The sequence below is a fragment of the Micromonospora sp. DT228 genome, assembly GCF_049841595.1.
Classification (GTDB): Bacteria; Actinomycetota; Actinomycetes; order Mycobacteriales; family Micromonosporaceae; genus Micromonospora.
On sequence record NZ_JBNCKO010000005.1, the window covers coordinates 211,880 to 268,511 of the forward strand.

Annotated in this window: 50 protein-coding genes, 1 tRNA gene and 1 pseudogene; 27 read left to right on the forward strand and 25 right to left on the reverse strand. The window is 72.3% G+C overall.

What is annotated here, in order from left to right:
• Positions 1–170 precede the first annotated feature (170 nt).
• The 3 genes from ACLQ29_RS12770 (at position 171) to ACLQ29_RS12780 (ending at position 1,914) form a co-directional block, all read left to right on the forward strand.
• Positions 171–983 carry a helix-turn-helix domain-containing protein gene (locus tag ACLQ29_RS12770; RefSeq protein WP_425772037.1) on the forward strand — a complete coding sequence of 271 codons (813 nt, stop codon included), beginning with the start codon at positions 171–173 and terminating at the stop codon, positions 981–983.
• Complete coding sequence (locus ACLQ29_RS12775) at positions 974–1,156, forward strand: DUF397 domain-containing protein (protein ID WP_377617655.1); 183 nt, start codon at positions 974–976, stop codon at positions 1,154–1,156. The genes ACLQ29_RS12770 and ACLQ29_RS12775 overlap by 10 nt, the downstream gene beginning before the upstream one ends.
• 173 nt (positions 1,157–1,329) lie before the next feature.
• Entirely contained in the window at positions 1,330–1,914 is a 585-nt protein-coding gene (locus ACLQ29_RS12780) for a GNAT family N-acetyltransferase (protein WP_425771807.1), read from the forward strand.
• On the opposite strand, the gene ACLQ29_RS12785 is transcribed toward ACLQ29_RS12780, so the two are convergent.
• On the reverse strand, positions 1,881–2,426 hold the full coding sequence (locus tag ACLQ29_RS12785) for a CGNR zinc finger domain-containing protein (RefSeq protein ID WP_425771808.1): 546 nt from the start codon (positions 2,424–2,426) through the stop codon (positions 1,881–1,883). The two genes, ACLQ29_RS12780 and ACLQ29_RS12785, sit on opposite strands and share 34 nt — an antisense overlap.
• A gap of 85 nt (positions 2,427–2,511) precedes the next feature.
• Here ACLQ29_RS12785 and ACLQ29_RS12790 point away from each other — a divergent pair, with 85 nt between their 5' ends.
• Together ACLQ29_RS12790 and ACLQ29_RS12795 are read left to right on the forward strand one after the other, a co-directional pair.
• Complete coding sequence (locus ACLQ29_RS12790; protein WP_425771809.1) at positions 2,512–3,477, forward strand: EamA family transporter; 966 nt, start codon at positions 2,512–2,514, stop codon at positions 3,475–3,477.
• A 13-nt stretch (positions 3,478–3,490) separates the two neighbouring features.
• Positions 3,491–4,162: pseudogene (locus ACLQ29_RS12795) on the forward strand (HAD family hydrolase); the annotation flags it as partial.
• Positions 4,163–4,554: 392 nt separating this feature from the next.
• On the opposite strand, the gene ACLQ29_RS12800 reads toward ACLQ29_RS12795, so the two are convergent.
• Positions 4,555–5,253, reverse strand: coding sequence for an endonuclease domain-containing protein (locus ACLQ29_RS12800; protein ID WP_425771810.1), 699 nt, complete (start codon positions 5,251–5,253; stop codon positions 4,555–4,557).
• 841 nt (positions 5,254–6,094) lie between these two features.
• Positions 6,095–6,862 (reverse strand): IclR family transcriptional regulator, encoded by a 768-nt coding sequence (locus ACLQ29_RS12805; RefSeq protein ID WP_425771811.1) that lies wholly within the window; start codon positions 6,860–6,862, stop codon positions 6,095–6,097.
• Between the two features lie 63 nt (positions 6,863–6,925).
• Here ACLQ29_RS12805 and cysS point away from each other — a divergent pair, with 63 nt between their 5' ends.
• Together cysS and rlmB are read left to right on the forward strand one after the other, a co-directional pair.
• The gene (gene cysS / locus ACLQ29_RS12810; protein ID WP_425771812.1) at positions 6,926–8,341 is read left to right on the forward strand and encodes a cysteine--tRNA ligase; all 1,416 of its coding nucleotides are present in this window, start codon (positions 6,926–6,928) and stop codon (positions 8,339–8,341) included.
• Positions 8,341–9,492, forward strand: a complete 1,152-nt coding sequence (rlmB, locus tag ACLQ29_RS12815) for a 23S rRNA (guanosine(2251)-2'-O)-methyltransferase RlmB (RefSeq protein ID WP_425759656.1) — start codon at positions 8,341–8,343, stop codon at positions 9,490–9,492. The genes cysS and rlmB overlap by 1 nt, the downstream gene beginning before the upstream one ends.
• Positions 9,493–9,541: 49 nt before the next feature.
• Here the strand turns inward: rlmB and ACLQ29_RS12820 are convergent, their stop codons facing one another.
• Entirely contained in the window at positions 9,542–10,129 is a 588-nt protein-coding gene (locus ACLQ29_RS12820) for a hypothetical protein (protein WP_425771813.1), read from the reverse strand.
• A 168-nt stretch (positions 10,130–10,297) separates the two neighbouring features.
• On the reverse strand, positions 10,298–11,389 hold the full coding sequence (locus tag ACLQ29_RS12825) for an ABC transporter ATP-binding protein (RefSeq protein ID WP_393369601.1): 1,092 nt from the start codon (positions 11,387–11,389) through the stop codon (positions 10,298–10,300).
• A gap of 340 nt (positions 11,390–11,729) precedes the next feature.
• Here ACLQ29_RS12825 and ACLQ29_RS12830 point away from each other — a divergent pair.
• From ACLQ29_RS12830 to ACLQ29_RS12850, 5 genes are all read left to right on the forward strand, one after another.
• Positions 11,730–11,806, forward strand: a tRNA-Thr gene (locus ACLQ29_RS12830).
• Positions 11,807–11,928: 122 nt separating this feature from the next.
• On the forward strand, positions 11,929–12,468 hold the full coding sequence (locus ACLQ29_RS12835) for a hypothetical protein (RefSeq protein WP_425771814.1): 540 nt from the start codon (positions 11,929–11,931) through the stop codon (positions 12,466–12,468).
• Between the two features lie 94 nt (positions 12,469–12,562).
• Positions 12,563–12,964, forward strand: coding sequence for a helix-turn-helix domain-containing protein (locus ACLQ29_RS12840; protein ID WP_425771815.1), 402 nt, complete (start codon positions 12,563–12,565; stop codon positions 12,962–12,964).
• A gap of 35 nt (positions 12,965–12,999) precedes the next feature.
• Positions 13,000–13,419 (forward strand): VOC family protein, encoded by a 420-nt coding sequence (locus ACLQ29_RS12845; protein ID WP_393369605.1) that lies wholly within the window; start codon positions 13,000–13,002, stop codon positions 13,417–13,419.
• Positions 13,420–13,469: 50 nt separating this feature from the next.
• A complete protein-coding gene (locus ACLQ29_RS12850; RefSeq protein ID WP_425771816.1) occupies positions 13,470–14,114 on the forward strand; it encodes a histidine phosphatase family protein in 645 nt (214 codons plus the stop codon).
• Here ACLQ29_RS12850 and ACLQ29_RS12855 read toward each other — a convergent pair.
• Positions 14,102–14,629, reverse strand: a complete 528-nt coding sequence (locus ACLQ29_RS12855; protein ID WP_425771817.1) for a hypothetical protein — start codon at positions 14,627–14,629, stop codon at positions 14,102–14,104. The genes ACLQ29_RS12850 and ACLQ29_RS12855 overlap by 13 nt on opposite strands.
• Positions 14,630–14,837: 208 nt before the next feature.
• Here ACLQ29_RS12855 and ACLQ29_RS12860 point away from each other — a divergent pair, with 208 nt between their 5' ends.
• Together ACLQ29_RS12860 and ACLQ29_RS12865 are read left to right on the forward strand one after the other, a co-directional pair.
• Positions 14,838–15,596 carry an enoyl-CoA hydratase/isomerase family protein gene (locus ACLQ29_RS12860; protein ID WP_425771818.1) on the forward strand — a complete coding sequence of 253 codons (759 nt, stop codon included), beginning with the start codon at positions 14,838–14,840 and terminating at the stop codon, positions 15,594–15,596.
• Between the two features lie 88 nt (positions 15,597–15,684).
• Positions 15,685–17,226 (forward strand): serine/threonine-protein kinase, encoded by a 1,542-nt coding sequence (locus ACLQ29_RS12865; protein ID WP_425771819.1) that lies wholly within the window; start codon positions 15,685–15,687, stop codon positions 17,224–17,226.
• A 71-nt stretch (positions 17,227–17,297) separates the two neighbouring features.
• On the opposite strand, the gene ACLQ29_RS12870 is transcribed toward ACLQ29_RS12865, so the two are convergent.
• The 4 genes from ACLQ29_RS12870 to ACLQ29_RS12885 form a co-directional block, all read right to left on the reverse strand.
• Positions 17,298–17,741: an HNH endonuclease gene (locus tag ACLQ29_RS12870; RefSeq protein WP_393369617.1), complete on the reverse strand. Its 444-nt coding sequence runs from the start codon at positions 17,739–17,741 to the stop codon at positions 17,298–17,300.
• 212 nt (positions 17,742–17,953) lie between these two features.
• Positions 17,954–19,165 (reverse strand): hypothetical protein, encoded by a 1,212-nt coding sequence (locus ACLQ29_RS12875; protein WP_425771820.1) that lies wholly within the window; start codon positions 19,163–19,165, stop codon positions 17,954–17,956.
• A gap of 67 nt (positions 19,166–19,232) precedes the next feature.
• Complete coding sequence (locus ACLQ29_RS12880) at positions 19,233–20,786, reverse strand: FAD-dependent oxidoreductase (protein WP_425771821.1); 1,554 nt, start codon at positions 20,784–20,786, stop codon at positions 19,233–19,235.
• 30 nt (positions 20,787–20,816) lie between these two features.
• Positions 20,817–21,299 carry an MSMEG_6728 family protein gene (locus ACLQ29_RS12885; RefSeq protein WP_425771822.1) on the reverse strand — a complete coding sequence of 161 codons (483 nt, stop codon included), beginning with the start codon at positions 21,297–21,299 and terminating at the stop codon, positions 20,817–20,819.
• Between the two features lie 94 nt (positions 21,300–21,393).
• Here ACLQ29_RS12885 and ACLQ29_RS12890 point away from each other — a divergent pair, with 94 nt between their 5' ends.
• The 4 genes from ACLQ29_RS12890 to ACLQ29_RS12905 are packed head-to-tail and all read left to right on the forward strand — an operon-like array spanning position 21,394 to position 28,128.
• Positions 21,394–23,352, forward strand: coding sequence for a potassium channel family protein (locus ACLQ29_RS12890; RefSeq protein WP_425771823.1), 1,959 nt, complete (start codon positions 21,394–21,396; stop codon positions 23,350–23,352).
• A gap of 37 nt (positions 23,353–23,389) precedes the next feature.
• Positions 23,390–26,326: a BTAD domain-containing putative transcriptional regulator gene (locus tag ACLQ29_RS12895; RefSeq protein ID WP_425771824.1), complete on the forward strand. Its 2,937-nt coding sequence runs from the start codon at positions 23,390–23,392 to the stop codon at positions 26,324–26,326.
• A 30-nt stretch (positions 26,327–26,356) separates the two neighbouring features.
• The gene (locus ACLQ29_RS12900; protein ID WP_425771825.1) at positions 26,357–27,346 is read left to right on the forward strand and encodes an ATP-binding cassette domain-containing protein; all 990 of its coding nucleotides are present in this window, start codon (positions 26,357–26,359) and stop codon (positions 27,344–27,346) included.
• Entirely contained in the window at positions 27,343–28,128 is a 786-nt protein-coding gene (locus ACLQ29_RS12905; protein ID WP_425771826.1) for an ABC transporter permease, read from the forward strand. Before ACLQ29_RS12900 ends, ACLQ29_RS12905 begins: the two co-directional genes overlap by 4 nt.
• 27 nt (positions 28,129–28,155) lie before the next feature.
• Here the strand turns inward: ACLQ29_RS12905 and ACLQ29_RS12910 are convergent, their stop codons facing one another.
• Positions 28,156–29,394: an APC family permease gene (locus ACLQ29_RS12910; protein ID WP_425771827.1), complete on the reverse strand. Its 1,239-nt coding sequence runs from the start codon at positions 29,392–29,394 to the stop codon at positions 28,156–28,158.
• Positions 29,395–29,405: 11 nt separating this feature from the next.
• A complete protein-coding gene (locus ACLQ29_RS12915; protein ID WP_425772038.1) occupies positions 29,406–30,143 on the reverse strand; it encodes a phosphatase PAP2 family protein in 738 nt (245 codons plus the stop codon).
• Positions 30,144–30,262: 119 nt separating this feature from the next.
• Here ACLQ29_RS12915 and ACLQ29_RS12920 point away from each other — a divergent pair, with 119 nt between their 5' ends.
• Entirely contained in the window at positions 30,263–31,486 is a 1,224-nt protein-coding gene (locus ACLQ29_RS12920; protein ID WP_393369643.1) for a DUF4032 domain-containing protein, read from the forward strand.
• A gap of 680 nt (positions 31,487–32,166) precedes the next feature.
• Here ACLQ29_RS12920 and nagA read toward each other — a convergent pair.
• From nagA to ACLQ29_RS12935, 3 genes are read right to left on the reverse strand one after another with little or no spacing between them, the layout of a single operon-like run.
• Complete coding sequence (nagA, locus tag ACLQ29_RS12925) at positions 32,167–33,276, reverse strand: N-acetylglucosamine-6-phosphate deacetylase (protein WP_425771828.1); 1,110 nt, start codon at positions 33,274–33,276, stop codon at positions 32,167–32,169.
• The gene (locus ACLQ29_RS12930) at positions 33,273–34,316 is read right to left on the reverse strand and encodes an ROK family protein (protein WP_425771829.1); all 1,044 of its coding nucleotides are present in this window, start codon (positions 34,314–34,316) and stop codon (positions 33,273–33,275) included. Before ACLQ29_RS12930 ends, nagA begins: the two co-directional genes overlap by 4 nt.
• A complete protein-coding gene (locus tag ACLQ29_RS12935) occupies positions 34,313–35,242 on the reverse strand; it encodes an SIS domain-containing protein (protein ID WP_425771830.1) in 930 nt (309 codons plus the stop codon). Before ACLQ29_RS12935 ends, ACLQ29_RS12930 begins: the two co-directional genes overlap by 4 nt.
• Positions 35,243–35,432: 190 nt before the next feature.
• On the opposite strand from ACLQ29_RS12935, the gene ACLQ29_RS12940 reads away from it, so the two are divergent.
• The 5 genes from ACLQ29_RS12940 to ACLQ29_RS12960 all read left to right on the forward strand — a co-directional run bounded on the left by ACLQ29_RS12940 (position 35,433) and on the right by ACLQ29_RS12960 (position 39,619).
• Positions 35,433–36,218 (forward strand): DeoR/GlpR family DNA-binding transcription regulator, encoded by a 786-nt coding sequence (locus ACLQ29_RS12940; RefSeq protein WP_393369654.1) that lies wholly within the window; start codon positions 35,433–35,435, stop codon positions 36,216–36,218.
• 121 nt (positions 36,219–36,339) lie between these two features.
• Positions 36,340–37,350, forward strand: a complete 1,011-nt coding sequence (locus tag ACLQ29_RS12945; RefSeq protein WP_425771831.1) for an ATP-binding cassette domain-containing protein — start codon at positions 36,340–36,342, stop codon at positions 37,348–37,350.
• Positions 37,347–38,363: an ABC transporter permease subunit gene (locus tag ACLQ29_RS12950; RefSeq protein ID WP_425771832.1), complete on the forward strand. Its 1,017-nt coding sequence runs from the start codon at positions 37,347–37,349 to the stop codon at positions 38,361–38,363. The genes ACLQ29_RS12945 and ACLQ29_RS12950 overlap by 4 nt, the downstream gene beginning before the upstream one ends.
• A 110-nt stretch (positions 38,364–38,473) precedes the next feature.
• Complete coding sequence (locus tag ACLQ29_RS12955) at positions 38,474–38,878, forward strand: DUF3263 domain-containing protein (protein ID WP_425771833.1); 405 nt, start codon at positions 38,474–38,476, stop codon at positions 38,876–38,878.
• Positions 38,879–39,109: 231 nt separating this feature from the next.
• Positions 39,110–39,619 carry a GNAT family N-acetyltransferase gene (locus tag ACLQ29_RS12960; protein ID WP_393369663.1) on the forward strand — a complete coding sequence of 170 codons (510 nt, stop codon included), beginning with the start codon at positions 39,110–39,112 and terminating at the stop codon, positions 39,617–39,619.
• 62 nt (positions 39,620–39,681) lie between these two features.
• On the opposite strand, the gene ACLQ29_RS12965 is transcribed toward ACLQ29_RS12960, so the two are convergent.
• From ACLQ29_RS12965 to ACLQ29_RS13000, 8 genes are all read right to left on the reverse strand, one after another.
• Entirely contained in the window at positions 39,682–40,614 is a 933-nt protein-coding gene (locus tag ACLQ29_RS12965; RefSeq protein WP_425771834.1) for an SMP-30/gluconolactonase/LRE family protein, read from the reverse strand.
• A 91-nt stretch (positions 40,615–40,705) separates the two neighbouring features.
• Positions 40,706–42,931: an AAA family ATPase gene (locus ACLQ29_RS12970; protein WP_425771835.1), complete on the reverse strand. Its 2,226-nt coding sequence runs from the start codon at positions 42,929–42,931 to the stop codon at positions 40,706–40,708.
• A gap of 36 nt (positions 42,932–42,967) precedes the next feature.
• A complete protein-coding gene (locus ACLQ29_RS12975) occupies positions 42,968–43,483 on the reverse strand; it encodes a hypothetical protein (protein ID WP_425771836.1) in 516 nt (171 codons plus the stop codon).
• 37 nt (positions 43,484–43,520) lie between these two features.
• Positions 43,521–44,267 (reverse strand): GTP-binding protein, encoded by a 747-nt coding sequence (locus ACLQ29_RS12980; protein ID WP_425771837.1) that lies wholly within the window; start codon positions 44,265–44,267, stop codon positions 43,521–43,523.
• Positions 44,245–44,727, reverse strand: a complete 483-nt coding sequence (locus ACLQ29_RS12985; RefSeq protein ID WP_425771838.1) for a DUF742 domain-containing protein — start codon at positions 44,725–44,727, stop codon at positions 44,245–44,247. The genes ACLQ29_RS12980 and ACLQ29_RS12985 overlap by 23 nt, the downstream gene beginning before the upstream one ends.
• Positions 44,724–45,197 carry a roadblock/LC7 domain-containing protein gene (locus ACLQ29_RS12990; protein WP_355027544.1) on the reverse strand — a complete coding sequence of 158 codons (474 nt, stop codon included), beginning with the start codon at positions 45,195–45,197 and terminating at the stop codon, positions 44,724–44,726. The genes ACLQ29_RS12985 and ACLQ29_RS12990 overlap by 4 nt, the downstream gene beginning before the upstream one ends.
• Positions 45,194–47,764 (reverse strand): sensor histidine kinase, encoded by a 2,571-nt coding sequence (locus tag ACLQ29_RS12995; protein WP_425771839.1) that lies wholly within the window; start codon positions 47,762–47,764, stop codon positions 45,194–45,196. Before ACLQ29_RS12995 ends, ACLQ29_RS12990 begins: the two co-directional genes overlap by 4 nt.
• Positions 47,751–48,929 carry a hypothetical protein gene (locus tag ACLQ29_RS13000; protein ID WP_425771840.1) on the reverse strand — a complete coding sequence of 393 codons (1,179 nt, stop codon included), beginning with the start codon at positions 48,927–48,929 and terminating at the stop codon, positions 47,751–47,753. The genes ACLQ29_RS12995 and ACLQ29_RS13000 overlap by 14 nt, the downstream gene beginning before the upstream one ends.
• Before the next feature lie 374 nt (positions 48,930–49,303).
• On the opposite strand from ACLQ29_RS13000, the gene ACLQ29_RS13005 reads away from it, so the two are divergent.
• Positions 49,304–52,168, forward strand: a complete 2,865-nt coding sequence (locus ACLQ29_RS13005; protein WP_425771841.1) for an alpha/beta fold hydrolase — start codon at positions 49,304–49,306, stop codon at positions 52,166–52,168.
• Positions 52,168–53,037 carry an ABC transporter permease gene (locus tag ACLQ29_RS13010; protein ID WP_425771842.1) on the forward strand — a complete coding sequence of 290 codons (870 nt, stop codon included), beginning with the start codon at positions 52,168–52,170 and terminating at the stop codon, positions 53,035–53,037. Before ACLQ29_RS13005 ends, ACLQ29_RS13010 begins: the two co-directional genes overlap by 1 nt.
• 9 nt (positions 53,038–53,046) lie before the next feature.
• Here the strand turns inward: ACLQ29_RS13010 and ACLQ29_RS13015 are convergent, their stop codons facing one another.
• Positions 53,047–53,742, reverse strand: coding sequence for a DUF4232 domain-containing protein (locus ACLQ29_RS13015; protein ID WP_425771843.1), 696 nt, complete (start codon positions 53,740–53,742; stop codon positions 53,047–53,049).
• 323 nt (positions 53,743–54,065) lie between these two features.
• A complete protein-coding gene (locus ACLQ29_RS13020; protein WP_425771844.1) occupies positions 54,066–55,622 on the reverse strand; it encodes a plasmid pRiA4b ORF-3 family protein in 1,557 nt (518 codons plus the stop codon).
• Positions 55,623–56,162: 540 nt separating this feature from the next.
• Here ACLQ29_RS13020 and ACLQ29_RS13025 point away from each other — a divergent pair.
• On the forward strand, positions 56,163–56,618 hold the full coding sequence (locus tag ACLQ29_RS13025; protein WP_425771845.1) for a DoxX family protein: 456 nt from the start codon (positions 56,163–56,165) through the stop codon (positions 56,616–56,618).
• The last annotated feature ends 14 nt before the right edge of the window (positions 56,619–56,632 follow it).

Genomic DNA, 56,632 nt, shown 5'->3' on the forward strand with positions numbered 1-56,632 from the left:
GCCGGCAGATCCCGGGGGACGGGGAGCGGTGCCGCGCTTCACAGTCTGGTGATCAGGCGACTACGGTCGGAAGGGTTTGGCCGCGTCGTCATAGTCGCCCTGTTTCGGGTGGCACCGCCGCTGGCGGCCGGCTGGAGATGATCGTCGGCGGGGTGGAGGGCGGGTACGGCATGGCCGATGGACAGATGACGGCGGCGGCGTTCCTGATCGCGGAGCTGCGCCGGGCGCGGGTCCGGCGCGGCTGGAGTCAGGACGAGTTGGCCAAGGCGGTGAACTACTCGGCGTCGATGGTCAGCGCCGTCGAGCTGGGCCAGCAGCCGCCCACCGTCAAGTACCTGGAACTCGTCGACCGCGCCCTGGACACCGGCGGCCTCTTCGGCCGGATGTCCACCGAGTTGGTCAGCCTGGACAAGGCTCAGGTCTGGCTGCGCGGCTGGCGCGCGATCCTCGTGGAGGCGCGGGCGCTGCGATGGTTCGACCCGCTACATGTCCCTGGGCTGCTGCAAACCGAAGGCTATGCCCGCGCCATCTTTGAGTCAGACCGACTGCTCGACGCCGATGAGGTCGAGCGTCGCCTCACGGATCGGATGGACAGCCAGCGGGTCCTCTACGAGGATCGCCCGCCGCATGTGGTCGCGGTGCTTGACGAGTCGGTGCTGAGGCGACGCGTCGGCGGTCGCAAGGTCATGTGCGAGCAGTCTCTGCACTTGGCGCGCTTGGCGACCGAGCATCCGCGAGTTCAGCTCCATGTGGTACCTCGCTCGGCCGAGGAGTATCCCGGCCTGAACGGGCCATTCATCCTTGCCACCGCGGCCGACGGTAGCGATCTTGCCTACCTTGGTGGCCAGATCGGCGGCCAGGAACTCGATCGGCCTGCGGATCTACTGCTTCTACAACGGACCTGGGAAGCTACCCTCGGGCAGGCGTTGCCCCCGCAGGAGTCGATCGAGTTGCTGAGGGAAGTGGCGGAGTCGTGGAGTTGAGCCGAGCCAGGTGGCGTAAGAGCAGCCGGAGTGGTTCCAACGACCAGTGCGTCGAGGTGGCGACGAATCTTGGGGACGTGGTCGGGGTGCGAGACAGTAAGGACTCGGACGGGCCCGTGTTGGTTGTCGACGCGTACTCCTGGCGGCTCTTCGTGGCGGCGCCCCCGCGCTGACGCGACCGCCTCGCCCGCGACGGTGGTCGCGGGGTTCGTTGGCAGCAACTTCGGCGATGTTGCTGCCTCGTCGCGGTCTGAGGCAGCAGTTTCCCCGTTGTTGTGCGGATCTTGGATGCGGTCGACACGGATATCGGCTCGACGGTGGTGTGCGACGGCGGGATGATCCCGTTATGAGTGACCTGCCCTGCACCGAGCGGTTGCGGTTACGGCGGTTGACCACGGCGGACGTCGACGCGCTTGTCGAGTTGGACGGTGATCCCGAGGTGATGCGGTTCCTCAGCGGTGGTGTGGCCACGCCGCCGGCCACGGTCCGCGACGAGCAGTTGCCGAGGCTGCTCGGTCAGTACGAGCGGCATCCCGGGCTGGGGCGATGGGCGGCGCATGATCGGGAGTCGGGCGAGTTCCTGGGCTGGTTCGCGCTCGACCCGTCGGCGGACGGTACCGAGGCCGAGTTGGGCTACCGGCTGCGGCGCTCGACGTGGGGGCGAGGGCTGGCCACCGAGGGTTCGCGGGCGTTGGTCCGGTACGCCTTCGACACCGTAGGGGTGCGTCGGGTCTGGGCCGAGACGATGGCTGTCAACGAACGCTCGCGGAGGGTGCTGGCCAAGACGGGCCTGCGCTATGTGCGGACCTTCCACCTCCGGTGGGACGATCCGATTCCGGGAACCGAGCGGGGCGAGGTGGAGTACGAGCTGCGGGCCGAGGAGTGGGCGGCCACCGCTCAGGAGCGGCCGGCGGCGCGTCGGGCGCGGTAGGCGGTCACCGCGGCGCGGTTGCCGCAGCCCGCCTCGCAGAACCGCCGCGACCGGTTGCGAGACAGGTCGACGACCACGTTGTCGCAGTCCGGGTACTCACAGATCCGCAGTCGGCTCAGCTCGCCCATCCGGACCAGGTCGGCGATCGCCATCGCCGCCTCCACCGCTATCCGGGTGGCCAGCGGCGCGTCGCGGGGCGTGGCGTGCAGGTGGTACGGCTCGTCGTCGTGCTCGATGAGCTGCGGCAGCGCCTTGTGTTCCAGTAGTAGGCCGTTGACGATGGCGACGATCTCCGGCGGTTCGGCGGACCAGACGCGGCGCAGCCGGGGCCGCAACTGCTGGACGCCTCGCAGCTCCGCGTCGGTGTGCTCGTGCCGCCCGCTGTAGGAGTAGCGGACGAAGAAGGCGTCCAGCGCGGCAATGTCGGGCAGCAGCTCGCCGTCCCGGCCCGCTGTGTTGACCAGCGCGGCGGCGGCGATCAGGGAACATTCGGTGTCATGAGCAAATAGCACCTTGACTCCTGTCATAGTTTCCGCCTAGCGTCATCAGCGCAAGGATAGTTTGCTCATGACATGGTGCCGACCCGAGGAGCGCGACATGCACTCACGACCTGCCGCCGGCGCCGCCCTGGCGGTGCTCTCCGCAGTCACCTTCGCCACCTCCGGCACCTTCGCGCGATCACTCATCGAGGCCGGCTGGTCCGCCGAGTCGGCAGTGATCGCCCGGGTCGGTATCGCCGCCCTGGTACTGGCGATCCCCGCCCTGCTGTCGCTGCGGGGCAGGTGGGCCGTGCTGCGGAGCAACGCCACGGCCATCGGGATGTTCGGGCTCCTCGGGGTGGCGCTGGCCCAGGTCTGCTTCTTCAACGCCGTGCGCTATCTGCCGGTCGGTGTCGCGCTGCTGCTCGAATACCTGGGCATCATCCTCGTCGTGGGGTGGATGTGGCTACGGCACGGGCAGCGACCCCGCCGACTCACCGTGGCCGGGTCGGTGGCCGCCCTGGTCGGGCTGGTGTTCGTGCTCGACCTCGCCGGCACCGCCGACTTCCATCCGGTGGGTGTGCTCTGGGGGCTGGGTGCGGCATTCGGCCTGGCCGGGTACTTCGTGCTCGCCGGGCGGGTCGACCCCCGGCTGCCCTCGGTCGCCCTGGCCAGCGGCGGAATGGCAGTCGGCGCCGCCGTGCTGCTCCTCATCGGGCTGACCGGCCTGCTCCCGCTGCACGCCAACTTCGGCGAGGTCACCTTCGCCGGGCAGCCCGCCAGCTGGTTGCTGCCGATCGCCGGGCTCTCGCTGGTGGCCGCCGTCATCGCGTACCTGGCCGGCATCGCCGGCACCCGGATCCTCGGCCCCCGGCTGTCGTCGTTCGTCGGGCTGACCGAGGTGCTCTTCGCGGTGCTGATCGCCTGGCTGTTCCTGGACGAGTTGCCCACGGGGTGGCAACTCCTCGGCGGCGCGATGATCGTCGCCGGGGTCGCGCTGGTCCGACTCGACGAGCTGCGCGGCAGTCCGTCGGCATCCGCGCCCGTCTCGCCCGAGCCCGCGCTGGCGCTCGACGGTCGATGAGACAGTGGGCAGCGTGCTGACCACAGTGGTGTTCGACGCCGACGAAACCCTGCTCGACCTGCGCCCCGCGGTGACCGGCGGGCTGGTGGCCGTCCTCGACGAGATGCGGCGGCGTACCCCCGCGGCGAACGAGGTGACCCTCGCCGAGCTGGAATCGGACTGGGACGCGGTCTTCGGTGACCTGTCGGCCGCTCCGGTCGTGGAGATCCGCCGCGCCGCGCTGGCCCGGTCGCTGGCCCGCGCCGGCCTGGACGACCACCTGGACGAGATCGCCGTCCTCTTCTTCGCTCGCCGGTTCGCCCTCACCAGGCCCTTCCCGGACGTGCCGGCGGCGTTGGCCACGCTGCGCCCCCGGTACACCCTGGGCTTCGCCACCAACGGCAACAGCCGCGCCGAACGCTGCGGGCTCAGCGGCGAGTTCACCTTCGAGATGTACGCCCACGAGAACGGCCTGCCCAAGAAACCGGCCCCGGAGTTCTACGCGGCGGTGGTCGCGGCAGCCGGGGCGCCAGCCAGCCAGATTGTGTACGTCGGGGACTCGTGGGAGCACGACGTGGTGGCACCGCAGCGAGCGGGCTTGCGATCGGTGTGGCTGAACCGACACGGTCTGCCTCGGCCGCACGGCCACACACCCGACGCCGAAGTGTCCAGCCTGGCCGACCTGCCCGCCGCGCTCGCCAACCTGCCGGCCGTGCGGGCCGACGTACCGGCCGTGCTGACTGAAGTGCCGGCTTCGCGGGCCGACGTGCCGGCTTCGCGGGCCGACGCGCCGGCCGCGCTGATCGACGTGCCGGCTTCGCGGGCCGATGCGCCGGCTTCGCGGGCCGATGCGCCGGCTTCGCGGGCCGATGCGCCGGCTTCGCGGGCCGATGCGCCGGCCTCGCGGGCCGATGCGCCGGCCTCGCGGGCCGATGCGCCGGCCGCGCTGATCGACGTGCCGGCTTCCCGGGCCGATGCGCCAGCTTCGCGGGCCGGTGCGCGGGGCGCTCTGCGGGCTTGATCGACTCGATTTTCTTGAAGGTGGGGTGTCGAGGTGCGGTGGAAGGCGCGGTTTGCGGGAACCCGAGTCGATCATGCTCATGTGGGCGATCCCCGTCGCCATCCGCGGCTGACCAGCGCGTCCCGCACCTCCCGAAGCACCGCCGGGAACTCACGGTTCAGCCGTCGGCTGGTCACGTGCAGGACCAGCCAACCCGCGTTGACCAGTAGGTTCAGCCGACGGCGGTCGCGGTGCAGTTGCTCTGCGTCGGAGTGCCACTTCCCGTCGTACTCCACCGCTACCCGATATTGCGGCCAGGCCAGATCGGGGTGCAGGACAACGCCGATGGGCAGGCGTACCGGATGTTGCACCACGGGGCGCGGCAGCCCACCCAGCACCAACCGCACGCGTAGGTGCGACTCTGGCGGAGATTCGGCTCCGCCGTCGGCCAGGTCGAAGACCCAGCGCGCTCGTCGCCCACCGGGCCGATCGGCGTTGCGGGCAGCCAGGGCGGCCAGGGTGTCGCGATCGGCCAGCCCCTGCCCGAGCAGCGAGTCGACGATGGCGACGGCCCGAACCGGATCGAGCCAGACAGCCGTTTCCCAGGCGGCCCGCCCAGGGTCGGACCGGGGGATGAGGACATCCTGCTCTCGAGACCCGAGTGTGCTGGCCGCCGTCCACCCAACGCCCGGCCGGGCCGTCGCGATTGCCCCTGCTCTGATGGACGCCGCCGGGCGGAACAGTTGTCGTGTTGGGCGTGGTGACGTTCCGCCGGCAGGTGGGCGCTCTGCTCCCATAGGTCGCGCCGCATCACGTGGACGTCCAGCGCTCGACGGCCGCCCTGCGGCTGGTGGCCGTCTTGTGTCCGGTGGTTGGCTCGCGTCCGGTGGTTGGCCCGCGGCTGGTGGCCGTCCTGCGTCCGGCGGATGGCCTGCGGCTGATGGTCGTCTTGTGCCTGGCAGTCGCCGTGTCGTTGGTGGGGGCGCGGCCGGCTCTGGGGTTTCGCTCGCCGTTAGTGGGGTGAGGGCGTTGACGTGCACACTGAGGCCGCGCTGTGGGCCGACCCGCAATGATCGGGGCACGAGGACGTGCACATCGTCGGTGAAACTTGCGGCGTGTAGGACGCCGTGGAGGTAGGCGGCCGACGGGCCGCCGACGACCACTCCGGGCGGTAGCCGGAGGAGTGCGGCGCGACACGCGAGGGCGTGGTCCCGCTCCAGCCGCGCATCGGCGTAAATGTCGTGGCGCAACCGCACCCAGGCGGAGTTGCGCAGCTGATGTTCGGTGAGCAGGCCGTCCCGGACGGCGTCGGAGCCGCGGAAGACCTGCCAGCTCAGGGCATCGGGGCGATGCGGACGTGGTGGCATGCCAAGCAGCCTGCCGACCACCCACCGGCCACCGAAACCCCTGTGGACAACCCGGCCCGCGCTTCCCGCCGGACCTGTGGACAACCACGAACCCGCCTGCCGATTGTGCTATAGCCCCGGCCGGATCGACCGACACGGGCGCCTTTGGACCGCCCGCCGGTGGTGATCCACTCGCGTTTCTGAAAGTCGGGCGGTCGTTGGCCTTGGGACATCGCGACTTTCATGAACCCGAGTTGATCAAGCCAGCGAGGTGGTGGTCGCGGGTTCGGGATCAGCTGAGGGCTGTGGTGATGGCTGTGGCGGCGGCCTGCACCTGGGGGCCGATCGTGTCCACGTCCAGCGGGGCGAGCGCGACCACGCCGACGCTGGCCTCCAGGCCGGGTACGCCGAGCACCGGCGCGGCCACCCCGTACGCCCCGGCCTGCAACTCTCCGCTGCTGCTGACCGGCGCAGCCTCCCCGGATCGGCCGGCCAGGATGGCTCGGCCCGCCGCCCCTCGGTCCAGGGGGTGGCGGGCCCCGGCACGGTACGCGACGTGGAACGACGTCCAGGTCGGCTCGACCACGGCCAGGGCGACGCCCTCGCCACCCTCGACGACGGTCAGGTGTGCGGTCGCGCCGGCCTGCTCGGCGAGGCGGCGTAGCGCGGGCAGGGCGCCTTCGGCGAGCAGCGGCTGGGCGCGTCGGGCCAGGTGCAGCAGTCCGGCGCCGAGGTGTAGCCGTCCGACGCCGTCGCGGCGCAGCATGCCGTGCCCGGTGAGCGGGCCGACGAGCCGGTAGACGGCGGCCCGGCCGATGCCGAGCCGGTTGGCGGCCTCGGTGACGGTCAGGCCGCCCGAGGCGTCGGCGACCAGGTGCAGCAGCCGTAACCCTCGGTCGAGGGTCTGCGACATCTCCCCGGGGCGTCCCGCGACGGCACCGACAAGCCCGGCCGGTCCGAGCGCGCCGGCCGGTCCGACCGCGTTGGCCTGCCCCGGCACAGCGTCGGTGGGGGCGCTGGGGTGGGTTGGGGTCTCACCGGAGCGTGCGGTCGCGTCCACGTCTGGCAGCGTACGACCCGGCACCGGCCGATCCGGACAGGCACGGACAGCTACCCTTGTACGGTGACGCTACGCCTGTATGACACTGCCACCCGATCGGTGCGGGACTTCGTCCCGCGGGAAGCCGGCAAGGTGGGGGTCTACCTGTGTGGTCTCACGCTCCAGTCTCCGCCGCACATCGGCCACCTTCGCTCCGGCGTCAACTATGACGTGTTGCGACGGTGGCTGCAGGCCGCCGGCTACGAGGTCACCTTCATCCGCAACCTGACCGACATCGACGACAAACTCCTGGTCAAGGCGGGCGAGCAGGGTCGGCCGTTCTGGTCGATCGCGTACGCGAACGAGTTGCTCCTCGCCGAGTCGTACCGGGCGTTGAAGGTGCTGCCGCCCACCTACGAGCCGCGGGCCACCGGGCACATCCCGGAGATGCACGAGCTGATCACCAAGTTGGTCGCCGACGGGCACGCGTACCCGGCCACCGACGGCTCCGGCGACGTCTACTTCGACGTGGCGTCGTGGCCGGCGTACGGGTCGCTGTCGGGTCAGTCTCCGGACGCGATGCAGTCGGCCGGGGACGCGCCGGACCGGGGCAAGCGGGACCCGCGCGACTTCGCGCTCTGGAAGGGTGCCAAACCGGACGAGCCGGCGGACGCCTACTGGCCGTCGCCCTGGGGGCTGGGCCGCCCGGGTTGGCACATCGAGTGCTCGGCGATGTGCTGGCGCTATCTCGGCCCGGAGTTCGACATCCACGGCGGCGGTCTGGACCTGACGTTCCCGCACCACGAGAACGAGATCGCCCAGTCCAAGGCCGCCGGTCTGCCGTTCGCCCGCTACTGGGTGCACCACGGGCTGCTGAGCATCGGCGGGGCCAAGATGGGCAAGTCCGCGGGCAACGCGCTCAACCTGGCGTACGTGGACTCGCTCGGGGTGCGGCCGGTCGAGCTGCGGTACTACTACGCCGCCGCGCACTACCGCTCGGTGATCGACTACTCGGAGGACTCGCTCCGCGAGGCCGCGACCGCGTACCGCCGGATCGAGGGTTTCGTGCAGCGGGCGGCCGAGCGGGTCGGCGTCGAGCAGCTCGGTGAGCTGCCCGGCGGCTTCGTCGCGGCGATGGACGACGACCTCAACACGTCCGCCGCGCTGGCCGTGCTGCAACAGCACATTCGGGACGGCAACACCGCGCTGAGCGTCGGCGACGATGTGACCGTCCGCACCACCCTGGCCGCGGTGCGGGCGATGCTGGATATCCTCGGGATCGACCCCCTCAGCCCGGACTGGACCGGCGGTGGCCGCACGGGTGATCTACGGGCCGTGGTGGACTCCCTGATCGCGTTGGCCCTGGAGCAGCGCGCGCAGGCCCGGGGCCGCAAGGACTGGGCTGCCGCCGACGCGGTACGGGACCAGCTCAAGCTGGCCGGTGTGGTGGTCGAGGACACCCCCCAGGGCCCCCGTTGGACTATTGGAGAGCAGGACTGATGGCCGGCAACTCGCAGCGCCGTGGCCGGCGACTGACGTCGAAGGCAGGCGCCCCCAAGGGCACCGGCGGCAAGAACAAGGACTCGCTGGCCGGGCGGGGGCGCACCCTGCCCGCCGACGAGCGGCCGTGGCACAAGGGCTACTCGGGCACCGAGAAGCTGCCCCAGCGCACCGCCTGGAAGCAGGACAAGGAGCGCCGCGCGGCGGCCGACGAGGGGCGCGCCCCCAAGATCGGTCAGCCGGGCAGCAAGGACACCACCTGGGGCAGGGGCGGCGGTCGGGGCGTACCCGGGGGTCGGGGCGCTGCCACCGGCGGCCGTGGGGCCGCCGGCGGGCGGGGCGGCAAGCCCACCGCGCGGTCCGGTCCTCGGGTCGCGCCGGGGCGCAAGTCCAACCCGAGCAAGGACACGCCGGAGCTGCTGGTCGGGCGTAACCCGGTGCTGGAGGCGCTGCGCGCCCAGGTGCCGGCCACGGCGCTCTACGTCGCCCAGGGCATCGACATGGACGACCGGATCAACGAGATCATCCGGACCGCCGCCGACCGGGGCATCGCCAACCTGGAGATCAGCCGGGCCGAGCTGGACCGGATGACCGGCGGCGTGCTGCACCAGGGCGTCGGGTTGCAGGTGCCGCCATTCGCGTACCAGCCGTTCGAGGACATGGTCGCCGCCGCCCTGGAGCAGCAGGCCCCGTTGCTCGTCGCGCTGGACGGGGTCACCGACCCGCGCAACCTGGGTGCCGTGATCCGGTCGGCCGCCGCCTTCGGCGCGCAGGGTGTCTTCGTACCCGAGCGACGGGCTGCCGGGATCACCGCGACCGCCTGGCGGACCAGCGCCGGCGCGGCCGCGCGGGTGCCCGTGGCGCAGGTGACAAACCTGACCCGGTCGCTGAAGGCGTGCCGGGACGCCGGCTTCATGGTGGTCGGCCTGGACGCCGACGGTGACACCGACCTGTACGACCTGGAAGCCGCCGTCGGTCCGCTCGTGGTCGTGGTCGGTTCCGAGGGGCGCGGGCTGTCCCGCCTGGTCGGGGAGACCTGCGACCTGACCGTCAGCATCCCGATGATCTCCGAGGTGGAGTCGCTGAACGCCAGCGTGGCCGCCGCGGTCACCCTCGCCGAGGTCGCCCGCCGCCGCTCGGTCGAGCTGTAACGACGTCGACGAGGCCCCCTCCCGCCAGGTGCGGGAGGGGGCCTCGTCGTCAGATCTGCCGGGTCCAGGACACGAAGAGCAGCGTCCCGGCGAGCGCCATCAGCAACACGGCCGGGATCAACCAGCGCGGACCCCGCTCCCCGTCCAGACGTCGGGTCAGCCGCTGGTGCACGGCGGCGATGCCGACCAGTACGGCCAGGCCGACGGCGGCGGTTGGCAGGCCGATGAGAAAGTGCGCCAGCCACGCGCCGCCCCGGGTCGGACCACCCCAGGCATCGTCGTAGGGCCCGGAGACCACCAGGCCGTAGAGCACGCCACGCAGCACCAGCAGCAGTTGGACGCCGAGCGGCAGCAGGGCCACCGCGCCGAGGAGCAGGCTGAGCAGCGCGTGGCCGAGCACCGCGACCGGGCCGGGCCGCCGGCTGGGCACGGGCGTCGGGGGCGCGCCGAGCAGCCCGGTACGCAGGGCCCTCCATCGCGCGACGGCGGCACCTGCCCCGCCCCACGGGACGGTCACAAGCGCGAGCAGGGCGACCGGCACCAGCGTCGCGCAGTAGGCGAGGCTGCGGGCGGCCAGGCGAACCACCAGGTACGGCCGGGAACGGTTGATCGGTTGAGCGGTGGCGGTGGCGGACACGGCGTCTCCTCGGGTTGGGCGTGCCGCGAGGCTATGGGCGCGGCCCACCCTGCCGAGTCACCCCACAGAGCCACATCCGCGCTGGCTCCGGGGGGTGAAGATCCACCACCGGTACGACGACAGGGGCGGCCCGCCGAAGCGGACCGCCCCTGTCGGTTGAGCGTTACGTCAGATCCGGCTGCCGGTGGCGGCGTGGAAGACGTGGCTGCGACCGGTACGCGGCTTGACGAACACGGTGTCACCCATGTTCGGCATGCTGCGCCGGTCGGTGCGGACGACGAAGCGCTCCGAGCTGCCACCCAGCGCGGCGTGGCCGTAGACGTTGGCGTCCGAGCCGAGGTCCTCGACGAGCTCGACCACGACCGGCATGCCGCCCTCGGTCGGGCTGACCAGGTCGCAGTCCTCCGGGCGGAAGCCCACGGTCACCTTGCCGTTGCCACCCTCGCTGCGGGCCGCCGCGACCTGCTCCCGGGTCAGCGGGATGTTCAACTCGGCGAACTCGGCGCCCTGCTCGTTGAGCGCAACGGTCTTGATGTTCATGGCCGGGGAACCCATGAAACCGGCGACGAACACGTTCGACGGGGTGTCGTAGAGCGCGCGGGGGGTGTCCACCTGCTGGAGGACACCGTCGAGCAGCACGGCGACGCGGTGACCCATGGTCATGGCCTCGACCTGGTCGTGCGTGACGTAGACCGTGGTGACGCCCAGCTTGGCCTGCAGGGACGCGATCTGGGTACGGGTCTGCACACGCAGCTTGGCGTCGAGGTTCGACAGCGGCTCGTCCATGAGGAAGACCTGCGGCTCGCGGACGATCGCGCGGCCCATCGCGACACGCTGACGCTGACCACCGGAGAGCGCCTTCGGCTTGCGGCTGAGGTACTCCTCCAACTGGAGCAGGGCCGCCGCCTCCTTGACTCGCCGGTCGATCTCCGACTTGGAGGTCTTGCGCAGCTTGAGGGCGAACGCCATGTTCTCGTACACCGTCATGTGCGGGTAGAGCGCGTAGTTCTGGAAGACCATCGCGATGTCGCGGGCCTTCGGAGGAAGGTGGGTGACGTCACGCTGGTCGATGTAGATCGAGCCGGCGTCCACGTCCTCCAGGCCGGCGAGCATCCGCAGGCTGGTGGACTTGCCGCAACCGGAGGGGCCGACCAGGACGAGGAACTCGCCGTCGCCGATCTCGAGGTTCAGCTCGTTGACGGCGGGACGCTCTTGGCCCGGGTAGACCCGGGACGCCTTGGAATAGGTGACCGTAGCCATGGTGAAGCGCTTCCTTTCACCGGCAGGAACGTGCCGGACGATCCGAGTGAAGGAGCGACAGGCACGTATCCGTGCCGGTCAGCGGACTGCGGCTCGCGCGCGGGGGCGCCGGGCTGTCGTCCGTGTGAGTGAACCGTAAACGGGTTTGCCCGTGCTGCCAAGGCGGGGTGCCGCCCGACCTGGCCGACGGCCTACGCATTCCGGGCACTCGGGCACGCTCAGGCATCAATCGACGCACCGGTAAACCCGTACGCGTCGGGTTGTTGACGTTTCCAATGCTCGGGGGGCATCGCGAGCGGGATATCCGGACGTCACTCGCTATGCTGACGTCGACGCACGCGCCCCTGTAGCTCAGCTGGCCAGAGCACTCGCCTTGTAAGCGAGATGTCGCCGGTTCGATCCCGGCCGGGGGCTCCATATCCATCAGGGTTGGTCGCCGTGGTGGCCGTCCAGCCCGACGTCGGGTTTCGACACGCTGGTATGCGACCCGCCGCGACGCCTGGTGGAACGGCGGGGGATGCGTGCGCGTCAGAATTGGTGTGAAGCTGCGCGCCGCGATCCTGTCTGTCCTGACCGCTCTCAGCCTCAGCCTCGTCGTGGTCGCCTTACCGGCAGAGCCGGCACTGGCGTGCAGTTGCGCGCGAGCCGCCGAGGCGGACGAGCGGGCCGACCTCATCATCGTCGGCACGATCACCGAGGTGATGGACACCGGGGTCCAACTCGCGGTGGCGTCGGTCGAGAAGGGCAGCCTTCCGGCAGGGCCCACGCTCAAGCTGAGGGTGGGCCGCAGTGAGGCCAGCTGCGGCTACAACTTTCGTGTCGGCACCCGATATCGCGTGAATTCCACCGGCGGGGCAACTGGGCTGTGCTCGGGAATCAGAGTCGCACCTGCGCCTGCGCAGTCGCGGATCACACCGTCCGCTTCGGTGCCCGCCCCGACGCCTGCCACGGCCGCACCTACGCTCGATCAGTCGTCGGGCCGATGGTTCGCGACCGGTGCCTCTCTGACGATCCTTGCTGCGGGAATTGTCGTTGCGGTCCTGCGGCGGCGTCGGACCAGAGCTACCAGCCACCTCTAAGGCGAGTCCGTGTACCGGCCGTATGCTTGACGGCGGTACGCGAGCGTCAGCCTGCGGCAATGTCAGGTAACAGAGCGGATGTGCAACCGAGTCGATGAGTCGCGCGGTGGAGGAGTCGAACCGGGCGATGCTGCGTGCCCGGGACGCGATGGACCGGGCGTATGCCCAGCCGCTGGACATCCCCGCGCTGGCCCGGATCGCGTACGTCTCCGAGGCGCACTTCATCCGCACCTTCCGGGCCACGTTCGGTGAGACCCCGCACCGTTACCTGCAACGTCGCCGGGTGGAGCGGGCGATGACGTTGCTGGTGGAGACCGATCGGGACGTGACCGACATCTGTTACGCCGTCGGCTTCGGCAGCCTCGGCACGTTCAGCCGGACGTTCCGCCAGATCGTCGGCAAGTCGCCCTCGGATTTCCGGCGGGACCGCGTCGCGCCGGCCAACGTGCCGTCGTGCTTCACCAAGGCCTGGACCCGACCCAGCAGTTTTGGATAAGCCGCAGGTCACGGTCGACCTCTACCGTTGTCGGCATGACGATGAACGCGATCAGCCGCTCCCAGATCTACGTCCTCGACCAGGACGAGGCGCTCGATTTCTACGTGAACAAGCTCGGCATGGAGGTCAACACCGACCAGGATCTCGGCTTCATGCGGTGGCTGACTGTCAACCTGCCCGGCGACCCGGAGCGGGAGATCCTGTTGGAGAAGCCGGGCGCGCCGGCACTGGATCCGGCCACCGCCGAGCAGGTCCGCGAGCTGCTGACCAAGGGCGCCCTGGGTGGGTACCTCTTCATGACCACCGACGACGCCCACAAGACGCACGAGGAACTCGTGGCGAAGGGCGTCGAGATCACCGACGAGCCGACCGAACGCCCGTACGGGATCGACTTCGGCATCCGGGACCCGTTCGGCAACCGGATCCGCATCGGCCAGATGTTCCCGCGGGGCTAGGGACGAACGCGGGGGCGAACCGCCGGTTCCGGTGTGGTGAGGTGGGCGGCATGGCGACCCGGCTGCTGTACCTGACCCGACATGCCGAGCAGGACCTGACCGCGCTGCGGGAGTCGGATGCCGGGGAACCGGACACCGGCCTGTCCGAGCGCGGCCGGCGGCAGGCCATCCTGCTCGGCGAGCGTCTGCGGGGCCGGCGGTTCGCGGCCATCCAGCACGGGCCGCTGCGCCGGGCCGCGCAGACCGCCGAGCTGATCGCCGGGTCGCTGCCCGAGGTGCCGGTGTACGAGACGGAGTTGGCAGGTGACCACCTCCCACACGACACGGATCCGGTGGGACTGCCCCCGGCGTACGCGACGTTCCTCGGGCAGTTCTCGGCGACCGAACGGGTCGACGGGCCGCAGGTGACGGCGGCGGCGGTACGGCGGTTCGCCGGCCCGGTCAGCGACGGGCCCACAGGTGACGAGCCGGTTCGCGAGTTGGTCGTGACGCACAGCTTTCTGATCGCCTGGCTGGTGCGGCACGCGCTGGACGCGCCGGAGTGGCGTTGGATGGGCTTGAACCTGCACAACGCGGGCCTGACCGTGATCCGGTACAGCCCGACCGGGCCGCCGAATCTGATCGCCGTCAACGACGTGGCCCACCTTCCGCCGGAGTTGCGGGGCACCGGCCTGCCCCCGGACTACCTGGTCTGAGTGCCGGTGGTCCGCAGCAGCAGCTTGACCAGGGCCTGTGTGGCCGGCGGTGGCGCGGCGTCGGCCGGGCAGTCGACGAAGCCGGTCTCGACGCCGCCCACGGTGAGCCGGTAGCTGAACGCGTCCGAGCAGGTTGTCGAGCTGGTCGGCCGCCGTGCCTCGGCGGCCAGCCGGGGGTCGGCGGCCAGTCCCGTCAGGCGGCCGAGGTCGGCGGGGTCGAGCTGGCCGCCGCGCCGACTGCCGGCCCGGTCCACCGCGGTCCACCGACCGTTCGGCTCGACTGTCACGGCGTCACCACGGCCGGCGAAGCCGCCGGAGGTGCGCAACATGACCTGGGTGGGCGTACCGCTGGTCGTGGGGACGACGGGCGGCGGCGGGGTGGCGGTGATGGCCGGGCCGGTAGCGGTGGTGACCGGGGGCGGGAGGGGGGTGGGGGCTCGGTCGACGCCGGTGCAACCGGTCAGGACGGCGGTCAGGAGCGCGATCGTGACGGCGGTCGTCGATGCGGGTCTCATCCCCGTCGGACGCACCACCCCAAGCAACGGTTCCCCCACCCCACCCCGGACGGAAGCGGTGTGAGCCGTTTCTGGCGTTTCCGTTACGAGCTGACGGAAACTGTCCAAGATTGCTTCAGAATCGTGGCCGTCAGGGTCGTCGTAGCGGCGTGCGCCGCCGGTTCGGCCAGATCGGTGACGTCGCACAGGTGACGGGGGAGGGGCGGACGTGTCGGACGCGGAGGTGACAGTCGAGGTGACCGGACCGGTCGCGACTGTGGTGATCCACAACCCGGCCCGGCGCAACGCGATGACCGCCACCATGTGGCGTCAGCTCCCCGAGTTGCTCGACCGGCTGGAACCCGACCCCGACGTCCGGGCGTTGGTGCTCACCGGCGCGGGCGACGCGTTCTGCGCCGGTGCGGACCTGGGTGACCTGGGTGACCTGTTGGACGCCGGTGACACCAGCATCGCGGCGGCCGCCGAGGAACGGCTGGCCAGCTTCGCCAAGCCGACGATCGCTGCCATCCGGGGTGCCTGCGTCGGCGGCGGGGCCCAGCTCGCGGTCGCCTGCGATCTGCGGATCGCCGCGGACGACGCCCGTTTCGGCGTACCGCCGGCCCGGCTCGGGCTGGTCTATCCGGCACCGACCACCCGCCGGCTGGCCCGGCTGGTCGGTCCGTCCGCCGCCAAGCACCTGCTGTTCACCGCCGAGCTGATCGACGCTGAGCGCGCCCTGCGGATCGGTCTGGTCGACGAGGTGCTGCTGGGCGACCGGCTCTCCGCGCGGCTGGACGAGCTGACCGCGATGATCGCCCAACGGTCGCCGCTGAGCGTCGCCGCCGCGAAGGAGATCATCGACGACCGGGCCGGGCCGGCCCGGATCGCGTGGTGGCACCGGAAGGTTGTGACCACCGGAGAGGCCCGGGAAGGGGTCGCGGCGGTGGCCGAGCGGCGTACGCCCCGCTTCGCCTGGCGGCCCCGCTGAGGGGACGGTAGCCGCACCTCGGTCCCACTCATCGCGACACCTCGATCCGGGGTGGCCCGTGGCCGGCCGGTACGGCAGGCTGTCCGTCGTGCAGCGTGATCAGTTGCTTGCGGGCCGCTATCGGCTCCTGGAGCGCCTTGGCAGTGGCGGCATGTCGGCGGTGCACCGGGCGTACGACGAGGTGCTCGAACGGGACGTCGCGGTGAAGGTGCTGCTCGCCACGGACCACGGTGCACGGCAGCGGATCCGGGGTGAGGCCAAGGCCGCGGCGCGTTTGTCGCACCCGCACGTCACGAGCGTCTACGACTTCGGCGAGTCGCTCGTCGACGGTGCGCAGGTCCCGTTCGTGGTGATGGAGCTGCTCGGCGGTCTCACTCTCGAACAACGGCTGGCGACCGGGCCGTTGCCGCCGCGTGCCGGCTTACGGGTCTGCGCCGAGGTGGCCTCCGCTCTCACGGCCGCGCACGCACAGGGGTTGGTGCACCGCGACATCAAGCCGAGCAACGTGATGCTCACGCCCACCGGCGCCAAGGTGCTCGACTTCGGCATCGCGGCCGTCGCCGGCGAATCGGAGATCGACTTCGAGGGGCGGCTGCTCGGCACGCCGGCCTATCTCGCCCCGGAGCGACTCGAGGCCGGCGAGGTGCTGCCGGCCTGCGACGTGTACGCCGTGGGCCTGCTGCTGCACCGGGTGCTCACCGGCCGGCTGCCGTGGCCGGCAGAGACGCAGACCGGGATGCTCCGCGCGCACACGCACGTCGAGCCGGACCCGCTGCCGGAGATCGACGGCGTGCCGCCCGAGGTCCACCGGCTCTACCGCTGGTGTCTGGCCCGCGACCCCGCCGACCGGCCACCGGCTGCCGAGGCGGCCCGCATCCTGCTCGCCGGCATGAGTGGAGCGACGTCCGAGGGGACGGGCGTCAGCCCGGCACCGGGAGCAGGCTCACGGAAAACGGGCGTCACCGCGGCACCGGAGGCCGGCTCAGCCGAGCCGACCGACACCACGACCGTCGACTCGGCCGCTCCGCCGAGACGCCTGTCGTGGCGTCGTCGTCGGGCCATCCTGGTGGTCGGCGGCGCGGTGCTCACCGCGATCACGATGGCCGGGTCGCTCGGTGACGTCGGCAATCGTCGACCGGGGCAGGGCGCTCCGTCGACCGGCCGGGGCCCGGGCACCACCGCCGTGGGGATGCCACGCGCCGCGGAGCCGGCCGACGAGATCACGACCGGGCCGTCCGCCGTCCCGCCGGCCCAGGAGACCGCGCCTGCTGCCCGGACCGGCCCGCCGACCGGTCCGGGCACGACGGCGACCCCGGCCCCGACAGCGGCCCCGACCGCTACCGCGCCCGGCCCCGCGCCGACCACGCCCGGCCCGGCCGCGTCGACGCCCACCCTTTCCGCGGACGTGCCCGTGCGGGCGCAAGGAGGGACGATCACCGTCCGCTGCGTCGGGAAGTCCGTCGAGGTGCTGGCGGTGGCGCTCGCGCCCGGGTTCCGGGCCGAGGCCTACGACCCGGGCCCCGCGAAGCAGATCCAGGTCGAGCTGGTGTCCACCGAGCACCGCAGCGAGATCCGGGTGCAGTGCCCCAACGGCAGCCCGAACTCGAAGGTCAAGGAACGCGCACTCTGACCGGGGGCCGGCGGGTGCCGCGCCCCGGGACGTACCCGGGACGCGGCCCCCCGTTCCCGCCGGCCGGTCCGTCACCTCCCGGCGAGCGCCCCCCAGCCCGGGTTCACCGGCTCCCGGCGCAGCGGCATGCCCGCCTCCGCCGGCGTCCGGTCACCCTTGCGCTGGTTGCAGCCGTAGCAGGCGGCCGTGGTGTTCCGCCAGGTGTTCCGGCCGCCGCGCGAGCGGGGCAGGATGTGGTCGATGGTGGAAGCCGACCCACCGCAGTACGCGCAGCAGCGGTCGTCGCGGCGCAGCACCCCGGCGCGGGACCAGGCCGGCCCGGCGCTGAACCTCCACCTGGTGACCACGTAGCGGACCAGCCGCACCACCCGGGGCATCGGGAAGACCCCGATCACCTGGTCCGGCTCGGCCTCGTGGATCTCGGCGACCCGGCGGCAGAGCATCCGTACGGCATGTTGAACGGTGACCCGGTGCAGCGGGCCGAGGTCGGCGTTGATGACGAGGACGGCGTCCACCGGGGCTCCTTTCACGATGGTGACGGACAGCGAAAAGCCGCCCGGTCCGGCTGGTGGACGGGGCGGCTGGGCGCGTACGGGTACGCGTCAGTCGGGCCGGCCCGCCCGGGGACCTTCCGCTCGGCAACCGTCGCCGGGCAGCGTCGACGGCACGGTGCTGACGTGCGACATCGTCATGCTCTGCTCCCGTGGCGGTGGTTGACCTTGCCCGATCACGGTAGGTCGGGGCGGGATAGACGGGCAACGTATTTCGATCGGCTGCCCGGCTCCTCCGGGCGGCGCGGACGGCGGGTCCGGGGCGCGACGACCGCCGTGCGTCGGGCGGTGCTCAGCGGCCGGTCCAGCCGTAGGGCCATGCGCGCGGTGAGTTCGGCGTCCAGCAGGGGCCTGTTGACCTCGCCGGCGACCGCCAGCGCCGGCCCGGAGACCGACCGCCAGATAGCGGCGAGCCCGGCGCCGAGACCCACCAGGGCGACGGTGGCCCGGGTGGTCGGTGAGCCGGCGGCCGCGGCGGCGCTCACCCCGACCACCGCGAAGAGCACCAGCAGCAGGGGTACGAGCACGGGCCAGAAGATGCCGCGCGCCGCCTGTGCCACCAGCCGACGATCCCGGATGATCAGGTTGCGGGCGATCACCGCGTAGTCCTCCTCGTCGAGCAGGTCGCGGGGGTGCAGGCCGCCGGTGAGCACGTCCCGCCAGAGGTCACCCTGGGCGCGCAGGGCCCGGCTCAGCTCGGCGGGCGCGGGTTCGGCCGGGTCCCCGTGGCCGGCCCGGTCGACAGCTGTCGCCCAGGTGGCGAGCGACCGGCGCACCACCGCGGCCGAGTACGGCGGCAGCACGCTCGCCAACTCGTCCAGCCAGCGGCTGATCTGGATCTGCCGACCGCCGAACTGCCGCAGCAACTGGGTGGCGTCGCCGGCTCGGACGGTGTCGGCCACCGATCGGCCCAGTCGGTAGGCCAGCCCGACCCGGTGGTTGGCGGCCATCGCCCAGCGCAGCACCTCGACGTTGAGGTCGTCGAGGGCGAGCAGCAGCGGCACCGGGTCGGCCGGCTCGGGCCGGCCCACGTCGGGTAGCAGGGTCCGGGCCGCGGCCGTGTCGGGCACCGGCCCGGTGTGTCGGGTGAGTTCGGCGATCTGGGCCAGCGCGACGTCCACCCCGTCGAGGTACATGCGCATCCGCCGGTGGGCGGACATCTCGGTGAGGTTGGAGAGCTTGGCCGGCGGTACGGGCGGTCGAGCCTCGGCGGGGACGCCGAACTCGGCGTGCTGCCCGTGGTGGTAGGCGTCCGCCATCCACCAGCCCAGGCGCAGTGCGGTGACGATGCAGGCGCGTTCGTCCCGGATCAGTGGGTACGCGTCGTCGCGGCCGCTCTCGTCGACAGGCGAGTCGTTCTCCGCGCCGGCGCGGTGCAGTGGTGACATCCCCCGCTGCCCTCCCGCCCGGTCGATCGACGGTTGATCAACCAAGCGTACGGCAGCGTACGGATGCTTATGTTGTGTTTTGTCGGTTCGGGGTGCGGCGACCGGCAAGCAGCCCTCGGGGCCGGATCGAGCGGACCGGCTCCGCCGCCCCGCCCTCCGCGCGCAGGATGTGGTTCGCGGCGACGATGCCCGTGGCGGCGGAGCGTTCCATCAACGCGCTCGGGAAGTCCGTGGCGATGCCGTCACCGGCCAGGTAGAGGCCGGACGCGTCGGTGCGTACCCCCGGTCGCCAGGCGTGGCTGCCCGGCGTGAACGCCGGCGCCTGCGCCTCCACCCGGGCCCGCAGCTCGCGAACCCGCAGGTCGGCGGCCTCCGGCCAGAGCGCGACAAGCTCGCGGCGCATCCGCTCGGCCAACTCCTCGGCCGGCACCCCCGGCTCGCAGGCATACGCGTGCAGCTCGATGACCGACCCGCCGGTCTGTCGCGCCCACCGCCGCGGCTCGTCCTCCAGCCGGTGGTAGAGCGTCACCGAATCCAGCGTGGGCTGCCGGGACACACCGTTGAACACCGCCCGCTCGGCGGCCACGTCCCCGGCACACCAGTACCGTGCCACCGCGTACGGCGGGCCGGGCCGGCCGAAGGCGGGCATCCGGGCGGCCATCTCCGGTGCCCGCTCGACCAGATCCGGGGAGGCGGCGACGAGCGCGGCAAGCGCCGGCGGATCGACGGCCAGCACCACGTGGGCCGCCGGGTGGCCGTCGCCCTCGGTGGTCGTCACCCGCCAGCCGTCGCCGTCCTGGTGCACCCCCGTCGCGGCGCAGCCGGTCAGCACCCGGCCTCCGTGCTTCTCCACGTGCCGGGTCAGTGGCTCCCAGATCGCCGTGGCGTAGTCCTCGTCCGGGCAGTCGAACGCCAACCCCTCCGGGTTGCCGAGCAGATAGAAGTGGAACTGGGCGACCATCTCGGCGGCCGACATCTCCGCCTCGTGGTTGAAGAACGAGTGCGAGAAGACCTCGAACAGCATCGCCCGAGCCCGGTCCGGCAGCCGCAGCGACGCCAACAGCTCGTCGGCCGTGGTGTCGTCCAACTCGGCGTAGGTGCGCACCGGATCGTAGGTGAGCAGCGGCAGCGCGGCGTCCCGGTCCATCAGGCGCAGGTCGCCCAGGCGCAGACTGGGGCTGCGCAGCAGCAGCGCGAGCAGGTTCGCCGGCGGCGCGGGCGGCAGCTTGCCGAACTCCTCGGTCGGCCACTGGGCACTGAGGATCGGGTAACCCGGAATGGGCTTGAGGAAGCCCAGGTCAGGATCGATCCGCCGGAGGATCGACCGCCAGTTGTAGTACTGCCGGAAGAACGCGTGGAAACCGTGCTCGTTGCGCTGACTGCCCTCGGCGAGCGTTTCCGGCCAGGCGCCCAGTCGACCGCCGAGCGTCGGTGCCGCCTCCAGCACCGTGACCGCCACGCCGCGCTCGGCCAGCACCACCGCCGCCGACATGCCGGCGATGCCGCCACCCACCACCACCGCCGCGGTCGGTCGCGGCACGCGGTCCGCGCCACCGCCGCCCGGGTCCACCAGATGCTGGCGTACGCCGATGAGCCGGCCCACCACTTGCGACAGCGCCATGGGCACCTACCTCTCTCGCCCCAGTCTCCTCTACGGCAGGCAACGGCGCGCGCGGTCGGAGGCGGGCCAGACGTACTCCAGGTCCGGCGGAACGTCGTCGCCGAAGAGGGGCCGGTAGTGCGCCGGGTCCTTGCGGACCAGCGACGAGCGGTGGCTCAGGTGCAGCTCGTCGCGGCCCAGCCACGGGGGCAGCTCACCAGCCTCGGCCAGCTCGTCCTGGGTCCGTACGACGCCGGCCCCGCAGGCGGCCGCGAGGTCCACGGTCATCGTGGTGGCGCAGGTGTCGGCCCGCCCCGGCTCGGTCCACACCGCGCACATGTCCAGCCCGTAGCGCGTCAGCGCCTCCTCGTACCCGGCCCACATCTTCACCGCCGGGTGGTTGCGCCAGCCGTACCCGGGTCGGGTGAGCCCACGCAGCACCTGGATGGCCTCCACCCGCTGCTTGCCCAGCCGCTTCTGGTCCAGCGTCCGGGCGCTGGCCAGGAAGTCCGGGTACGGGAGGAACGTCTGCATGCCGCTGCTCTACCCGTCGCCGGAGCGGGCATGCCTGGTCGGGGATGATCCGGACGGGGTCGCCCACCGTGGCCGTGCTGATTACGATCCGGGCATGGCGGAGCCGTGGCGGGACCGGGCGCGACGGGCGGTCGAGTGGAACTGGCGGCTGCGCTCCGCCGGTGATCCTCGCCCGCACTACGTGATCTGCGGCAAGGACGCGCTCGCCTACTACGTGGCCCGGGCGCTGCTCGAATCCGAGCTGCCGGCGGGTGGGGCCCGGGTGACAGTCGTGGTGCCGGAGCGTTACCGCAGCAACGGCCCGGACGTGGCGGGGCTGCGCGGGGTCCGGGTGGTCCGCTCGGATCGGCTCGACGTGTCCACCTTCGAGGCCGCCGGCCTGTCCGGGGCGACCGGGCTGGCCCTGCTGCACCAGGACGACGTCGGCAACCTGCACGCGGCGCTCTGCGCGCAGGCCGTCGACCAGCAGGTCCGCCAGGTGCTGCGGATGTTCAACGGCACCCTCGCCGACGGCGTACGCAAACTGATCAAGGCGCCGGTCGAGGTGCTCTCCGACGCCGAGATGGCCGCGCCGGCGTTCGTGGCCGCCGCGCTCGGCGAGGTCGACCCCAGCTCCTTCCAACATCGGGACAAGACGCTCCGGGTGGCGCGGCGGGCCGACGTCCGCCCGCAGGACGTGGTCTGCGCCCTGGCCCACCTCACCGAGGCGCAGGGGGTGGAGCTGCTGCCGGCCGAGCAGGCCGGCGCGGACCTGGTGCTCGCCGAGGCGACCGGGCAGCCGCCGGGCACCGAGGTCGCCGCCCGTCGGCTGGTCCGGGCCCGCCGGCGGCGTCGTCCGGTCACGGTGCTGCTGGGAGCGGTACGCGGCTTCGCGACCCGCAAGATCGGCGTCGCGGTGATGCTCGTGCTCGCGGTGATCGTGGTGCTGGGGGCGCTGATCTCCCGCACCGAGGACGCCTCCCCCCTGGAAGCGCTGTACCTGACCCTGGTCACCACGCTCAGCGGCGCCGACCCGGACACCACAAAGCCGGCCGGCGCGCAGATCATGCAGGTGGTGCTCAACCTGGCCGGCTTGGCGCTGATCCCGCTGATCACCGCCGTCGTGGTGGACGGCATCGTCAACGCCCGGCTGGCCCTGCACACCGGCCGGGTGCAGCCCGCGCGGGCCGGGCACGTCGTGCTGATCGGCCTGGGCAACGTCGGCACCCGGGTCATGGCCCAGCTCCGGGAGTACGACGTCGAGGTGGTGGCGATCGACAAGGATCCGGCGCCACGCGGCGGCGCCCTGGCCCGTCAACTGGAGGTGCCGGTGATCGTCGGCGACGCCGCGCTCTCCGAGACGCTTGTCGCCGCGTCGGTGGCCGACTGCCAGGCGCTTGTGGTGGCGTCCACCGACGACGTGGCCAACCTGGAGGCGGCGCTCGCCGCCCGTGACCTCGCCCCCGACCTGCGGGTGGTGCTGCGGCTCTTCGACGGTGACTTCGCCGAACGGGTGGAGGAGACGTTCGCGCTCGGGGTGTCCCGGTCGGTCTCCTACCTGGCCGCCCCGGCCTTCATCGGGGCGCTCACCGAACGCGCGGTGATCACCACGATCCCGGTCGACAGGCACGCGCTGCCGGTCGCCGAGGTGCCGGTAGCCGCAGGCTCCGAGCTGGACGGCCGACCGCTGGACGTGGTCAACCGGGACGGGCAGGTCCGGTTGATCGCCCGTACCCCGGCCGGCGGCGGCAAGACGATCTGGTGGAAGGACCTCGATCCTCGCCAGGTGATCTTCGCGGGCGACCGGCTGACAGTGGTTGCCCGTCGGCGCGGCCTGGACTGGCTGACCAGGCAGTGCGCCCCGCCCGCCCATCCGGGCCCGGCGCCTCGGCCGGCGGGGACGGTGCACGGCACGGTGCCCATTCCGGCGGCGACGCCGCCCTCGCTGCCAAGCCAGACAGGCTCGGCGCATCCCGTTCCTCCCAGCGGGGGTGCTCCCTCGACATCCACTGACGGCCCGGCGGAAGAATTCGAACTGACCCGCCGGCATGACGGCACCGCCGAGGTGAGCTGAAGCCGTCTATGGCCGGTACCGGGTGACAATCAGTGCCATGCGTTTCCGCGTCCTGGGGCCGACCCAGGTGCTGCTGGCCGACGGGCGCGAGATCGCCCCGGGTGGTCCACGGCTGCGCGCGCTGCTGGCGCTCCTGCTGCTCGACGCGGGCCGGGTGGTGTCCGCCGAGCGGCTGATCGACGGTCTGTACGGCGAGCACCCGCCCCGGGGCGCCGCCAACGCGCTTCAGTCCCTGGTGTCGCGCCTGCGTCAGGCGCTGCCCGCCGAACACACCCCGGTGGAGTTCCACCCGGCCGGCTACCGCCTCGCCGTGGATCCCGCGGACGTCGACGCGTACCGGTTCGAGCGGCTCGCCGAGGTCGGACGGCGCGCTCTCGCCGGCGGTGACTGGCCCCGCGCGGCGGCCGTGCTGCGCGAGGCGCTGGAGCTGTGGCGTGGTCCCGCCCTGGCCGACGTCATCGACGTGACCGGCGTACCCGCGCAGGCGGCCCGGCTGGACGAGCTGCGGCTGGCCGCCACCGAAGATCGGATCGAGGCGGAGCTGGCGCTGGGCGGGCACGCCGAGCTGGTCCCGGAGCTGCGGCAACTGGTCGTGGCGCATCCGCTGCGGGAGCGGTCGCGAGGCCAACTCATGCGTGCCCTGTCCGCGCAGGGCCGACCGGCCGAGGCGCTTGCCGAGTTCGAGGACGCTCGGCGCGGCCTGGCCGAGCAACTCGGGGTCGACCCGTCGGCGGCGCTGGCCGCGATCCACCTGGCCGTGCTGCGCGGCGGGGACAGCTCCGCCGGGCCGCGCGGTGGGGACAGCTTTGCCGGGCCGCGCGGTGGGGACAGCTTCGCCGGGCGCCCGCCGGCCGGGCCGGTGCTGCCGAGTCAGCTCACCACCTTCGTCGGGCGGGAGGAGGAACTCACGCGCGTTCGCGCGTTGCTCGGTGAGCGGAGACTTGTCACCCTCACCGGCCCCGGGGGAGCGGGCAAGACCCGGTTGGCGATCGAGGCGGCGGGTCGCTCGGACGGCGAGGTCTGTTTCGTCGAGCTGGCCGGGCTGGCCGATGGGTCGGACGTACCGCAGGCGGTGTTGAGCGCGCTGGGCCTGCGGGACGCGGGCCTGCGGGCCCCGGCCGAGCCGGGCCGACAGTCCACCGACCGACTGGTCGAGGCACTCGCCGAACGGCGGCTGCTGCTCGTGCTCGACAACTGCGAGCACGTGGTCGCCGACGCGGCCCGGCTAGCCGCACGGCTGCTGGGCGCGTGCCCCGCGTTGCGGGTGCTGGCCACGAGTCGCGAGCCGCTCGGGCTGGCCGGCGAGGCGTTGTGCCAGTTGTCCGGGCTCACCCTGCCGCCACCCGACGCGTCGACCGAGCAGGCCGACGACTACGCGGCGGTCCGCCTGTTCGTCCAACGGGCCGCCGACGTCGCACCCGACTTCACCGTCACGCCGGCAAACGTCGACGTGGTGCTGCGGATCTGCCGTACCCTCGACGGCCTGCCGCTGGCGATCGAGCTGGCCGCCGCGCGGCTGCGGGCGTTGCCCGTCGCCGAGGTGGCCGCCCGTCTCGACGACAGGTTCCGGTTGCTGTCCATGGGCAGCCGGGCCGCGTCACCCCGACACCGCACGCTCCGGGCCGTGGTCGAGTGGAGCTGGGATCTGCTCGACGATGCCGAACGGATACTGGCCCGCCGGCTGACCGTCTTCGCGGGCGGCGCGACGCTGGAGGCCGCCGGGCAGGTCTCCGGTCTCCCCAGCGCCGAGTTCGTCGACGCGCTCAGCGGTCTGGCCGACAAGTCCTTCGTGGAGTTGAGCGGTGGCCGGTACCGGATGCTCGAAACGGTGCGCGCCTTCTGCGCCGAACGTCTCGCCGAAGCCGGTGAGGCCGACGAGCTGCGCCGCGCGCACACCGCGTACTTCCTGGAGCTCGCCTGGACCGCCAGCGACCACCTGCGCCGAGCGGAACAACTGCACTGGTTGCGACGGCTCGACGCCGAGCGGGACAACCTGCACGCGGCGTTGCGTCGTGCCACCGCGGCGGGTGACGCGCCCGAGGCCGCCGGGTTGGTCGCCGCGCTGTCGTTCTACTGGTGGTTACGCGGCATGCGTGGCGAAGGGGCCCGGCTAGCCGCCGACGTCCTCGACGTGCTCGGTGCCGAGGCGCCGCCCGGGTTGGGCGAGGAGTTCGCCCTCTGCGTCTACAACGCCGCGCTCGCCGGTGCCGGCCACCTCCCGTCGCTCGGTACGCAGGGGTCCGTGATCCGCAGCCTCGACCGGCCCCCTCGACAACCGTTCCTCCTGTATCTGTCGGGGATCTCGACCGGACCCCCGCCCGGCGGAGCCGATGACGTCGAAGAGCTGATGCGGGAGCTGCGGCGGCTGGTCGGCCCGGACGTCTGGATCAACGCGCTCGGCGCGATGGGGCACGGCACGGCGCAGATGTGGGGTGGTCAGTCGGACCGTGCCGGGGCCGCGCTGGCCACCGCGCTCGACGGCTTCCGGAGCACCGGAGACCGGTGGGGTTCCATGATCACACTTGGCGCGCTCGGCGAACTGGCCGCCTGGCACGGTGATCCGGAGGCGGCGGGCGACCACATGAAGCAGGCAATGGGCTTGGCCGAGGAACTCGGCTCAGCCGTCGACCAGGCCGACATGCTGCGTACGCGGGGTGAGATAAGGCTGCGTGCCGGTGACCTGGCGGCAGCCCGGGACGACTTCGCCGGCGCGCTGCTCCTGGCGCAGGGCAGTGGCGCGCCCGAGTTCGTGTCCGCCGCCCGGCTCGGCCTCGCCCAGGTGGCACGGCTGCGTGGTGATCTCGCCGAGACGAGGCAGCTCTGCGAAGCGGCGTTGGCCGGCGGGCTCACCGGCTGGTACGTCGGCGAGGCGACGCGCTCGGAGATCATCCTCCTTCTTCAGCAGATCACCGAGGAGGAGAAGGCCGGTGCCGCGAGCCGGCCCGGTGCGCCGCCGTCAGCGGACGGTGCGTGACCCGTCAGCGCCGGACCGCACCCTCGCGGCATGACGACATTCGACGTGACAGCCGAAGGGCTGGGCAAACGGTACGGCCCCACCCGAGCGCTCGACGACTTCGACCTGACCGTGCCGACCGGCACGGTGTACGGACTGCTGGGGCCGAACGGCGCCGGGAAGACGACTGCCGTACGGATCCTCACCACGCTGCTGCGCTTCGACACGGGCCGGGCCACCGTGGCCGGGTTCGACGTGCGGCGTCAGCCGGACGAGGTGCGGGCCCGGATCGCGTTGACCGGGCAGTACGCCGCAGTCGACGAAACTCTCAGTGGGCGGCAGAACCTGGAGTTGTTCGGCCGGCTGTTCCGGCTGGGTCGACGGGCGGCCCGCCAACGCGCCGACGAACTGCTGCAACGGTTCGGGCTCGACGAGGCGGCGGGCCGGTCGGCAGGTGAGTATTCGGGTGGGATGCGCCGCCGGCTGGACCTCGCGGCCAGCCTGATCCGTACACCCCGGGTGCTCTTCCTCGACGAGCCGACCACCGGTCTGGACCCGCGTAGCCGCAACCAGGTGTGGGACCTGGTCCGCGACCTGGTCGCGGACGGGACCACGGTCCTGCTCACCACGCAGTACCTGGAGGAGGCCGACCAGCTCGCCGGCCGGATCTCGGTGATCGACGCCGGTCGGGTGGTGGCCGAGGGCTCGCCGGACGAGTTGAAGGCGATGACCGGCGGCGACCGGATCGAGGTGGTGGTGCGGGAGGCGGCCGACCTGACCCGGGCTGCCCGCATCGTCGCGTCGATCTGTGCTGCGGAGCCGGGGCGCGATCCGGAGGTGCGGCGGCTCAGCGTGCCGGTGGCCGACCGGGTCGCCGGGCTTGTCGACGTGGTGCGGGCGTTGGACGACGCCGGGGTCGCGGTGGAGGACATCGGCCTGCGGCGCGCGACGTTGGACGAGGCGTTTCTGTATCTGACCGGGCACCGGCCGGACGAGGCCCGTGAGCCCGTCGGCGTTGGACGAAAGGCGGACGGGGCATGACGGCGGCGGTGGTTGACGGCTGGACGATGACCAGGCGGAACATGATCCACGTGATCCGCGCACCGGAGGAGCTGATCCTCTACTTCTCGCTGCCGATCATGTTCGTGCTTGTCTTCGGGTACGTGTTCGGCAGCGGCATGCAGGTGTCGGGTGGCGGCAACTATCGCGAGTTCCTGCTGCCCGGGGTCTTCGTGATGACGATGCTGTACGGCCTCGGCGCCACCGCGACCGGCGTGGCGCTGGACCTCAGCCGGGGTGTGGTCGACCGGTTCCGGTCGATGCCGATGGCCCGGTCCGCCCTGATGACCGGCCGCGGTGTCGCCGACCTGCTGCGCGCCCTGCTCGAGATGTCCACCCTGCTGGTCTGCGGCCTGCTCGTCGGGTGGCAGTGGCGGCAGGGTGTCGGCAAGGCGTTGCTCGCCGTCGGGCTCCTCCTGCTGCTGCGGATCGCGATCACCTGGGTCGGGATCTACCTGGCGCTGCTGGTGCGCAACCCGGACACGGTCGGCATGATCGTCTTCCCGGTGGCTTTTCCGTTCACCGCGATCTCCAACGTCTTCGTGTCGCCCGAGCTGATGCCGTCGGTCATCGGGACGATCTCGGAGTGGAATCCGCTCTCGGCCACCGTCGCCGCGATCCGTCACCTGTTCGGCAACCCCGGTCTGGGTGGCGACTCCTGGCCGGCGGAGCACGCCATGCTGTTGGCGGTGCTGTGGCCGGTGCTGCTGATCGCGACGTTCGCGCCGCTCGCGGTGCGCCGATACCGGCGGCTGAGTCGCTGACCCCGGGCCGCCGGTGGCCTGCTCAGGTCACCGGCGGGCGGGGCGTAGCGCGTACCACGCGGCGCCGACGGCGAGCACACCGAAGCCGGCGAGGACGCTGCCCGTCGGCAGGTTGACCGCGAGCAGCAGACAGCCGAGCAGCCCCAGGCCGGCGAGCACCTGCACCGGCAGTTTCCGCGCCCACTCCCGGCCCAACGTCAGCGCCGCCGCGTTGGTGATCGCGTAGTAGACAAGCACTGTGCAACTCGAGAAGCCGATGGCGTCGCGCACGTCACCGAGCAGCACCACCACGACCACCACGGCGGCCACGGCCAGTTCGGCGCGGTGCGGCACCTGGCGTACCTGGTGCACAGCGGCAAGCGCGCCGGGCAGGTCCCGGCGGCGAGCCATCGCCAGGGTGGTCCGGCCGACCCCGGCGACCAGGGACAGCAGGACCCCGACGACCGCGATGGTGGCTCCGGCGCGGACCAGCCAGGCCAGGCCGGGCAGCCCGGCGGCGGTCACCACGTCGACAAGGGGCGCGGCGGACCCGGCCAGCCGGTCGGCGCCGAGCACGCCGAGTGCGACCACGGCCAGCACCAGGTAGATCGCGAGCACCACCCCGAGCGCCAGCGGCACCGCGCGGGGAATGGTCCGCCGCGGGTCACGGACCTCCTCGCCGAGCGTGGCGATCCGGGCGTACCCGGCGAACGCGAAGAACAGCAGCCCGGCGGCGGTGAGCACGCCCCGGGCGGAGCCGCCGGGCTCGCCGAGCCGATCCAGGCGCACCGGCCCGCCCACCAGGCCGACGACCGCGACCAGGGCCAGCACCGCGAGCACCAGCACGACAAGTGCCCTGGTCACGGTGGCCGTCTTGCCGATGCCGCGCAGGTTCACCGCGGTCACCGCGAGCACCGCGCCGACGGCGACCAGCCGGGCCTGCCCCGGCCACAGGTACGCCCCGATGGTCAACGCCATCGCCGCGCAGCTCGCCGTCTTGCCGACCACAAAGCCCCAGCCGGCCAGGAACCCGGCGAACGGCCCGAGGCGCTCCCGACCGTAGACATAGGTGCCGCCGGACTCCGGGTACCGGGCCGCCAGCCGCGCCGAACTCGTCGCGTTGCAGAAGGCGATGAAGCCCGCCAGCACCAGCGCGGGCAGCAGGCCGGCGCCGCCGGCCGCCGCCGCGGCCGGGCCGAACACCACGAAGACGCCCGCGCCGAGCATCGAGCCCAACCCGATGATCACCGCATCGGGTACGCCGAGCCGCCGCGCCAGTTGATCCATGGGACCCAAACCTAGGGGTACGAGGTGAACGGCCGGTCCCATGCGCGTAACCGCCCGGGGAGCGGGACGTCGTCCCACGGCACCCGATGCAGCAACCGGTCCAGGAGCAGGCCCAACAGCAGCCCGGCCACCGAGTCGGTCAGCCAGTGCCAACCCAGGTAGGTGGTGGTGGTGAGGACGACAAGCGGCGGCGCGACCCGGATCACGGTGATGAGCTGGGCCGGCAGTTGCCGGCCGAGGCTGCGGGCCAGCGGGGCCAGCAGCAATGCGATGACGCCGTACCAGACGATGGCGTTGGCGACGTGCCCTGACGGGTAGGACTGGGCGAACCGCACCGGCAGGTCGTCGTGGAACAGCGGCAGGGTCTGCTCGGGCGTCAGGAACGGCTCCTTGACGCTGGCGCTCGGTGCCGCCCGGGCCGTCCAGACCTTGAGCGGGCCGATGGTCAGGAGGGTCAGCACGAACCCGACCACCGGCGGCAGGATCGGCCGCAGCGACCGCAACCGGACGGCCAGCAACACGCCCAGCCCGGCGGCGATCAGGGTCAGCGGGCTGCCCTGGCCGAGCAGGTTGAACACCCGGGCCACCCAGTAGGCGACAGTCGGCCGGTGCCCCTCGGCCCAGTCGGCGACCGCTCGGTCCAGCCCGAAGAACTGGTCGGCGGCTAGCGCCACAGTCAGACCGACCAACCCGACCAGGAGGAGGGCGTCGAACCACCAGCCGGCCGGGCGGACGGGCCGTAGCCGCAGGTCACGTCGTACCGCCGTGGGTTTGAGCACGCGACCACGCTACCGGCCCGGCGCGAGGCCGGGGTGGTCGGCGCTGTGGGCCCAACCACGATCAGAGGCGGAGGCGGGGGCGAGGCGTCATGCTTGTGCCCGTGCGGATCACGTCTGCCCTCGTGGACCCGGCGCTGCTCGACCTGCCCTGGTCGACACCGCTGGAGGAGTGGCCTGCCCAACACCTGGTGGCGCTGCCGCAGGGCATCTCCCGACACGTCGTCCGGTTCGTCCGGCTTGGTGACTACGTCTACGCGTTCAAGGAGACCCGCGAGCGGATCGCCGAGCGGGAGTACGACCTGCTCCGGGCCCTGGAGCGGATCGACTTCCCGTCGGTCGAGGCGGTGGCGGTCGTCGCCGACCGGCAGACCGAGGACGGGGAAGCCCTGGAATCCGTGCTGATCACCCGGCACCTCCAGTTCTCCCTGCCGTACCGGGCGCTCTTCTCGCACACCCTGCGGCCGGAGACGATGAGCCGGCTGCTCGACGCGCTCGCGGCCCTGATCGTGCGGATGCACCTCACCGGGTTCTTCTGGGGCGACTGCTCGCTGTCGAACACGCTGTTCCGCCGGGACGCGGGGGCGTTCGCCGCCTACCTCGTGGACGCGGAGACCGGCGCGTTACACAACTCGCTCTCCAACGGTCAGCGCGGTGAGGACCTGGAGATCGCCCGGGTGAACATCTTCGGTGAGGCGTTGGATCTGCAGGCCGCCGGTCTGCTGCACGAGTCCATCGACCCCGAGGTGGTCTGCGAGGAGGTCGTGCAGCGCTACGAGCGGCTCTGGCACGAGATCACCTACGAGCAGGCGGTCGAGCGGGAGGCCCGGCACGACATCGAGGGCCGGATCCGCCGCCTCAACGAGCTGGGCTTCGACGTGGCCGAGGTGGCCATGTCCTCGATCGACGACGGGCGTTACCTGGTTCGGCCGAAGGTTGTCGACGCCGGCTACCACACCCGCCGGCTGCTGCGGCTCACCGGTCTCGACGCCGAGGAGAACCAGGCGCGCAAGCTGCTCAACGACCTGGACGCCTACCGGGCGGAGAGCGACCTGATCGACGAGCAGCAGGCCGCGCACCGCTGGCTCACCGAGGTCTTCGAGCCGGTGGTCCGGGCCGTACCCGCGAATCTGCGCCGCAAGCTGGAGCCGCAGGAGCTGTTCGCGCAGATCATCGAGCACAAGTGGCTGCTCTCCGAGCAGGCCGGCCGTGACGTCGGGATGCGCCACGCGGTTCAGTCCTACCTGGCCGACGTGCTTGTGCACCGCCCCGACGAGCAGGCCATCCTCGGCGTCGACGTCCCCGCCTTGAGCTGATCCTCGGCTGGCCCTCTGCCTCGGGACGGTCCGACCTGCCTTCGTTAGAACGGGCTGGATCGCCGGGCAGGCTGGGGTCACCAGTGTGGTTGGTGGCCCCTGTAGAGCTGCCCCAGATATGGGGCGGTCTGCGATGTCCTGCCGCTGACCTTGATCGGCTGGCGACTCGTCCGAAGACAAGCTGCGGCGGCTGGCCCAATCGGCGAGTTGTCGCATTGCGGCGTTGCCGGCCCCGCAGGTCTGCTGTCCCGTGGCTTCGCCTGTCCCGCTGGTCTGCCCGCTCCCGCTGGTCTGCCCGCTCTCGCTGGTCTGCCCGCTCCCGCTGGCCTGCGTACCTCCGCAGGTCTGTGCGTCCAGTGGCTGCGCCTGCCCCATATCTGGGGCAGCTCTACAGGCCGCCAAACAGGCATGGCTTCCGGCGTCGCGGCGGCCGGGTATGGCCTGTGGCGTGGCGGCGGCTGGGTGAGGCTTCCGGCGTCGCGGCGGCCGGGTATGGCCTGTGGCGTGGCGGCGGCCGGGTATGGCCTGTGGCGTCGCGAGGGCTGGGTGAGGCTTCCGGCGTCGCGGCAGCCGGGTATGGCCCGTGGCGTGGCGGCGGCCAGGCACGGCCTCCAGCGGCACACTGCCGTCGAGCGTTGTCACCCGCCTGATGGCGGTAAGCGTGCGAGAAGGGCTCGCGCTCACTCCACCCAGGAGCCGCCGCGGAGGACCCGGACCACGTTCAGGTCGGCGTCCAGCACCACCAGGTCGGCGCGCAGGCCAACCTGCAGGGAGCCCACCTGATTGCCCAGGCCGATGGCGCGCGCGGGGGTGGTGGCCACCATCCGTGCCGCGTCGGCGATCGGGATTCCGGCGTTTACCGCGTGCCGCAGCGCGGCATCCATGGTCAGCGTGCTGCCGGCGATGGCACCGTCGCGGGCGAGTCGGGCCACTCCGTCGGTCACGGTGACGGCCTGGCCGCCCAGCTCGTACGAGCCGTCGGGCATTCCGGCGGCGGCCATCGCGTCGGTGATCAGCGCCGCCCGGTCCGGGCCCGCGGTCGAGGCGGTGAAGGTCAGCATCCCGTCGTGCAGGTGCACCCCGTCGGCGACCAGTTCGCAGATGACTGTGGGCGCGTCGAGCAGGGCGACCACCGGCCCTGGCTCGCGGTGGTGCACCGGGCGCATGCCGTTGAACAGGTGGGTGCCGACACTGGCACCGGCGGCGACCGCGGCACGGGTCTGCTCGTACGTCGCGTCGGTGTGGCCTACCGCCGCCACCACCCGCTGTGCGGTGAGCAGCTTGATCGCCTCCAGCGCGCCGTCGCGTTCCGGGGCGAGGGTGACCATCCGGACCGCGCCCCGGCCCAGCTCGATCAGCTCGGTCAACTCGTCGGTCGACGGGTCGCGCAGGTACTCCGGGTTCTGCGCTCCACAACGGGCCGCGGAGAGGTAGGGCCCTTCGAAGTGGACTCCCGCCAGCACGCCCTCCTCGACGAGCGGAGCGAACGCCTCGGTCGCCGCGCGCATCAGCGGGAAGGGCGCGCTGACCAGGCTCGCCAACAGGGTGGTCGTGCCGTGCGCGAGGTGGAAGCCGGCCGCTGCTCGGGCCTCGTCGGCGTCCCCGGTGGTGAAGGTGTGTCCACCACCGCCGTGGGTGTGCATGTCGACGAAGCCGGGCAGGATCCAGTTGCCGTCCCGGACCGACGGATATTCGGCGACCGCGGTGATCCGATCTCCGTCCCACTCGACGCAGCCCTGTCGGATGACACCGTTCGGGGTCACCACTCGGCCGTCCACCCGCACGGTCATCGCTCCTCCTGATGGTCACGGACGCGCACGGCGTCATCGTCACGGACGCGCACGGCGTCATCGTCACGGACGCGCACGGCGTCCTGGTCACGGACGCGCACCGCGTCCAGGGCGAGCAGGGCGGCGCCGAGGCAGCCGGCCTCGTCGCCGAGGGCTGCCGCGACCAACCGCGGCTCCCGATGGAAGGTCATCCGCTCGTGCAGCGCCGCCCGCAGTGGGGTCAGCAGCCGGTCCCCGGCCTGGGCCAGGCCGCCGCCGAGCACGATCGTCGCCACGTCGAACAGGGCCTGCCCGGTGGCGAGGCCGTCGGCAAGCGCCTCGATCGCCTCCCGCCAGACCTGGCCGGCGAGCGGTTCGCCGGCTGCGGCCCGCTCGGCGACATCGGCCGCCGTCACGGGAGCGTCCGCCGCCGCACCAGCCAGTTCGGCGTAGCGGCGGCCGACGGCGGCGGCCGACGCGATCGTCTCCAGGCAGCCGGGGCGACCGCAGCCGCAGCGCGGGCCGCCGGGCCGGACCAGGATGTGGCCGATCTCCCCGGCGGCGCCGTGCGCGCCCACGGACGCCGAGCCGTCGACCACGTGCGCGGCGGCGATGCCGGTGCCGATGGCCACGAACAGCACGTGCGGAGTACCGCGCCCGGCGCCGAGCCGCGCCTCGGCGAGACCACCGACGCGCACGTCGTGGCCGAGCGCCGTGGGCAGGCCGAGCCGCGCCACCGCCAGGTCCCGCAGGGGTACGTCCCGGAAGCCCACATTCGCCGACCAGACCGCCACGCCGCGCGCCTCGTCCACCACTCCGGGCACGGCGATGCCGACCGCGATCGGCGTGAGCCCGTCGGCTCGGGCCCTGTCGGCCAGCCCGACGGCCACGTCCAGGATCGTGCCGACCACGGCCGCCGGGCCGCGCGCGGCGTTCGTGGGGTGCCGCTCGGTGCGTACCGCGACGCCGTCCGGTCGGACCAGGGCGCACTTCATGCCGGTGCCGCCCACATCCAGCGCGACGACGACCTGGTCGGTGGCCCCGGCGTCGCCGCTTGTCACGCCAGCACCACCGACCGGGACAGGTGTCGGGGCGCGTCCGGGTCCAGGCCTCGGCTGGCCGCCAGCGCGACCGCGAAGCGTTGCGCCAGGATCAGGTCGGCCATCGGGTCGACCGGGGTACGACCGGCTGACCAACTGCCCAGCACCGTGCGCCAACCGTGCGTGCGGCTGTGCACGAAGGCCGCCCCGGTGGCGGCCACATCCTCGGGTAGCCCGTCGGGCAGCTCGCCGAACGCCCAGACCAGTCTGCCGGGCGCGGCGACCGAGATGGGACCGTGCCGGTAGTCCATCGCCGGGTACGCCTCGGCCCAGAAGGTGGCCGCCTCACGGCACTTCAGCGCTGCCTCCTGGGCCAGCCCGATCGTCCACCCGCGACCGAGGAAGGTGGCCTGCCCGATGGTGGCCGGGTCGATCGGCAGCGGGGATCGCACCGCGACTTCGGCGTCGGCGGCGAGCGCGGTCACCGGGTCGCCGAGGTGGGCCCGGAGCAGGGCCAGTGCGGTGGTCGCGAAGCGGGTCTGCAGCACCGACCGCTCGTCGGCGAAGGGCATCGTCACCGCGGCGGTGGCCAGCTCGACCGCCGGTGACGCCGGGTCGCCCACGATGACAGTGGTCGGAGTCCGCCCGCGCAGCGCGGCGAGCAGGTCCAGCACCTCGGTGGTGGTGCCGGAGCGGGTGATCGCGATCAACCGGTCGTAGTGGCGGCCGGCGGGGAACTCAGACGCCTGGAACGCGTCGGTCTCACCCTGGCCGGCCTGCTCGCGGCGGCCCGCGTACGCCATCGCCATGAACCACGACGTGCCGCAACCGACGACGGCCACCCGCTCGCCGGGGCGGGGCAGGTCACCGTGGACGACGCCGGCCAGCGCGGCCGCCTCCCGCCAGCAGTCGGGCTGGCTCGCGATCTCCGCGTCCACGTACGCCATGGGAACTCCTCGCCGGTGCGCAATACGGCTCGTTAGGCACGCATTTCGCGCGTCATTCTGCGCGAACGCCGGTGGCCGTGGCAACTGACCAACCGATCGCGCAGGACTGCTTTTTGCGCAAGCCTAGTTTCGCGCACTAGTGTGCACGCAATCAATCACCGTCCGTGCAGTCACTGGGAGGGCCCCCGCGGTGGACCGGTACGCCAGATGGAACGCCCTGCTCGAGATGCTGACCGACAACGGCCGGGTCAGCGTCGAGGCGGCAGCCGAGCGGCTGGACGTCTCCCAGGCCACCATCCGGCGTGACTTCGACCAGCTCGCCCAACAGCAGATGATCACCAGGACCCGGGGCGGCGCGGTCGCGAACGGCGTGTCGTACGACCTGCCGCTGCGCTACAAGACGGCCAAGCACTCGGCGGAGAAGCAGCGGATCGGCGCGGCCGCCGCCGCGCTCGTCGCACCGGGCACCGTGGTGGGCCTCAACGGCGGCACCACGAGCACCGAGGTGGCGAGGGCGCTCGCCGTGCGTCCGGACCTGAACACCAGCGCCGAGGGCGCCCAGCTCACCGTTGTGACAAACGCGCTGAACATCGCCAACGAGCTGCTGGTCCGGTCGCGGATGAAGGTCGTGGTGGCCGGCGGCGTGGTGCGCCCGAAGTCGTTCGAACTTGTCGGCCCGCTGGGTGGGGCGCTGCTGCGCGAGGTCACCCTGGACGTCGCGCTGCTCGGCGTGGACGCCATCGACCCGCAGCTCGGTGCCGCCGCCCACCACGAGGGGGAGGCCGCGATGAACAACCTGATGGTGGCCCGGGCCAAACGCGTGGTGATCATCGCGGACTCGTCCAAGCTGGGCGGTCACGCCTTCGCCCGGATCTGTCCCATCGAGCGGGTCGAGACGCTGGTGACCGACTCCGGAGCCGCCCCGGAGCTGGTGGACGCGTTCCGCGCCGCCGGCGTACAGGTCATCTGCGCCTGAGCGGTAACGCTCCGTCGATGGATTAGCCCATTCGGCGCGTCGATGCATACCGCGTATTGCGCGCGTCTGCATACCGCGTATGGTGTCGGCTGTCACGCCCACCCATCGGGGGAGGTGCAGCTTGCCTGCTGTCCTGGAGATCGAAGGTCTACGTAAGACGTACAAGAGTCGTCGACGCGGTACCCGCAACGCGCTCGACGGCTTCGACATGCGGGTCGACGCAGGGCAGGTGCACGGCTTCCTGGGCCCCAACGGGTCCGGCAAGACGACCACGCTGCGTACCCTGCTCGGCCTGATCCGACCCGACGGCGGCCGGATGGCGCTGCTCGGACACGAGGTTCCCGACGCCCTGCCCACCGTCGCCGGCCAGGTCGGCGCGATCGTGGAGAGCCCGCAGTTCTTCCCGCACTTCACGGCACGGGACACGCTGTCCCTGCTGGCCGGGGCGGGCGGGGTGCCGGCCGTCCGCGTCGACGAGGTGCTGGAACTCGTCGGGCTGCGCGACCGGGCCGACGAGCGGGTCAAGACGTACTCGTTGGGCATGAAGCAGCGGCTCGCCGTGGCCTCGGCCCTGCTGAAGAACCCGAAGCTGCTCATCCTCGACGAGCCCGCCAACGGCCTCGACCCGGGCGGCATCCGGGAGATGCGCACGCTGATGCGCGGTCTCGCGGAATCCGGGATGACAGTGCTGCTGTCCAGCCACATCCTCGGCGAGATCCAGCTGATCTGCGACTCGGTCACCATCATCTCGCTGGGCCGGCGCGTCGCGTTCGGTCCGGTCGACGAGGTCCTCGCGCAGCACTCGTCCGGCGCGGTCCGGGTCCGGCTGGAGGCCGTGAGCGACCTGCCCGCGGCCGCCGAGGCGCTCACCACGGCCGGCATCGGGGTCACCGGTCACCCCGACCACCTGATGCTGACGGGCGTCGACAAGCCGGCCACGGTGACCCGCCTGCTCGCCGAACGCAACCTCTACGTCAGCGAGTTGGCGCCGATCGCCGTCGATCTGGAGAGCGTCTTCCTCGAACTGACGTCCACCGCGCCGGTCCCCGGTCAGCACCGCCAGGTCGACGAGTCCATGAAGGTCGGTGGGGCGGGTCAGCCCGACACCACCGCGGGAGGGTGGGGCGCGTGAGCCTCTTTCGTACAGAGCTGCGCCGGCTCACCAAGCGGCGGTTCACCAGGTACATGACGCTGCTCGGCCTGCTGGTGCTGGCCGCGGTGGTCGTCGGAGTGTTCTTCAGCAACCAGAAGCTCGACGCCGCGCAGTACGCCAGGGCCGAGCGTCAGGCCGACCAACAGCACCAGGAGCAGGTGCGCTGGAGCGAGCAGGCGCGGGTCGACTGCGAGCGGGCCAAGGCGGCCGGTACGTCGAACGACGACCGTTACCCCGACGACTGCTCGCAGATCACGCCGCCGCCCCGGGAGGAGATCCAGGCGCAGTGGTTCCTGCCCTCGACGTTCGACTTCCGGAAGACGTTCGACGAGACGCTGATTCCGTTCGCGGCGATCCTCGCGCTTGTCGGGTTCGTGGTCGGCGCGTCCTTCATCGGTGCCGAGTGGAGCACCGGCGGCATGATGAACCTGCTGCTCTGGCGGCCGAAGCGACTCACCGTGCTGCTCACCAAGCTGGCCGCGCTGCTAACCGGCATGCTGGCGGTGACGCTGCCCGCCGCGGTGCTCTGGTTCGCCGGGTTCTGGGGGGTCGCCACGTTCCGCGGCAGCACCGAGAAGATGACCTCCGGCGCCTGGCAGTCGTTCGTGCTGACCGGGGTGCGGGGTGTGGTCCTGGTCCTGGTGCTCACCACCATCGGCTTCGCCCTGGCGTCGCTGGGTCGGCACACCGCGATGGCCCTGGGCGGCGTGGTGGCGGTGATGGTGGTCGGCCAGTTCGGCCTGGGCATCCTGCTGGGGTTGGCGAACGTGCGCTGGCCCGAGGCGTACCTGCTGCCCACCTACCTGCTGGCCTGGGTGTACAAGAGTGTCAAGTTGCAGGACTGGGACTCCTGCAGCGCGACCTTCAACGGGTCGTGCGAACCGGAGACCCTGGTCATCACCTGGCAGCAGTCCTCGGTGCTGCTCTCGGTCGCGGTGGTGGTGATCCTCGGAGCGGCGCTCTGGGCGATGCGTCGCCGCGACATCACCTGACCCGACCGATCTGACGCGGCGCGGCCGGCCCGGCCGTCGGGGTTCCCGGCGGAGCGGGGCCGGCCGCGCCGGCTGGTGCGGCCCAGGTCGTCCCTGGCTAGGCTGAGGCCATGTCCGCCGACGCCACCCCGGCCGCCCCCGAGCCGTCCACTGACGCTCGTCGCGGTGACGTCACGGGTGCTGTCGCGCCTGCGGTGCCGACTCCGCGGCCGGTGCCGCCCATCGAGAGCACCGACGATCCCGAGCCGGACGACGAGGTCGACGTCGCGCCCAGCGCGCCGATAGCCGCGCTTACCGAACGGGAACGGGCCATCCTCGCCTTCGAGCAGCAGTGGTGGCGACACGCCGGCGCCAAGGAACAGGCCGTCCGGGACACCTTCGGGGTCTCGTCGACCCGGTACTACCAACTGCTCAACGGGCTGCTCGACAACCCGGCCGCGTTGGCCGCCGACCCCGTGCTCGTCGGCCGGCTCCGCCGGTTGCGCTCGTCGCGCGCCCGCAACCGTCGCCGCTGACCGCCACCGCCCGGCCAGCCCGGCCCGGTCCGACCCGCGAGGAATGTCGCGGCGTCGGTGGTGTTCGGCGAGTTCGCGCCAGCGGTTTGCACACCCGGACACCCGGTCGGGTGACAACAGAGCGTGATGCGGAACACCTCGCCCGCCCGACCGGCCGGTACCGCTGTCCGGACCGCCAGTGGATGGCCAATGGGGTGGACTTCGGCCGATGAGAGCGGCAGACTGCGGCACGTGGCGGGTGCGGTCCGGCTGGAGCCGGTGGACGAGCAGAACCTGGAGCCGTTGCTCTCCGTAGCGGCGGCGGAGGCGGAGCCGAGCGACGTGATGCCTCCCGTCGAGGCCCCCGCCGGCTGGTCGCTCGCCCGTCGAGAGGCGTTTCGGGAGTTCCATCGGGCCAGCTTCGGCGGACTGGACGGCCCGACCCGCTCGCAGATGTACGCGATTCTCGTCGGCGGCGAGGTGCTCGGCATGGTTCGCATGACGCGCTGTGACGAGCCCGGCACAGTGGAGACCGGCATGTGGCTCGGTCGCTCGGCGCGCGGGCAGGGGATCGGCGCGGCGGCCCTGCGGGAGTTGCTGAACGCCGCCGCTCGGGCGGGCATGCGGGTGGTGGTCGCCGAGACGACCCCGGACAACATCGGCGCGGTCGCCGTGCTGCACAAGTGCGGCGCCAAACTGTACGAGGACGACGGCAAGGTGCGTGCCGAGATCTGCCTGGACTCGACGCCGCCGGCGCTCTGAGGCGCTCCGGGGTGCCCGGGTCGGTCGGCGGTGACCGCGGGGGCCACCGCCGACCGCCTGGATCAGGCCGGCACCCGGACGATGTCGTAGTCGGTGGTCGGCGTCGACTCCACGTCGAACCGGCCGTTCACCACGTACAGCGCCGAGCCGAGCAGGTCACCGGTGGCCGGCGACCGTAGCTGCGGTCCGGTGATCTCCCGCTGCACAGTCCCGGCGGTGTAGCCGGCGTTGAGCCGGACCACCGCGATGACGTTTGTCAGGTTCCGGATCACGTACAGGGTGCGACCGCGCAGCACCAGCCCGTCGGCCCGGTCCACCGAGTAGCCGCCGAGGTCGAAGACGCTGCTGCCGCCGGTGCGCGGGTCGACGCGGACGAGCTGGCCGGTCAACATCTGCGCGACAAGCAGGTCGCCGTCCGGAAGCGCCACGATCCCGTTGTTGAACGCGTCAGGTGTCGCGCCCGGACCGGTCAGCGGCAGCACCCGGGCGGCGGCGGGGGCGGGCAGGCGGCCACCCGGGCCCAGCGGCACCACGTACAGCACCGGCCGGGTGGAGTCGGTGAAGTAGACCGCCCGCTTGGTGATCACCATGTCGTTGACCAGGGTGTTGGGGTCGGTGGTGAACGGGTAGTGGGCCAGCCTGGCGCCGGTGCCCGGGTCGTACACGCTGGCTCCGCCGCCGGTGAAGTCAGCGGTCCAGAGTCGACCCCGCTCGTCGATCTTGAGCCCTGCCTTGGCGGCTCCGGGGGTGCCCGGGATCAGCACCGAGCCGCGCCCGGTACGAAGATCACCCCGCCACACCGCGCCGTCCAGGACAGACCCGACGTACACAGTCGTGCCCCGACCGATCGTCAACCCTTCCGGGGTGAACCCGTCGGGCAGGGCGATCCGGGCCGGGAACGGCTTCGCCGGATGGGCGGTCGCCGGCGTGCCGACCGTGGCCAGGGTCGCCGCCGCGACCAGGGGGACGAGAAGAAGGGACAGTAGCTTGCGCAAGGAACACCGCCTGACGTCCAGGTGGAGGACTCCACAGAGGAATGTGACGCCCTAATAACACTCCGGAGCCGCCAAAAGGTTGGAACGGCGCTCAGTCCCGCCGGGCGGCGTACGCGGCAAGCGCCGCGACCTGGGTCGGGTCCAGCGACGGGCGCACTCGGGCCCGTGCCGTCGCCACGTGCCCGGCGGTGACCGTGGCGGCGGCGAGTGACTCCCGCATCGCGGCCAGCGCCGCCTCCCGGACCAGCGCCGCGCAGTCCGCCGCGGAGAAGCCGGTCAGCTCGTCGCCGAGGGCCGCCAGGTCGACGTCAGGTGCCAGCGGCACCTGCCGGGACGCCGCACGCAGGATCTCCGCGCGGGCCGGCCCGTCCGGCGGTGGCACGTAGACCAGCCGCTCCAACCGGCCCGGTCGCAGCAGCGCCGGATCCACCAGGTCCGGTCGGTTGGTGGCACCGACCACCACCACGTTGCGCAACGTCTCCACCCCGTCCAGTTCGGTGAGCAGCGCGGCGACCACCCGATCCGTGGTGCCCCCGTCGGTGGCCTGCCCGCGTACCGGCGCCAGGGCGTCCACCTCGTCCAGGAAGATCAGGGTGGGAGCCGCCTCCCGGGCCCGGCGGAACAGCTCGCGGACCGCGCGTTCGCTCTCACCGACCCACTTGGAGAGCAGTTCCGCGCCCTTCACCGACAGCACGTTGGCCCGCCCCGACCCGGCGAGCGCGGTGACCAGGTAGGTCTTACCGCAGCCCGGTGGCCCGTAGAGCAGCACACCGCGCGGCGGCTGCACCCCGAGCCGGGCGAAGGTGTCCGGGTAGGTCAACGGCCACAGCACCGACTCGGTGAGCGTCTGCTTGACGTCGTCCAGGCCGCCCACGTCGTCGAGGGTCACCGAGGCCAGATCCAGGGTCGAGGCGGCCATCGTGGTCGGCCGGACCACCTCCCGGGCGGCGGTGAAGTCCGCCATCGACACCGTCGGCGTCTCGGCGGACTTCTGCCGCAGCGCCGCGCGTACCCCGGCCTCCCGGACCAGCGCGGCCAGGTCCGCCGCGACGAACCCGGGGGTACGCGCGGCCACCTCGTCCAACCGGACGTCGTCGGCCAGCGGCACCTGCCGGGTGAGCACGGTGAGCTGTTCGCGGCGCAACGCCTGGTCGGGAAGAGGAATGCTGATCCGCAGCGACAGCAGGTCCGGTGCGCGCAGCGCGGGATCGACCGCCTCCGGTCGGCCGGTGGCGCAGACCACCGCGACACCGGCCCGGATGCACTCGGCGAGCACCTGACGGAACACCGTCGCCACCGGGCCGGGGCTCTCCGCCGGTGCGAGCGCCTCGACGTCGCTGACCAGCAGCACCGCCGGCCCGCCGGCTCGGGCCGCCGTCGCCGCGGCGCGCAACCGGTCGGCGGCGGCCTGGTTCGTCGACGCGGCCACCTCGGGCGCCCACAGCGGGTGTACGCGGGCGCCCACCCGGGCGGCGACGGCCCGGGCCAGCGCCGACTTTCCGGAGCCGGCCGGACCGACGAGCAACACCCCCAGCGAGATGGCGGTGCCCAGCCGGCCCAACACCTCCCGGTGGTGGAAGCCGAGGTCGAGCAGTTCGGTCAGCTCCTCGGCCTGGGTGCGCAGCCCGGGCAGCTCGTCCACGTCCGGGGTGTCGTCGGGTTGGTCCACCGCCGGGGCCGCGTCATCCGTCCGGGCCGGCCGCGTCCACCCGGCGTCGACCGGGGCGGGACCGCCGTGGGTGGCCGGGCCGTGCTCCCAGCCGATCACCGTGTCCATCGTGACAAGAGCGCCGGCCGCCGGCTCGACCGTGCGTACGGTGAGCAGAGTGCTGGTCCAGGCGAAGCCGACGGTGTTGGCGAGGCTGCGTCGCGCCACCTCGACCAGGCTGCGCACCGAGGCGTCCGGCAGCACATCCTGTGGCAGCAGCGACACGTCGTCGCCGCCGGTGAGCACCTTGCCCAGCAGGGCCAGCCGGAGCATCTCCGGGCTCACCGCCGCGACCACCTCCACCGGCCCGGCCAGGATGATCCGGCCCGCCGGCACCAGCGGCACGGGGCCGACCCGCACCTGAGCGCCGTCGCGCACACCCAGGTTGCCCAGGGTCAGGTCGTCGGCGTACAGCAGGGCGCTGCTCGCGCCCGGCCCGGCGGTCGCCACGATCCCCGCCGTCTCCCGGCGGCCGGTGAGCCGGATCGGGTCGCCGGGCCGCAGCCCCAGCGCGGTCAGCGCCTCCGGATGCAGCCGCACGATGCCCCGTCGGGCGTCCAGCGCGGCCGGCCGTAGGCTCGCCGTCAGGGTCAGGTCGGGTTGCGCCACCGCCCGACCGTAGCCGCCGCCGGCCAGCCCCGCCGGTCAGCGCCGCGGATCCAACTCGTCCAGCAGCGACGGGTCCCGCCGGATCAGCTCGGCCAACCGGGCCGCCGGGTCCGGGGTCAACCCATCCGGGCCGGGCGCCCACTCGGGAACCGTCCGGCCGGACAGCGGCCAGGCCGGCGGGGGTTCCACAGGCGCCGCCGGGGGCACCGGCCCGACCGTGACGTCCGGTCCGTCCCAGGAGACCCGCATGGGGTACGTCTGCCCCTCGTGCTGCACCTGCACGGTCACCACCAGCCCGGGGTAGCCGCCGACGACCTGACGGACCGCCTCGGCCACCTCCTCGACCGGACCCCACCCGGCGGCCTCGCCCGGGGAGTCCGTCCCCGCGTGCCGGGGGTCGTGCCGTCCCGCCCCGCCGCCGCGAACCTCGTCCGGGTTGGGCCCGGGAAGGCCCGGCGGCGGCATGCTGTCGTCACGGTCGTTGGTCCGCCGGCGCCGCGCCTCCTCGCGCCGGGCCAGTCGGGCCAGCGTCTCGTCCAGGTCGCCCCTCACCAGATCACCTCTTCCCGCACGGCCGGAGCCGGTCGGCTCAGGCTTGCCTGTCCCGGGTGGCACGTTCCAGCGCGCGGTCCAGGACGACAAGCAGGGCGTCCCGCACCGAGAGCCGGTCCCGGGCGTCGAACTGCACAAGCGGCACGTTGTCACCGATGGCCAGCGCCCAGCGGATCTCGCCGAGTTCCAGGGCCAGCCGCCCGTCGAAGGCGTTGACCCCGACCACGAACGGCAGCCCGGCCCGTTCGAAGAAGTCGATCGCGGGGAAGCAGTCGTCCAGCCTCGCGCTGTCCACCACCACCAGCGCGCCGAGCGCCCCGCGGGCCAGGTCGTCCCACATGAAGCCGAACCGGGCCTGCCCCGGCGTGCCGAACAGGTAGAGCTTCAGACTGCGATCGATCGTCACGCAGCCGAAGTCCATCGCCACCGTCGTGGTGGTCTTCGTGGAGCGGACACCCGGATCGTCCACGCCGATCCCGGCGCTCGTCATCTCGGCCTCGGTGGTCAGGGGAGCGATCTCGGAGATCGCACCCACGGTGGTGGTCTTGCCCACCCCGAACCCACCGGCCACCAGGATCTTGACCGGGATCGGCGGTGCCGCCGGCTTACCGACCGGCGGCGAGGACGTCCCCGCGCCGGACGGCGGCTGGTACGGCGGTGGCGGCGGGCCGGCGCGTCCGACCGCCGGCCCGCTGCCCGGCGTGACGTAACGGGCGGCGGCGCTGTTTGCGGCGACCCCGCCGAGCGGGGCGACCGGCCATTCAGGAGATCGCACGGAGTCCATCAATCACTCGCAGGATGAGGTCGGGGTCGGCGGCGTCGTTGGTGTCGCCGACGTGCACGTCCAGGTGTCCGGCCGCCCGTAGGTCGCCGACCAGGACCCGCGTCACACCGAGGTGCAACCGGGCGCGGGCCGAGATCTCGGCGACCGAGATCGGTTCGGCGCAGAGCGCGATGATCGCCTGGGATTCCGGTGCCAGCAGGGCACCGCGCGCGCCGGTCGGCCAACCATCATCCGTACGCGCGGTCACCTGCGTCTCCAGCCCGATCGCCGGGTCGGCGCCCGCCACCCGTCCGGAGGTGAGCACGAACGGACGGGGACCGGCCGGCCGACCACCGTCCGGCTCCGGCGACGCCGGCGCCACCACCTCGGCCGCGTCGGTCGCGGAAGCCGTGTGCAGGTACGGGCGGATCCGGGTCCTCGGTTCCGGGTCCGGATCCTCACCGGCGACGTCGGGGGTCACTGCTGAACGGCGTTCTTCAACTCGACGATCAGCCGCGGGGTCAGGGCGCCACCGGCCCGCCCGGCGAAGAGCGTCATCTCGTACGCGACGGTGCCCAGGTTGGCGGACCGGTCGGCGACCACCCCGAGCACGGAACCGCTGCTGATCGCGCTGATCAGCAGGTAGCCGTCGGCCATGTCGACGATCACCCGGTTCAGGCCGCCGAGCGCGTACCAACTGGCCGCCCCACCGGCGAGACTCGTCATCCCGGAGACGACCGCGGCCAACCGCTCCGCGTTGGACCGGTCCTTGATCGCCGACATGGCCATCAGCAGGCCGTCCGAGGAGACCGCGATCGCCTCCAGGACGCCGGCCGTGCCGGAGGTGAAGGAGTCCAGCAACCAGTTGAACGTACGGGCCTCCGGGCTGAGGTCCCCGCTGGCGCCGGACTGACTCTGGTCGACGTTGTCGTGCAGGAAGGGACTGGTCACCGTGATGATCCTTCTTCGTTCCGGCGGTCTGGGCCGACTTCGCGGAGGGCGCGGGCCACGCCCTCCTCGAACTCGCTGATGCGCTTGCGGACCTCGGCCGGGTCACCGAGGTGCGTACTGGGTGGCTGACAGGCCGGGACGACCGTGAGGTTCGCCCCCGGCACCCGTCGGCTCAGTCGGGGCCGACCCGGGGTGGCGTCGGACGGACCGGCGCCACCGGCCACGGTAGGGCCCACGCCTCCCGGTGTGCGCGGGAGGTCTGCGCCGTTGCGCTCGGCCCGGCGTACGCCGGCCTGGAACGCCTCGACAAGCGCCCGGGCGGCGGCGGGGTCCGCGCCGGTGGCGTCCACCGGCCGGGGTGGCGTGGCGGTGGCGTGCAGGCTGGCCCCGGGCACCCGCTGTCGGACCCGCGGTGTGCTCGGCGCGCCCGACGGTTCCGGCTCCTGGACCCGCGGTGTGCTCGGTGCGGCCGACGGTTCCGGCTCCTGGGGGGTCGCCACGGGCTGCTGTTGCGGCTGGCCGGGTCCGAACGCGTTCCAGGACGGGCTGGCCTCCAGGCTGCGGGTGGCCCGGTTGAGCAGGTCCGAGTCGAAGCGGGCCGGCTCGTCGACGGTCGCCGTGACGGACCGCGCGGCGCGCTCGGACGCGGCCGCCGTACGCCTGTCCCGTTCCGGCACCGAGGCCCGGGCGACGGTGCTCCCGGCCGGGTCGGCGCGGCGCAGCACGAGTGACGTCGACGGGATCTCCAGGTGTGCCGTCACCCCGCCGCCGGCGGTGGCGGCCAGGCCCACCTCCCAGCCGTGGCGGCGGGCCAACCGGCCCACCACGAACAGACCGAGCACCTCGGTTGGCGCCAGGTCGAGTCGTTCCCGGCGGGTGATCCGGGCGTTCTCCTCGGCCAGCCGTTGCTCGCCCATGCCGATGCCGTGGTCCACGACGGTGATCCGCGCGCCGACGCCGGACGTTTCGGCGGCCACCAGCACCCGGGTGTGCGGCGGCGAGAAGGCGGTGGCGTTCTCCATGAGTTCGGCCAGCGCCAGGATGAGGTCGCCGACGACTGCCGGCGCGGCCGAGATGCCCGCCGGCACCCGCACCTCCACCCGGGTGTAGTCCTCGATCTCACCGAGCGCCAACCGGACCACGTCGGCCAACGGCACCGGCGCGGTGTGGGCGTCGGCGCCGGCCGAACCGGAGAGCACCACCAGGCTGCCGGCGTTGCGCCGCAACCGGCTGGAGATGTGGTCGAGCCGGTACAGGTGCTCCAGCCGGCCCGGGTCGGCCTCCTGCTGCTCCAGCCGGTCGATGAGCGCGATCTGCCGACCCACCAGGTTCTGGGTACGCCGCCCGACGTGGCCGAACATCTGCGCCACGTTGCGTCGGCCGGCGACCTGCCGCTCGACCAGCCGTGCGGCGGTGCTCTGCACCCGGTCGAAGGCCCGCGCCAGGTCACCGATCTCGTCGTTGGCCCGGATGTCCACAGGTTCCAGCCGCACCGGCTGGGGGCTCTCGCCCTCGTCGTCGGTGACCCGGACCAGCTCCGCCTCGGCGACCCGGGCGACCCGGTCGGCCGAGCGGGTGAGTCGGGTCAGCGGTCGGGCCACCGTCCGCGCGACAGCCGCGCTGAGCAGCACCACCAACGCCAGGATCAGCGCCGTGGTGGCCCCGACCAGGTACGCGGCCGTCAGCGCGCGTCGCTGGTCGGCGGTCACCTCGGTGAGCACGTCGGCGACAAGCTTCTTTTCCACGAACTGGCCGAGCCGGATCATCGTGCGGACGGCCGGGAAGAGCGCCTCCATCGGCACGTCGCGGACCGCGGCGGCCGGGTCCCGGGCGCTCCTGACCAGGAAGTCGGAGCTGGTACGCGCGGCCACCGCAGCATCGTTGAGCTGGGCCACCATGAGCTGCTCGGGTGTGATCAGGCTGCGGAAGCGCTGGTTGTCGACCTGGAGGGCGGCGATGCACGCCACGTACCCGGCGATGGTGTCCGAGCTGCCGATCGCCTTGACCAGCAGGCTCAGGGTGGCGCACGCGCCCAGGCCCTCGTCGACGCGGAGCAGCCCGTCGAGAGCGAGCACCTGACGACCCGGCAGCGTCTCGGTGTCGACGCCGAAGACCAGCCGCAGCGATTCGATCAACCCGACGTTCACCGGGCCGAAAGCCTCCATCACCTGGCCCGGGTTCGCGACCCGGGCCAGCACGGACGTGCGCAGGTCGATGAGGCTGGACACGCCGTCCAGGGCGCGGTCGACGCGGTCGGTGAGCGCGCCGCTGCGTCCGGCCCGCAGGTCGGCCACCCGGTCGTCCACGTCGGCGGACTTGCGGACCACCTCGCCGCGCTCGACCCGGCCGAGCAGGAAACCGACCGAGAGGATGCGTTCCTGTTGCAGGTCCTGGACCAGGCTGCCGACCCGGCTGGCGAGCCGTACCCGCTCGGCGGTGTCGCTGGCCCGCTGCGCCGCGGCCACCCGGTCGAGCATCACGGGCACGGCCAGGCCGACCATGCTGAGCAGTGGGATCACCACGAGCAGCGCGAGCTTGCCGCGGATCCGGAGCCTACCGAGCAGCATCGAAGGCCCCCCACTGCGCGGGCTCCGAGTCGCGGGCCACGCCGGCCGGTTGCAGCGCGCGTGGGTCGCTGGGCACCGGCTGCCAGGAATCTGTCGGCGACGGGGCGTCGGCGCTCTCCGCGTGGTTCGCGGCCATCGTCGCCCGGCGTCGGGCCCGGCCACGGGCGGCCAGCAGCAGCGCGGCGAGCCAGCCCAGCAGCAGCAGGGCGAACGCCCCGGCCCCGCCGATCAGCCAGCGGTCCCGGTCGAACTCGTCGATGCGCTCGACGAGCAGGGCGTCCAGCTCGGCGAGGATGACCGGCTGGAGTTGGCGGGCCGCGCGGTGCGTGTTGAGCCCGGCGGCGCTCAACTGACCGGGGTCCACCACGCTCGTGTCCTTGGCCGGGGTGGAGTACGCGGCAAGCGCCTCCACCGAGCGTTGATAGGTGTCGAGTGGGGTCAGCACGTTGGCGCCGAGGTCGGTGCTCTCCGAGCCGTCCACGGCGGAGCGCAGGTTGTCGACGAGGTCACCGGCGGGTGCCAGGGCGGCGACCCGCATCCCGGTCAGCTCCATCAGGCCGCGTGGTTGCTCGGCGGCCGGCCGGCGGGCGACAAGCGTGCCCAGGTCGGCGAGCCGGCCGGCGGCCACCACCGCCTCGGGCAGTTCCTGGCCGGCGCTGTCCTGGAGGAAGAAGGAGTCAGCGACGGGATCGCGGACCAGCCCGGAACTCTCCCGAACCTTGCGGTGCAGTGCCAGCAACAGGTCCGAGACCTCGCTGTACGCCGTGTAGGCGGCCTCCGGGTCGGCGGGGCTGCGGCCGCGCAGCGCCTCCAGCTTGGCCCGTACCCCGGCCCAGCGTTCCTGGCTGAGCAGCTCGTCGCCGATGCGGGCGTCCACCGCGGCGGCCTCCTCGACCGCCCGGTTCAGCGGGTCGCCGGACACCTGTCGATTGCTGATCGCGGCGGACTGGGCCTCCACCAGGGCGTCGGTGACCGAGCCCAGCGCGGTGAGGTACTGCACGCCGAGTCGCTCCCGGACGGCCAGGTTCCGGTCGTCGGTGGTCTGCCGCCAGGCGGACGTGACCAGCAGGCCCACGGGTGCCAGTAGTGCCCCGATGAGCAGCAACGGCAGCAGTCGGCCCAGGGTGGACGGACGTCGACGGGCCCGCGGCGCGGGGACTGTCATGGTGGTGTCTCCTCCGGCATGGGGCGCGGGTCGGCGCGGCGTCGGGCGGCCCGACAAGTCCCGTGCACCGGACCGGAAAACTAACCGACCCCCCTGCTGGTCAGGCCGAGGTGGACGAGTCAGGTTCGCGTCACTTCGAGCAATGTCACCATTCGCCCGCGTTCCCGACACGCTCCGTTTCGGCAGTGGGTGTGACATGGAGGGATCCAGGGGGATATCCGGCAAAGATCGGAATTCACGGGATCCGAACTCAACTCACTGGGCCGCGCCGGACATGGCGCGCTCGCTGCCGCCCGCGCACCGATCGGGGCAACCGGACGGACGTACGGCGGATCTCAGCCAACGCTCAGGCTGCGGGCCGTAGCGTGTGCCGCATGACAACGCCGTCGCCGGCCGCGTGGTTCCGGCGTGCCCTGCCCACCCGCCGCCGCACGATCGCCGCAGCGGCGGCCGTCGTGCTGCTGGCTGCCGCCGTGACCTGGGTGGTGTGGCCACAGGGACCGGGCGTACGGAGCACGAGCGAGATGCTCACCGTCCGCTCCGGACCGTCCGACGACCAGCCGGTGGATCTGGACACGACCTTCTACCTGCCCGCCGACGCCTCGTCCGGTCGGAAGGTCCCGGCGGTGATGTTGGCACACGGGTTCGGCGGCACGAAGGAGTCGGTGCGCTCCGACGCCGAGGAGTTCGCCGGGCGCGGCTACGCGGTACTCACCTGGACCGCGCGGGGGTTCGGCCACAGTGGCGGCGAGATCCACCTGGACAACCCGGACTACGAGGTGCGCGACGCGTCTCGGCTGCTGGACTGGCTGGCCGCCCGGCCGGAGGTGCGTACCGACGCCGCCGGTGACCCGAAGGTCGGTGTGGTCGGCGGCTCGTACGGCGGTGGGTTGGCGCTGCTGCTCGCCGCCCAGGACCAGCGGGTCGACGCGATCGTTCCCATGATCACCTGGAACGACCTGTCCCGCGCCTTCCTGCCGGAGAGCACCGGCTTGGCGCCGACCGAGGGTGTGTTCAAGAAGGGCTGGGCCGGTCTCTTCTTCGGCGGCGGCGGCAACGTGGGCTCCGGCCCGGCGGGGCTCTCCGGCGGCACCGCCGCCCAGCCGCAGGGCGCACCGGCGTCGGCCGGCCCGCCCAGCCCGGGGCCGGGCGCCGGTCCGGGCACCGGTCCCGGTGGTGCCCCGGCCGGTGCGGCCGACCCCTCCTGCGGCCGGTTCGCCGCCGACGTGTGTGCCGCGTACCTGCGGATCGCCACCACCGGGCGGGCCGACCAGGCGGCCGTGGACCTGCTGCGCCGCTCCAGCCCGGCCGGTGTGCTGGACCGGATCAAGGCGCCCACCCTGCTGGTGCAGGGCGAGGCGGACACGCTGTTTCCCCTCGGCGAGGCGGACGCGAACGCGAAGGGCATCGCCGCCACCGGGACCCCGGTGCGGGTCGCCTGGTTCACCGGCGGGCACGACGGTGGCAGTGGACCTCGCTCCGACGAGGACCGGGTGAAGTTCCTGACCGTCCAGTGGCTGGACCACTACGTCAAGGGCGAGGGCGACGCGCCAGGAGACGACTTCACCTGGTCGCGGATCGCCGGGTTCGACGCGCTCGACCGGGGTCTGGTCGCCACCGGATTCCGCCGCGCGGACTATCCGGGCCTGGCCGGCAACGCCCGCCGGGAGGTCACGGTCGCCGGCCCGGCACAGCCGATCGCGAATCCGCCGAACGGCAACCCGGCCGCCATCTCCTCGGTCCCGTTCGCCGGTGGGCTCACCTCCCTGCTGGACGGCGTGGCCGGTGACGTGCCCGGCCAACACGCCCGGTTCGAGTCGACACCGCTGACCGAGGCGGTGGACGTGGCGGGTGCACCCACCGTCACCCTGCGCGCCGCATCGCCGACCGGCACGGCGGTGCTCTTCGTCAAGCTCTACGACGTCGACAAGGACGGCGCGGCGACCCTGCCGAACGGGCTGGTCGCCCCGATCCGACTCACCGGCCTGCCGCAACGCGTGCAGGACGCCAGGCCGGTCACCGTGACGCTGCCCGGGATCGTCCGCCGGGTGGAGGCCGGGCACCGGCTGCGACTGGTGGTGGCCACCTCGGACCAGGCGTACACCACGCCCGCCGAGCCGACCGTCTACACCGTGTCGGCGGACGGCGCGGTCACCCTGCCCACTGTCGACGGCGAGCCGATTCCCACCGCCGCGACGCTCTGGCGCTGGGTGCTCGCCGGTCTGCTCGCCGCCATCGTGATCGGCCTCGTCGTGGTCGTCGCCGTGCTTCGCCGCCGGCATCGCCGCCAGGACCGGTCGGTGCATCCGGAGTACGCGGACACGCCGTTGGCCGTGCGCGCGTTGCGCAAGGAGTACGCGGACGGCTTCGTGGCGGTGTCGAACGTCGACTTCGAGGTGCACCCCGGTCAGGTGGTCGGTCTGCTCGGACCCAACGGCGCCGGCAAGACCACCACCCTGCGGGTGCTGATGGGGTTGACCCAACCGACCGCCGGAGAGATCTACGTCTTCGGTCGCCGGCTGGTGCCCGGCTCGCCGGTGCTGTCCCGGATCGGCGCGCTTGTCGAGGGGCCCGGCTTCCTGCCGCACCTGTCCGGGTTGGAGAACCTGAAGGCGTACTGGCGGGCCACCGGCCGGCCGTGGGAGGACGCCCAGTTCGACGCGGCCCTGGAGATCGCCGGTCTGGGTGACTCCGTACAGCGGAAAATCAAGAACTACAGCCACGGTATGCGCCAGCGCCTCGCCATCGCCCAGGCCATGCTCGGCCTGCCCGAGCTGCTGGTGTTGGACGAGCCGACCGACGGGCTCGACCCGCCGCAGATCGCCGAGATGCGCCGGGTGCTCCAGCGCTACGCCACGGACGGTCGGGCGGTGCTGGTCTCCAGCCACCTGTTGGCCGAGGTGGAGCAGACCTGCACCCACGCGGTGGTGGTGAACAAGGGCCGGATCGTGGCGTCCGGGCCGGTGGAGGAGATCGTGGGCGAGTCGCCGAGTGTGCTGTTCGACGTCACCGACCCGGTGGCGGCGCGGGCGGTGCTGGACCGGCTGCACGGGGTGCGGGTGCTGCCGGAGAGCGACGGCCAGTTGGTCGTCGACACGAACGGCACGGCCCGCAGCGAGGTGGTGGCCGAGCTGGTACGCGCCGGCATCGGGGTGGACCGGGTGGTGCCGCGGCGCCGCCTGGAGGACGCGTTCCTCGCCCTGGTGGGCGACAACTCTCGGGGAAGCGGTGACCGGTGATGGTTGTTTCCGACGCGGGTGCGGCCCAGGGCTATCGGCCGTCGGCCACCATGCCGTTCGCGGCGGAGTTCCGCCGACAGGCGTCCCGGCGGCGGACCCAGCTGGCGCTCGGGTTCATGGTGTTGCTGCCGCTGATCATCCTGATCGCGTTCCAGTTCAACTCCGGCGGCGGCGACGACGACAACGGCAACAACGAGTTCGCCAGTCTGGTCGACCTGGCCACCTCCGGCGGCCTCAACTTCACCCTCTTCTCGATCTTCGTGTCGGCGTCGTTCCTGCTGGTGGTGGTCGTCGCGCTGTTCTGTGGCGACACGGTGGCCAGTGAGGCGAGTTGGGGCAGCCTGCGGTATCTGCTGGCGATTCCGGTGCCCCGGGCCCGGTTGTTGACGGTGAAGCTGGTGGTCGCGCTCGCGTACTCGGGGCTGGCTCTTGTGCTGTTGGCCGGCACCGCGCTGTTGGCCGGCACCCTGCGCTACGGCTGGTCGCCGCTGCGCAGCACGGTCGCCGCCGAGCTGGAACCCACCGAGGGGCTGCTCCGGCTGCTGGCCGTGCTCGGCTACCTGGCGGTCGTACTGCTTGTGGTGGCCGGGCTGGCGTTCCTGCTGTCGGTGACCACGGACGCCGCGCTCGGCGCGGTCGGCGGTGCGGTGTTGCTCTGGATCCTGTCCAGCATCCTGGACCAGATCACCGCCCTGGGCGCCTTGCGGGACTTCCTGCCCACCCACTTCAGCACCGCCTGGCTGGGGCTGCTCTCCACCCCGGTGCAGACCGACGACGTGGTGCGCGGCTGCATCTCGGCGATCGGTTACGCGACGCTGTTCTGGGGGCTGGCGTTCTGGCGCTTCACCCGCAAGGACATCACGTCATAGCGGCGGGGCTCACCGCCGGCTGTCGGGTGGGCTCACCGACGACGGCACCGCGCTGGGCACCGGCGGCGGGGCCGGCCGGTCCGGCACCGGCGTGGCCGGGTCGGCCTTCTTCCAGGCGCTGACGCCGATCCGGCCGGTGTTGCCCAGGTCGATCGGCCCGTCCGGGTCGACCTCTTCGCCCGGCTGCCCGGCTGCGGGCGCCACCGTCAGGTACTCGCCGTTGGTGGCCACCACCGTCGAGTCGGTGACCAGGTTGCGCCAGAGCACCACGGCCGTGGCCCGCTCGTCGGGGGCGAGAGTGATCTGCCGGGGCGGTTGGTCGAAGCCCGAGGTGATCTCCTTGCCGCCGTTGACCACGCGTAGCAGGACCGGCTCGTGCTGGTCGTCGAACACGTGCAGCACCGGGTACCCGTTGAGCTGGTACGGGCGGTCGCCGCAGTTGACCAACTCCAGGCCGAGGGCGCGTAGGCCCATCGCGGCGTCCCCACCGGTCGAGCGGATCCGGACACCGGAGGCCGGGCAGTCGGCCAGCGGGTCAGCGCTCGTGGACGGGCTCGGTGCGGACGGCGGCCGGCCCGAAGGGTCCCCACCCTGGCCCCGATGGTCGCCGGGGGTGCAGCCGCCGAGTAGGAGGGCCGCGGCGACCGCTGTGCTGGCCCGTCGCCGTGCTGCTGTGCTGGCCCGTCGCCGTGCTGCCATGATCATTCACCGATCCTCGCCCATGTGGGCGTCCCACCGCAGCCCGGCCCCCACCGCAGCTCTGCCTCGCGCCGGCCTGCCGTCCCCCTGACTGGGCCCTGTAGAGCTGCCCCAGATTCGGGGCGGCGTCGCTGCCCTGCCGGCTGGCGGACCTCCGGGTGCGCCTGTGGGGCTGAATCGTCTGTGCCATCGCGTGCCCCCGTCGCCAACGGCCAGGATCATGTCCAGGTTGTAGACCTTGACCCCCACGCGGCGCCTGCCGGCCACCCTCGGCGGGAACTACCAACTCAGAGTTGACAGTTGCCTCGGTCACTCACCAGCAGGATCGGTCACTCTTTGCCCCCCTCGGTGAGGGCTTGGGTGATCTCGGTGGCGTCGAACCGGGCGGGCTGGAAATCGGCGGCCGAGGTCAGTCCGAGCCAGTCCAGCCGGTCACCGTGCTCGGGGTGGCCGGGATCGCTCAGCACTTCGACCAGTTCGGCGTAGCCCCAGATGCCGCCGCAGTCTTCCGGCGGGGCCGCCCGCCGCCCGCCCGTGCAGCGTGGGTACGTGATGGGCTGGCGAGCCAACACCTTCTCCACGACGATGTCGTGTGTCCAGTCGTCGCCGAAGTCGTACGTGTATGTGAACCGGTCGCCGACGCTTGGCGCGACCTGTTCCAGGGTCACCGGGGCTTCGGCGCGGTAGCCCAACTCCCGGTCGGCGACCCCGAAGTCGCCGTACGCGGTCTCGAAGACGTGCAGGTGGGAGTCGTGCCATCCGAAGGCCACCTGAATGGTGTGGTGCAGGTCGGCCAGGCTGGTGTCGGCGGGCAGTTCCAGACGCCGCCAGATCGGCGGCTTCGCACCCCGCAGACCGACCTTGAGCTGGTAGACGGGCGCGGCTGGGCCAGACTTCTTCCGTTTCGCCGGCAGCTTTTGTCCGGCGGTACGTCGACCTGGGCGGGTTTGGATCTGCTGTGTCTGCCCGGCGAACTGGGTCATCATCTCCAGCAGGTCGAGGGTGGGTTGACGGGTGTCGGCGTCGTGCTCGGCCGGCGGGCGTGTCGGCTCGGGTAGCGTGCGGATCCGGGCTCGCAGCAGCTCCGCCAGCATGTGGTAGCCCGGTCCGTCCTCGTCGGCGAATTCGTCGTCGAACTCCGCGGGGTCACGTTCCTGGTCGTGGTCCGCGCGGGCGTCGAGGGCCCGTTCGACCTGCCACCGAAACTCGGCCGGGTCCAACAACTCCTCGGCGACCGTCAGACCGGCACGATTGCCGTTCTGCTGGATGGTGCTGACAACCTCGTTCATGGCATCGGCGGGAAAGAGCACGATGTCGGCCGCCGCGTCACAGTCGAGGTGGTCGACGTGGACGACGAAGCCGTACGAGCGCCCGGCCCGCTCGAAGTCGCAGACGAGCATGGACGCGCTGCCAGCCGGATCGGCGAAGCGTCGACCTGGGCCGACCCGCACAGGCTGACGCAGCTCGCTGGCCCAACTCGGCGCTGGCACGCCCGCGTCCACCAGACGCTGGGCGGCAGCCGCAGCGGCGGTGCTCGGCCGGACGGCGTCGATCGCGAGCAGCACCGCGAGCGCTTCCGGCGTAGCGATGTCGGCGACGGCCGGCAGCAGGTCCCCGTTGAGCGCCTCGGTGAAGCCTTCGCCGGCCAGGTCACCGGCGGACAGGAACGTCGCGGCAAACAACTCGGCCTCGACGGGATCCTCCGCCTTCACCAGGTCGGCACCCTCGGCGACCAGGTCGTCTATGAAGTGCTCCGGATCAAAGTCAGCATCTGAACACGCCGGGCAGTCGCACTGAATCACGTCGGCGGGTCGGACGCGACGCACGACCTGCTGGCCAGAGCGGGCGGACCTGGCGCGCTTACGACGGCGGCTGTCAGGACTCATCCGAACATGTTTCCACGGCTGCGGGGTCGGCTTCACACAACGCGCCGAGGTGGCCGGTCCCAGGGTGCAGCGCGCGCCGCCCGACCGCCCGACCGCCCGGCGATCATGAGGTTATTGCTGTTCATCTCGGCGTGTCGCAGCTATAACCTCATGATCGACGGGCGGAGTGTGAGGATCCGGGCACGAGCCGTCCGTTTTGGCCCCGCGCTTGGGCGGGCGTGCCGCAGGAGGTCGGTCTAGTGATGATCGACTCGGGTTTCTGGAGGCCGGGGCATTCCGGCGCGTGCCCAAGGGCGCCCGTTGAGTAGGCCGTACCCACAGTATGGGAGCGCGCCCACGGCGGTTGGTGCGGCTCGGATTTGGTCCTATCCACAGCTCAGGGGTTATGGCGGTGCGCCTGCGGCGCTTCCGGCGCTCGACCCCGGACTGTGGACACCGGTACATTCCGACCGGGGACTTTCCCACTAGCAAGGAATTTGTAAGCGTCGATAGTTTCATGCCTCACATTGAAGAGATCCGGATCCTTCGATGGAGGTTGTGATGAACGTTTCTCGGCTCGGCGGGCCGACCCTGTCCCTGTTCCGCACCGTGGTCGGCCTGCTGTTCACGTTGCACGGTCTGACCTCGGTCTTCGGGTTGTTCGGCGGCAACCCGATGACCGGTACGGCGATACCCCCTGGCGCCTGGCCGGGCTGGTGGGCCGCGCTGATCCAGCTGATCTGCGGCGCCCTGGTGCTGGCCGGGCTCTTCACCCGACCCGCCGCTCTTCTCGCGTCCGGCTCGATGGCGTACGCCTACTTCGTGGTGCACCAGCCGGACGACCTCCTGCCGCTGCACAACGGGGGTGAGCTGTCGGCCCTCTTCTGCTGGTCGTTCCTGCTGGTCGCGGCCCTCGGCCCGGGTTCCTGGGCACTCGACACGCTGCTCGCCCGTCGCCGCGACGTTCGGCCCGCGCCCGCGGTGCCGGCAACCGAGCCCAGCTCGATGGTCATCTGACCGCACCGTACCGC

Excerpts from the sequence above, each read along its gene's own strand:
- ACLQ29_RS12880 (WP_425771821.1), bottom strand. The coding sequence starts at position 20,786 with ATGGCGCTGTCGCAAGTGGTGGGCCGGCTCATCGGCGTACGCCAGCAT.
- ACLQ29_RS12845 (WP_393369605.1), top strand. The coding sequence starts at position 13,000 with ATGACGATGAACGCGATCAGCCGCTCCCAGATCTACGTCCTCGACCAG.
- ACLQ29_RS12780 (WP_425771807.1), top strand. The coding sequence starts at position 1,330 with ATGAGTGACCTGCCCTGCACCGAGCGGTTGCGGTTACGGCGGTTGACC.
- ACLQ29_RS12935 (WP_425771830.1), bottom strand. The coding sequence starts at position 35,242 with ATGGCGTACGTGGACGCGGAGATCGCGAGCCAGCCCGACTGCTGGCGG.
- ACLQ29_RS13010 (WP_425771842.1), top strand. The coding sequence starts at position 52,168 with ATGGTTGTTTCCGACGCGGGTGCGGCCCAGGGCTATCGGCCGTCGGCC.
- ACLQ29_RS12890 (WP_425771823.1), top strand. The coding sequence starts at position 21,394 with ATGGCGGAGCCGTGGCGGGACCGGGCGCGACGGGCGGTCGAGTGGAAC.
- ACLQ29_RS12770 (WP_425772037.1), top strand. The coding sequence starts at position 171 with ATGGCCGATGGACAGATGACGGCGGCGGCGTTCCTGATCGCGGAGCTG.
- ACLQ29_RS13020 (WP_425771844.1), bottom strand. The coding sequence starts at position 55,622 with ATGAGTCCTGACAGCCGCCGTCGTAAGCGCGCCAGGTCCGCCCGCTCT.
- ACLQ29_RS12905 (WP_425771826.1), top strand. The coding sequence starts at position 27,343 with ATGACGGCGGCGGTGGTTGACGGCTGGACGATGACCAGGCGGAACATG.
- ACLQ29_RS12920 (WP_393369643.1), top strand. The coding sequence starts at position 30,263 with ATGCTTGTGCCCGTGCGGATCACGTCTGCCCTCGTGGACCCGGCGCTG.
- ACLQ29_RS13000 (WP_425771840.1), bottom strand. The coding sequence starts at position 48,929 with ATGACAGTCCCCGCGCCGCGGGCCCGTCGACGTCCGTCCACCCTGGGC.
- ACLQ29_RS12790 (WP_425771809.1), top strand. The coding sequence starts at position 2,512 with ATGCACTCACGACCTGCCGCCGGCGCCGCCCTGGCGGTGCTCTCCGCA.
- ACLQ29_RS12910 (WP_425771827.1), bottom strand. The coding sequence starts at position 29,394 with ATGGATCAACTGGCGCGGCGGCTCGGCGTACCCGATGCGGTGATCATC.
- ACLQ29_RS13015 (WP_425771843.1), bottom strand. The coding sequence starts at position 53,742 with ATGATCATGGCAGCACGGCGACGGGCCAGCACAGCAGCACGGCGACGG.
- ACLQ29_RS13005 (WP_425771841.1), top strand. The coding sequence starts at position 49,304 with ATGACAACGCCGTCGCCGGCCGCGTGGTTCCGGCGTGCCCTGCCCACC.
- ACLQ29_RS12855 (WP_425771817.1), bottom strand. The coding sequence starts at position 14,629 with ATGAGACCCGCATCGACGACCGCCGTCACGATCGCGCTCCTGACCGCC.
- ACLQ29_RS12825 (WP_393369601.1), bottom strand. The coding sequence starts at position 11,389 with ATGGCTACGGTCACCTATTCCAAGGCGTCCCGGGTCTACCCGGGCCAA.
- ACLQ29_RS13025 (WP_425771845.1), top strand. The coding sequence starts at position 56,163 with ATGAACGTTTCTCGGCTCGGCGGGCCGACCCTGTCCCTGTTCCGCACC.
- nagA (WP_425771828.1), bottom strand. The coding sequence starts at position 33,276 with ATGACCGTGCGGGTGGACGGCCGAGTGGTGACCCCGAACGGTGTCATC.
- ACLQ29_RS12800 (WP_425771810.1), bottom strand. The coding sequence starts at position 5,253 with ATGGGAGCAGAGCGCCCACCTGCCGGCGGAACGTCACCACGCCCAACA.
- rlmB (WP_425759656.1), top strand. The coding sequence starts at position 8,341 with ATGGCCGGCAACTCGCAGCGCCGTGGCCGGCGACTGACGTCGAAGGCA.
- ACLQ29_RS12980 (WP_425771837.1), bottom strand. The coding sequence starts at position 44,267 with ATGGACTCCGTGCGATCTCCTGAATGGCCGGTCGCCCCGCTCGGCGGG.
- ACLQ29_RS12875 (WP_425771820.1), bottom strand. The coding sequence starts at position 19,165 with ATGTCACCACTGCACCGCGCCGGCGCGGAGAACGACTCGCCTGTCGAC.
- ACLQ29_RS12995 (WP_425771839.1), bottom strand. The coding sequence starts at position 47,764 with ATGCTGCTCGGTAGGCTCCGGATCCGCGGCAAGCTCGCGCTGCTCGTG.
- ACLQ29_RS12840 (WP_425771815.1), top strand. The coding sequence starts at position 12,563 with ATGAGTCGCGCGGTGGAGGAGTCGAACCGGGCGATGCTGCGTGCCCGG.
- ACLQ29_RS12885 (WP_425771822.1), bottom strand. The coding sequence starts at position 21,299 with ATGCAGACGTTCCTCCCGTACCCGGACTTCCTGGCCAGCGCCCGGACG.
- ACLQ29_RS12850 (WP_425771816.1), top strand. The coding sequence starts at position 13,470 with ATGGCGACCCGGCTGCTGTACCTGACCCGACATGCCGAGCAGGACCTG.
- ACLQ29_RS12895 (WP_425771824.1), top strand. The coding sequence starts at position 23,390 with ATGCGTTTCCGCGTCCTGGGGCCGACCCAGGTGCTGCTGGCCGACGGG.
- ACLQ29_RS12900 (WP_425771825.1), top strand. The coding sequence starts at position 26,357 with ATGACGACATTCGACGTGACAGCCGAAGGGCTGGGCAAACGGTACGGC.
- ACLQ29_RS12955 (WP_425771833.1), top strand. The coding sequence starts at position 38,474 with ATGTCCGCCGACGCCACCCCGGCCGCCCCCGAGCCGTCCACTGACGCT.